57 protein-coding genes and 4 tRNA genes (2 of these 61 running past the window's edge) are annotated in these 56,800 nt (G+C 51.4%); 42 read left to right on the top strand and 19 right to left on the bottom strand.

Annotated features, from left to right (window positions below; genetic code table 11):
* The 8 genes from K7P01_RS28745 to K7P01_RS28710 form a co-directional block, all read left to right on the top strand.
* Window positions 1-1,557, top strand: partial view of an ATP-binding protein gene (locus tag K7P01_RS28745; protein ID WP_267298039.1) — the 3' portion only. Its footprint begins 483 nt before the window's first position; 1,557 of the gene's 2,040 nt are visible here — the last part of the coding sequence; its start codon lies beyond the left edge, outside the window; it ends in the stop codon at window positions 1,555-1,557.
* Between the two features lie 111 nt (window positions 1,558-1,668).
* Window positions 1,669-2,364 carry a 4Fe-4S binding protein gene (locus tag K7P01_RS28740; RefSeq protein ID WP_267298038.1) on the top strand — a complete coding sequence of 232 codons (696 nt, stop codon included), beginning with the start codon at window positions 1,669-1,671 and terminating at the stop codon, window positions 2,362-2,364.
* Window positions 2,365-2,381: 17 nt separating this feature from the next.
* Window positions 2,382-2,882: an NADH-quinone oxidoreductase subunit J family protein gene (locus K7P01_RS28735; protein ID WP_267298037.1), complete on the top strand. Its 501-nt coding sequence runs from the start codon at window positions 2,382-2,384 to the stop codon at window positions 2,880-2,882.
* Window positions 2,879-3,193 carry an NADH-quinone oxidoreductase subunit NuoK gene (gene nuoK / locus K7P01_RS28730; RefSeq protein ID WP_317987638.1) on the top strand — a complete coding sequence of 105 codons (315 nt, stop codon included), beginning with the start codon at window positions 2,879-2,881 and terminating at the stop codon, window positions 3,191-3,193. The genes K7P01_RS28735 and nuoK overlap by 4 nt, the downstream gene beginning before the upstream one ends.
* 5 nt (window positions 3,194-3,198) lie before the next feature.
* Window positions 3,199-5,169, top strand: a complete 1,971-nt coding sequence (locus K7P01_RS28725) for an NADH-quinone oxidoreductase subunit 5 family protein (protein ID WP_267298036.1) — start codon at window positions 3,199-3,201, stop codon at window positions 5,167-5,169.
* A gap of 1 nt (window position 5,170) precedes the next feature.
* Entirely contained in the window at window positions 5,171-6,784 is a 1,614-nt protein-coding gene (locus tag K7P01_RS28720) for a complex I subunit 4 family protein (RefSeq protein ID WP_267298035.1), read from the top strand.
* Window positions 6,785-6,788: 4 nt separating this feature from the next.
* On the top strand, window positions 6,789-8,267 hold the full coding sequence (locus tag K7P01_RS28715; RefSeq protein WP_267298034.1) for an NADH-quinone oxidoreductase subunit N: 1,479 nt from the start codon (window positions 6,789-6,791) through the stop codon (window positions 8,265-8,267).
* 104 nt (window positions 8,268-8,371) lie between these two features.
* Window positions 8,372-10,255, top strand: a complete 1,884-nt coding sequence (locus tag K7P01_RS28710) for an amidophosphoribosyltransferase (RefSeq protein ID WP_267298033.1) — start codon at window positions 8,372-8,374, stop codon at window positions 10,253-10,255.
* Between the two features lie 245 nt (window positions 10,256-10,500).
* Here K7P01_RS28710 and clpB read toward each other — a convergent pair whose 3' ends face one another.
* A complete protein-coding gene (gene clpB, locus K7P01_RS28705; protein WP_267298032.1) occupies window positions 10,501-13,119 on the bottom strand; it encodes an ATP-dependent chaperone ClpB in 2,619 nt (872 codons plus the stop codon).
* 137 nt (window positions 13,120-13,256) lie between these two features.
* A complete protein-coding gene (locus K7P01_RS28700) occupies window positions 13,257-13,835 on the bottom strand; it encodes a CAP domain-containing protein (RefSeq protein ID WP_267298031.1) in 579 nt (192 codons plus the stop codon).
* Between the two features lie 160 nt (window positions 13,836-13,995).
* Between K7P01_RS28700 and icd the strand changes: the two genes are divergently transcribed.
* The 4 genes from icd (at window position 13,996) to K7P01_RS28680 (ending at window position 17,185) form a co-directional block, all read left to right on the top strand.
* A complete protein-coding gene (gene icd, locus K7P01_RS28695; protein ID WP_267298030.1) occupies window positions 13,996-15,222 on the top strand; it encodes an NADP-dependent isocitrate dehydrogenase in 1,227 nt (408 codons plus the stop codon).
* A 102-nt stretch (window positions 15,223-15,324) separates the two neighbouring features.
* Window positions 15,325-15,774, top strand: coding sequence for a hypothetical protein (locus K7P01_RS28690; RefSeq protein WP_267298029.1), 450 nt, complete (start codon window positions 15,325-15,327; stop codon window positions 15,772-15,774).
* A gap of 87 nt (window positions 15,775-15,861) precedes the next feature.
* On the top strand, window positions 15,862-16,650 hold the full coding sequence (locus tag K7P01_RS28685) for a DUF6348 family protein (RefSeq protein WP_267298028.1): 789 nt from the start codon (window positions 15,862-15,864) through the stop codon (window positions 16,648-16,650).
* Between the two features lie 19 nt (window positions 16,651-16,669).
* A complete protein-coding gene (locus K7P01_RS28680) occupies window positions 16,670-17,185 on the top strand; it encodes a hypothetical protein (RefSeq protein ID WP_267298027.1) in 516 nt (171 codons plus the stop codon).
* An 11-nt stretch (window positions 17,186-17,196) separates the two neighbouring features.
* Here K7P01_RS28680 and K7P01_RS28675 read toward each other — a convergent pair whose 3' ends face one another.
* Window positions 17,197-19,086 (bottom strand): isocitrate lyase/PEP mutase family protein, encoded by a 1,890-nt coding sequence (locus tag K7P01_RS28675; protein WP_267298026.1) that lies wholly within the window; start codon window positions 19,084-19,086, stop codon window positions 17,197-17,199.
* A gap of 829 nt (window positions 19,087-19,915) precedes the next feature.
* On the opposite strand from K7P01_RS28675, the gene K7P01_RS28670 reads away from it, so the two are divergent.
* Window positions 19,916-20,929 carry a hypothetical protein gene (locus tag K7P01_RS28670; protein ID WP_267298025.1) on the top strand — a complete coding sequence of 338 codons (1,014 nt, stop codon included), beginning with the start codon at window positions 19,916-19,918 and terminating at the stop codon, window positions 20,927-20,929.
* A gap of 52 nt (window positions 20,930-20,981) precedes the next feature.
* On the opposite strand, the gene ribH is transcribed toward K7P01_RS28670, so the two are convergent.
* The 3 genes from ribH to pdhA form a co-directional block, all read right to left on the bottom strand.
* Window positions 20,982-21,449, bottom strand: coding sequence for a 6,7-dimethyl-8-ribityllumazine synthase (gene ribH, locus K7P01_RS28665; protein ID WP_267298024.1), 468 nt, complete (start codon window positions 21,447-21,449; stop codon window positions 20,982-20,984).
* Window positions 21,450-21,523: 74 nt separating this feature from the next.
* Entirely contained in the window at window positions 21,524-22,213 is a 690-nt protein-coding gene (locus tag K7P01_RS28660; protein ID WP_267298023.1) for a YfgM family protein, read from the bottom strand.
* An 80-nt stretch (window positions 22,214-22,293) separates the two neighbouring features.
* On the bottom strand, window positions 22,294-23,337 hold the full coding sequence (pdhA, locus tag K7P01_RS28655) for a pyruvate dehydrogenase (acetyl-transferring) E1 component subunit alpha (RefSeq protein ID WP_267298022.1): 1,044 nt from the start codon (window positions 23,335-23,337) through the stop codon (window positions 22,294-22,296).
* A 73-nt stretch (window positions 23,338-23,410) separates the two neighbouring features.
* Between pdhA and recF the strand changes: the two genes are divergently transcribed.
* From recF to rpsJ, 20 genes are all read left to right on the top strand, one after another.
* Window positions 23,411-24,505, top strand: coding sequence for a DNA replication/repair protein RecF (recF, locus tag K7P01_RS28650; protein ID WP_267298021.1), 1,095 nt, complete (start codon window positions 23,411-23,413; stop codon window positions 24,503-24,505).
* Between the two features lie 19 nt (window positions 24,506-24,524).
* Complete coding sequence (locus K7P01_RS28645; protein ID WP_267298020.1) at window positions 24,525-24,833, top strand: DUF721 domain-containing protein; 309 nt, start codon at window positions 24,525-24,527, stop codon at window positions 24,831-24,833.
* A 169-nt stretch (window positions 24,834-25,002) separates the two neighbouring features.
* A tRNA-Tyr gene (locus K7P01_RS28640) sits at window positions 25,003-25,085 on the top strand.
* 131 nt (window positions 25,086-25,216) lie between these two features.
* Window positions 25,217-25,289 (top strand) — tRNA-Gly (locus K7P01_RS28635).
* Between the two features lie 73 nt (window positions 25,290-25,362).
* Window positions 25,363-25,434: transfer RNA gene (locus tag K7P01_RS28630), tRNA-Thr, on the top strand.
* Between the two features lie 150 nt (window positions 25,435-25,584).
* Window positions 25,585-26,772 carry an elongation factor Tu gene (gene tuf, locus K7P01_RS28625; RefSeq protein ID WP_267298019.1) on the top strand — a complete coding sequence of 396 codons (1,188 nt, stop codon included), beginning with the start codon at window positions 25,585-25,587 and terminating at the stop codon, window positions 26,770-26,772.
* 198 nt (window positions 26,773-26,970) lie between these two features.
* Window positions 26,971-27,043, top strand: a tRNA-Trp gene (locus K7P01_RS28620).
* 61 nt (window positions 27,044-27,104) lie between these two features.
* On the top strand, window positions 27,105-27,299 hold the full coding sequence (gene secE / locus K7P01_RS28615; protein WP_267298018.1) for a preprotein translocase subunit SecE: 195 nt from the start codon (window positions 27,105-27,107) through the stop codon (window positions 27,297-27,299).
* 9 nt (window positions 27,300-27,308) lie between these two features.
* Window positions 27,309-27,866 carry a transcription termination/antitermination protein NusG gene (gene nusG, locus K7P01_RS28610; protein WP_254085956.1) on the top strand — a complete coding sequence of 186 codons (558 nt, stop codon included), beginning with the start codon at window positions 27,309-27,311 and terminating at the stop codon, window positions 27,864-27,866.
* 6 nt (window positions 27,867-27,872) lie between these two features.
* Window positions 27,873-28,316 (top strand): 50S ribosomal protein L11, encoded by a 444-nt coding sequence (rplK, locus tag K7P01_RS28605; RefSeq protein ID WP_254085955.1) that lies wholly within the window; start codon window positions 27,873-27,875, stop codon window positions 28,314-28,316.
* Window positions 28,317-28,324: 8 nt separating this feature from the next.
* Window positions 28,325-29,023, top strand: a complete 699-nt coding sequence (gene rplA, locus K7P01_RS28600; protein ID WP_267298017.1) for a 50S ribosomal protein L1 — start codon at window positions 28,325-28,327, stop codon at window positions 29,021-29,023.
* 12 nt (window positions 29,024-29,035) lie between these two features.
* Window positions 29,036-29,572, top strand: a complete 537-nt coding sequence (gene rplJ / locus K7P01_RS28595; RefSeq protein ID WP_254085953.1) for a 50S ribosomal protein L10 — start codon at window positions 29,036-29,038, stop codon at window positions 29,570-29,572.
* Window positions 29,573-29,608: 36 nt separating this feature from the next.
* Window positions 29,609-29,986 (top strand): 50S ribosomal protein L7/L12, encoded by a 378-nt coding sequence (gene rplL / locus K7P01_RS28590; protein WP_254085952.1) that lies wholly within the window; start codon window positions 29,609-29,611, stop codon window positions 29,984-29,986.
* 165 nt (window positions 29,987-30,151) lie between these two features.
* Entirely contained in the window at window positions 30,152-34,024 is a 3,873-nt protein-coding gene (gene rpoB / locus K7P01_RS28585) for a DNA-directed RNA polymerase subunit beta (protein ID WP_267298016.1), read from the top strand.
* A 33-nt stretch (window positions 34,025-34,057) separates the two neighbouring features.
* Window positions 34,058-38,374, top strand: a complete 4,317-nt coding sequence (gene rpoC, locus K7P01_RS28580) for a DNA-directed RNA polymerase subunit beta' (RefSeq protein WP_267298015.1) — start codon at window positions 34,058-34,060, stop codon at window positions 38,372-38,374.
* A gap of 81 nt (window positions 38,375-38,455) precedes the next feature.
* Entirely contained in the window at window positions 38,456-38,791 is a 336-nt protein-coding gene (locus K7P01_RS28575) for a DUF3467 domain-containing protein (RefSeq protein ID WP_267298014.1), read from the top strand.
* 173 nt (window positions 38,792-38,964) lie between these two features.
* Window positions 38,965-39,393, top strand: coding sequence for a 30S ribosomal protein S12 (gene rpsL, locus K7P01_RS28570; RefSeq protein ID WP_254085948.1), 429 nt, complete (start codon window positions 38,965-38,967; stop codon window positions 39,391-39,393).
* Window positions 39,394-39,406: 13 nt separating this feature from the next.
* A complete protein-coding gene (gene rpsG, locus K7P01_RS28565; RefSeq protein ID WP_254085947.1) occupies window positions 39,407-39,874 on the top strand; it encodes a 30S ribosomal protein S7 in 468 nt (155 codons plus the stop codon).
* Window positions 39,875-39,891: 17 nt separating this feature from the next.
* The gene (fusA, locus tag K7P01_RS28560; protein ID WP_267298013.1) at window positions 39,892-42,006 is read left to right on the top strand and encodes an elongation factor G; all 2,115 of its coding nucleotides are present in this window, start codon (window positions 39,892-39,894) and stop codon (window positions 42,004-42,006) included.
* 30 nt (window positions 42,007-42,036) lie between these two features.
* Window positions 42,037-42,342, top strand: coding sequence for a 30S ribosomal protein S10 (gene rpsJ, locus K7P01_RS28555; protein WP_079688288.1), 306 nt, complete (start codon window positions 42,037-42,039; stop codon window positions 42,340-42,342).
* A gap of 62 nt (window positions 42,343-42,404) precedes the next feature.
* Here the strand turns inward: rpsJ and K7P01_RS28550 are convergent, their stop codons facing one another.
* From K7P01_RS28550 to K7P01_RS28530, 5 genes are read right to left on the bottom strand one after another with little or no spacing between them, the layout of a single operon-like run.
* Window positions 42,405-42,992, bottom strand: a complete 588-nt coding sequence (locus K7P01_RS28550; RefSeq protein WP_267298012.1) for a nucleotidyltransferase family protein — start codon at window positions 42,990-42,992, stop codon at window positions 42,405-42,407.
* 57 nt (window positions 42,993-43,049) lie between these two features.
* A complete protein-coding gene (locus K7P01_RS28545) occupies window positions 43,050-44,246 on the bottom strand; it encodes an XdhC family protein (protein ID WP_267298011.1) in 1,197 nt (398 codons plus the stop codon).
* A gap of 49 nt (window positions 44,247-44,295) precedes the next feature.
* Window positions 44,296-44,721, bottom strand: coding sequence for a c-type cytochrome (locus tag K7P01_RS28540; protein ID WP_267298010.1), 426 nt, complete (start codon window positions 44,719-44,721; stop codon window positions 44,296-44,298).
* 53 nt (window positions 44,722-44,774) lie between these two features.
* On the bottom strand, window positions 44,775-46,922 hold the full coding sequence (locus K7P01_RS28535; RefSeq protein WP_267298009.1) for a xanthine dehydrogenase family protein molybdopterin-binding subunit: 2,148 nt from the start codon (window positions 46,920-46,922) through the stop codon (window positions 44,775-44,777).
* A 43-nt stretch (window positions 46,923-46,965) separates the two neighbouring features.
* Window positions 46,966-47,442 (bottom strand): (2Fe-2S)-binding protein, encoded by a 477-nt coding sequence (locus tag K7P01_RS28530; protein ID WP_267298008.1) that lies wholly within the window; start codon window positions 47,440-47,442, stop codon window positions 46,966-46,968.
* 215 nt (window positions 47,443-47,657) lie between these two features.
* Between K7P01_RS28530 and K7P01_RS28525 the strand changes: the two genes are divergently transcribed.
* A complete protein-coding gene (locus K7P01_RS28525) occupies window positions 47,658-48,074 on the top strand; it encodes a DUF2141 domain-containing protein (RefSeq protein ID WP_267298007.1) in 417 nt (138 codons plus the stop codon).
* Between the two features lie 18 nt (window positions 48,075-48,092).
* Here K7P01_RS28525 and K7P01_RS28520 read toward each other — a convergent pair whose 3' ends face one another.
* The 5 genes from K7P01_RS28520 to K7P01_RS28500 all read right to left on the bottom strand — a co-directional run bounded on the left by K7P01_RS28520 (window position 48,093) and on the right by K7P01_RS28500 (window position 50,973).
* On the bottom strand, window positions 48,093-48,545 hold the full coding sequence (locus K7P01_RS28520) for a c-type cytochrome (RefSeq protein WP_267298006.1): 453 nt from the start codon (window positions 48,543-48,545) through the stop codon (window positions 48,093-48,095).
* Window positions 48,535-49,188, bottom strand: coding sequence for an SCO family protein (locus K7P01_RS28515; protein ID WP_267298005.1), 654 nt, complete (start codon window positions 49,186-49,188; stop codon window positions 48,535-48,537). The genes K7P01_RS28520 and K7P01_RS28515 overlap by 11 nt, the downstream gene beginning before the upstream one ends.
* Entirely contained in the window at window positions 49,181-49,717 is a 537-nt protein-coding gene (locus tag K7P01_RS28510; protein ID WP_267298004.1) for a CopD family protein, read from the bottom strand. The genes K7P01_RS28515 and K7P01_RS28510 overlap by 8 nt, the downstream gene beginning before the upstream one ends.
* 14 nt (window positions 49,718-49,731) lie before the next feature.
* Entirely contained in the window at window positions 49,732-50,541 is an 810-nt protein-coding gene (locus K7P01_RS28505) for an MOSC domain-containing protein (RefSeq protein WP_267298003.1), read from the bottom strand.
* 87 nt (window positions 50,542-50,628) lie between these two features.
* Complete coding sequence (locus K7P01_RS28500) at window positions 50,629-50,973, bottom strand: HesB/IscA family protein (RefSeq protein WP_267298002.1); 345 nt, start codon at window positions 50,971-50,973, stop codon at window positions 50,629-50,631.
* A gap of 69 nt (window positions 50,974-51,042) precedes the next feature.
* Between K7P01_RS28500 and K7P01_RS28495 the strand changes: the two genes are divergently transcribed.
* Genes K7P01_RS28495 through K7P01_RS28470 form a run of 6 tightly spaced genes read left to right on the top strand, consistent with a single transcriptional unit; the run spans window position 51,043 to window position 54,327 of the window.
* Entirely contained in the window at window positions 51,043-51,564 is a 522-nt protein-coding gene (locus tag K7P01_RS28495) for a DUF7935 family protein (protein WP_267298001.1), read from the top strand.
* Window positions 51,565-51,618: 54 nt separating this feature from the next.
* On the top strand, window positions 51,619-52,020 hold the full coding sequence (locus K7P01_RS28490) for a YkvA family protein (RefSeq protein WP_267298000.1): 402 nt from the start codon (window positions 51,619-51,621) through the stop codon (window positions 52,018-52,020).
* On the top strand, window positions 52,017-52,652 hold the full coding sequence (locus tag K7P01_RS28485) for an NAD-dependent epimerase/dehydratase family protein (protein ID WP_267297999.1): 636 nt from the start codon (window positions 52,017-52,019) through the stop codon (window positions 52,650-52,652). Before K7P01_RS28490 ends, K7P01_RS28485 begins: the two co-directional genes overlap by 4 nt.
* Before the next feature lie 15 nt (window positions 52,653-52,667).
* A complete protein-coding gene (gene dtd, locus K7P01_RS28480) occupies window positions 52,668-53,120 on the top strand; it encodes a D-aminoacyl-tRNA deacylase (RefSeq protein ID WP_267297998.1) in 453 nt (150 codons plus the stop codon).
* Window positions 53,117-53,635 (top strand): O-acetyl-ADP-ribose deacetylase, encoded by a 519-nt coding sequence (locus K7P01_RS28475; protein WP_267297997.1) that lies wholly within the window; start codon window positions 53,117-53,119, stop codon window positions 53,633-53,635. The genes dtd and K7P01_RS28475 overlap by 4 nt, the downstream gene beginning before the upstream one ends.
* A gap of 17 nt (window positions 53,636-53,652) precedes the next feature.
* Window positions 53,653-54,327 carry a M15 family metallopeptidase gene (locus tag K7P01_RS28470; protein ID WP_267297996.1) on the top strand — a complete coding sequence of 225 codons (675 nt, stop codon included), beginning with the start codon at window positions 53,653-53,655 and terminating at the stop codon, window positions 54,325-54,327.
* Window positions 54,328-54,395: 68 nt separating this feature from the next.
* Here K7P01_RS28470 and K7P01_RS28465 read toward each other — a convergent pair whose 3' ends face one another.
* From K7P01_RS28465 to K7P01_RS28455, 3 genes are all read right to left on the bottom strand, one after another.
* Window positions 54,396-54,992, bottom strand: a complete 597-nt coding sequence (locus K7P01_RS28465) for an energy transducer TonB (RefSeq protein WP_267297995.1) — start codon at window positions 54,990-54,992, stop codon at window positions 54,396-54,398.
* Window positions 54,993-55,183: 191 nt separating this feature from the next.
* On the bottom strand, window positions 55,184-55,831 hold the full coding sequence (locus K7P01_RS28460; RefSeq protein ID WP_267297994.1) for a DUF2459 domain-containing protein: 648 nt from the start codon (window positions 55,829-55,831) through the stop codon (window positions 55,184-55,186).
* Window positions 55,832-55,897: 66 nt separating this feature from the next.
* Window positions 55,898-56,287, bottom strand: a complete 390-nt coding sequence (locus tag K7P01_RS28455) for a hypothetical protein (RefSeq protein ID WP_267297993.1) — start codon at window positions 56,285-56,287, stop codon at window positions 55,898-55,900.
* A gap of 85 nt (window positions 56,288-56,372) precedes the next feature.
* Between K7P01_RS28455 and K7P01_RS28450 the strand changes: the two genes are divergently transcribed.
* Window positions 56,373-56,699: a nucleotide pyrophosphohydrolase gene (locus K7P01_RS28450; protein ID WP_267297992.1), complete on the top strand. Its 327-nt coding sequence runs from the start codon at window positions 56,373-56,375 to the stop codon at window positions 56,697-56,699.
* A 93-nt stretch (window positions 56,700-56,792) separates the two neighbouring features.
* On the top strand, window positions 56,793-56,800 hold the beginning of the coding sequence (locus tag K7P01_RS28445; protein ID WP_267297991.1) for an acyltransferase family protein. The gene runs 1,111 nt beyond the window's last position; 8 of the gene's 1,119 nt are visible here — the first part of the coding sequence; its start codon is at window positions 56,793-56,795; the stop codon falls past the right edge of the window.

The following is a 56,800-nucleotide window of genomic DNA, read 5'->3' as shown; positions in this document are numbered from 1 at the left end:
GACACCTTGCGCATGCTCATCGCCCTGCACAATGTAGGCCGTGTATTCAAAGAGCTGGGTCAATTCGAGCAGGCCCTCGACCACCTGCAGCTTTCGAAAAAACTAAGCGAGACGCAGAATGACCAGGAAGGTATACCCTATGGCCTTTACGAAATTGGTGACGTGTTGCTGCGCAAGCATGAATACGACTCCGCGCTGGCCACCTTGCGCGAGGCGCTGGCATTGGTGCGTAAACTGCACGTAGACATTATCGAGCCCAAGGTGCTTTCCACCATGGCGACCGCCTACCTGCAGCAGAACGACTACAAAAATGCGCTGGCATTTTACGACTCGGCCTATGCCTTGCACCAGAAGACCACCAACCGCTACGGCATGGCAGAAGCCAACCTGGGTCGGGGGATTGTACTGACGAAAGAAGGAAACTTCGAGAAAGCCCTGGAGAAATTCGAAGCCAGCCTCTCCGTAGCACGCACCCTCAATGCCCGCGTACTGGAGATAAAAGCCTTCAACCAGCTCTCGGTACTGTGGGAACAGGAAGGCGACTTTAAAAAAGCATTGTATTACTACAAACAATACAAGCAATTAGAAGATACCCTCTTCAGCCAGGAGACACAAGGCAAGCTACTGCGCGACCAGATCCGTTTCGAAACGGAATCGCGCGATACGCAGATTGCTGCCCTCAGCCAGCTGCAAGTCCTGCAGCACGGTGAGCTGAAGAAACAGGAGTTTGTACGCAACATCCTGGTCGTGGTCATGGCCCTGAGCGCCATCCTGCTCGTGACAGTATACCGCAGCGGACAACGCCGCCGCAAGATCAACACCTTGCTGCTGCAACACCAGGATGATATGGAAAAACGCAGCGAAGAGTTGGAGCGCCTCAACCAGGTAAAAGACAAATTCTTCTCCATCATCTCGCACGACTTGCGGTCGCCCATCAATGCGTTGGCAGGTCTGCTCGACCTCATCGACAAGGGAGCCATCGAGCCGGCGGAAATGCACAAACATACGCAGGAGCTCAAAGTACGGTTTAACCACACCCGCACGCTGCTAAACAACCTGCTCGACTGGACATTGCTGCAAATGGATAAACTGAGCCTGCAGGCAGCCCGCATCAACCTGCGCAAGATTGTAGACGAAAACATTCAGCTGCTCATCTCCGTGCAGAACAAACAGATCGATATGATCAACCACGTGCCGACAGACGCCATTGGCTATGCAGACTCCAACACCATCAACCTGGTGATCCGGAACCTGATGATGAACGCCATTAAGTTCACCAACGATGGGGGCAAAGTGATTATCGACGCCAAGTCGCAGCCATCGGAATGGTTGTTCTCCGTGAAAGACAACGGCGTAGGCATGAAGCCGGAAGTACTCAATATGCTCTTTGACAAGACCGCCCCGTATACCACCCGCGGCACCGCCAACGAAAAGGGCACCGGCCTGGGCCTGATCCTGTGTAAGGAATTTATCGAGAAGAACGGAGGACGCATCTGGGTTGAAAGCGAAGAAGGGCAGGGCAGTACGTTTTTCTTTACGGTGCCCAAGGCGGACTAACGAACGCTATTCCGATAGCAAAGGGGCTACCCGGTAACGGGTAGTACCCCTAAATTCATCTTTTAAATTCCTTTTTAACATCTTTTAACCTTCTATTTTTGTTCCACAGAAATGGAAGGAACCCCGCTTACATATTTCGGTGCGATTGGCAGTACGGTACGTTCTCTGTGGACCGGACTCAAGATTACGTTCAACCATTTGCTGAAAGCGCGCCATAGCCGCCGGCCGGTAATCATCAGCGACAAAAACTACTTCAACGACACCGAGGGCATCAACACCATTGCGTACCCACACGCCATGCAGCCCGTGCCGGACAATGGTCGCTATCGCCTGCACAACGAGATCGACGACTGCATTGTCTGCGACAAGTGTGCCAAGGTGTGCCCCGTCGATTGCATCACCATCGAGCCGATCAAAGCCATCGAAGAGATCGGCAAGACCTCCGATGGTACCCCCAAACGCATTTACGCCGCCAAGTTCGACATCGACATGGGCAAGTGCTGCTTCTGCGGACTCTGCACCACCGTGTGCCCGACAGAATGCCTGACCATGACCAAAGTCTACGACTTTAGCGTGTTGGATATACGCGACCACAACTTTGTCTTTGGCGAAATGACCGATGCAGAGATTACCGAGAAAAAGCAAGTCTACGAAGTATACCAGCAAAATAAGGTAACACAACCCAAGACACCCCCTATTACCCCTGCAATGCCGGATACATCGGCCGTGGCGACACCGCCTGCTGCCGGCGCGAAGCCTGTTTTCAAACCGAAGATTAAACCGGCGGGGCCTCCGTCTGCAAGCTGATGGAACCGGCGACAATCATGTTCTACTTCTTTGAAGGAGCCGCAGCCCTGTCGGCTGCCTCGCTGATCTTTATCCGTCAGGTCTTTTACGGCGCCCTATTGCTTATCGTCTGCCTGTTGTCACTGGCCGCAATTTATATACTGGCCTTCGCCGAGTTTGTCGCCGTCACACAGATCCTGGTATATGCCGGTGGTATCGTTGTGGTGATTCTCTTTGGTGTCATGCTGACCGCGAAGATTGGCGAAAAGCCGCTGGTAGTACAACATGGCAATCTGTTCGGTGGAATCCTGGCAGCGGCGTCGTTGTTGGCCGTGCTGCTGTATGGATTGGCAGGGCATGACTTTACACCCGCCACGGCGGCGACAACCATGGCAACGCAAAACGCGGTACAAGAAACGGGCTTTGTCATGATGCGCGACTTCGTGTTGCCCTTTGAGCTTGCCGGTATGTTATTGTTGATGGCATTGGTGGGCGCAGCGGTGATTGCTGCCCGTACAAAAAATAATCGAGCTTCATGATGTTCCCGTTACAACACTTCCTGATACTAAGCGCCATTCTCTTTTCGGTAGGGCTGCTGCTCGTGGTGATCAAACGTCACGCTATCATGATGCTGATTGGCATCGAGCTCATGCTGAATGCTGCGAATCTCAATCTTGTTGCGTTTAACCAATTATACCCCAACCACCGCGACGGCCAGATGTTTGCGTTGTTTGTGATTATCGTAGCAGTATGCGAAACCGCTGTGGGGCTGGCCATTATCTTGCGTACCTATCATTTTTACCAGACATCCGTGCCGGATGCGGTGGCTGAACTCGCCGATAAACCCTGACACCGATGTTATTTTTATTAACCCAGACACCCCCCGTCGATTTCACCGGAATTTATCGAATCAGCCTGTTGCTGGTGGTGGGAATGCCGTTACTCTCGGCAATAATATGTCTGGTGTTGCCGGCGCGGAAGCCGGGGTGGGTCATGGCCACGGCGTCGGTGCTCCTGCTCCTGGGCCTGTTGGCAGCCGGTGCGCTGTTCGGTTCCATCGGGGGCGAGCGTTATGGCCTTATATCTTTTACATGGTTTCAACTCGGCGGGAAGGCATTTGACATCAGCATTTTTCTGAACGAACGATCCGTGCGCATGCTTGTGCTGGTCATGCTGGTCTCGTTCCTGGTGCATGTGTACTCGGTGGCGTATATGGCAGGCGATGCAGCCCTGAAGCGCTACTACGCCGCGCTGGGGTTCTTTACATTTTCCATGTTGGGCATTGTGCTGACACATAACCTGCTTGTCATGTTTGTCTTCTGGGAACTGGTCGGGTTTTCTTCCTATATGCTCATCGGTCACTGGCGCGACCGGCCTGCCGCAGCCGCAGCTGCAAAAAAGGCATTTGTCATGAACCGCATCGGCGATGCCGGTTTTATAATTGGTCTCATGATCTACTGGGCTGCCGTGGGATCGCTCGACTACGGGCAGGTTGGATACAGCTACGACGATCTCTTCTCCCACTGGAAAACGGCAGGAGCATTGTGTATCTTCTGTGGCGTGATTGGCAAGTCTGCCCAGTTCCCGTTGTTCACCTGGCTGCCCGATGCCATGGAAGGCCCTACGCCCGCATCGGCGTTGATTCACGCCGCCACGATGGTGGCTGCGGGTGTTTTTCTGCTGGTGCAAATGCACGAACTCTTTACGCCCGTATCGCTTGACGTGATCGCTGTAGTCGGCGTCACCACAGCCCTGGCAGCTGCGCTTGCTGCACTGGCGCAAACTGATCTGAAAAAGATTCTGGCGTATTCTACCGTTTCGCAGCTAGGCTTTATGGTGATGGCAGTCGGAGCAGGAGCGCCACAGGCTGCCTTTCTGCATCTCTTTACGCATGGATTCTTTAAAGCTTGCTTGTTCCTCTGTGCCGGCGCCGTCATTCACGCCCTGCACGAAGCGCAGCATGGCACGCACGAGCACTTCGACGTACAGGATATTCGCAACCTCGGTGGCCTGCGACACAAGTTGCCTTTCACGTTCGTCGCTTTTATCATCAGTGGAGCGGCCCTCGCGGGGCTGCCGTTTTTCTCGGGCTTTCTGTCAAAAGACGCTATACTTACCTCACTGCTATACTGGAAGGGGGATGTATTCTCCTGGCGCCATATCGTATTCGGCGGCGCATTCCTTGTATCGTTCCTTACCGCATTATATACCTTCCGCCTCATGGCAAGCATCTTCTTCGGCAGTGAACAAAAGACCGCTGGCCTGACCGTGCACGAGCCGTCGTGGTATATGCGGGCGCCCATTGCACTGCTTGCGCTGGGCTCATGCTGGTTCCTCGTATCCTGGAATCCCCTCAACTACTACGGGTGGCTATACGCCCCCTGGAAGGCAGACGAGAACTTTCACTCCAGCATCCTGGTCTTTGTCTCTGCGGCGTGGGCGCTCATCGCCTGCGCGGTAGGATACTTTCTGTACAACCGTCGCTATACAGCGCAGGCTGCCGTGCTGCAGCAGGCTTTTTACGTCGACAAAGTTTATCTATGGCTGGCGACCAGACCGGTCCTGGCCCTGGCGTTCTTCACGGAAAAAATAGACCGCCGCTGGATTGACGGCTTCCTGCATTTTACGGCCTACGGACACGTAACGCTGGCATATCTTACCGGCTGGTTCGACCGCGTCATCATCGACGGCAGCGTAAATGGTATGGCCTGGCTGGTTCGTACAATCGGCAGTTTTACACGCTCATTCCAGGGAGGCAAAATCCAGCTTTATATCTTCTGGTCCGTTCTGGCAATCATTATTTTTCTAATTTGGACACTATTATAGAATGCAGCCATACCTTCTCTCATTCCTGATCTTCACACCGCTCGTAGCCGCGCTGGCCGCGGTGTTTATCCCCGCCGGAGCCGTGAAGTCATTCCGGTGGCTGGCGCTGCTGGTCAGTGTGCTGCAAGTGTTTGTCCTGCTACAATTGTTGGTCGCCTACAACCCCGCCGGCGGCCTGCAACAGGTCGAGCAACAACCCTGGATCGTCATCAGCCTGGGCGCGTGGGGTGTATTTCGAGCCGAATACTTTGTAGGCGTAGACGGACTCAGCCTGCCCCTGGTAGCCCTCTCGGTTTTTATACTGCTCATCGCCACCATCTCCTCGTGGCAAACCACCCGCCAGGCAAAAGGCTATTACATTTTATTACTTGTACTCAACGCCGCCATCATCGGCAGCTTCGTCGCACTCGACTTCCTGTTGTTCTATCTCTTCTTCGAGTTTATGCTCTTGCCCATGTTCTTTCTCATCGCCATCTGGGGCGGGCCGAGAAGAGAATATGCGTCCATTAAATTTTTCTTATACACGCTGCTCGGGTCCGTTCTCATCCTGATCGTGATGATCGGCCTATACATCAGCGTACACGATCCGTCTTCGCCCGGTGGGCTGGTGCACACCTTCAACCTGCTGCACATGGCCGATCCGTCCAACATTGTATCGCACGCTATATTCGATCCCCACAACGTGTGGAGGCTCGGGCGGCTCGATGCGCGCCAGTGGGCCTTCCTGCTACTCTTCTTTGGGTTTGCCATCAAATTGCCCATGGTACCGCTGCACACCTGGCTGCCCGATGCGCACGTAGAAGCGCCGACGCCGATGTCAGTACTGCTGGCCGCGTTGCTGTTGAAGATCGGTGGCTACGGCCTCGCGCGCATCGCGCTGCCCATCTTCCCCGATGCAGCATTATACTTCAGCAGCTTCATAGGCATCATGGGCGTGATCTCCATTGTCTATGGCAGCCTCAACGCCATGGCGAGCAAAGACCTCAAGCGACTCATCGCTTACTCCTCGGTGGCACACATGGGATTTGTTTTGTTGGGCCTGGCGGCCGTGACACCCGAGGGCGTAAGCGGCGCGATGTACCAGATGTTCAGCCACGGCATCATCTCCGCCATGCTCTTCCTGGTAGCAGGCGTGGTATACGATCGTACACACGACCGCACCATTTCACACTACTCCGGATTGTCGTCGCGTATGCCTGCGTATACCGCCATGGTGTTAGTGTCATTCTTTGCCTCGATGGGCTTGCCGGGCTTCTCGGGCTTCATTGCGGAAATATTGATATTCCTCGGTGCCTTTAAATCGGCCAGCACCAACGGGCTGTTACACGAAAGCCTGGCCATCATTGCCACGTCTGGCCTGGTGTTTGGCGCGGCCTACTACCTGTGGACGCTGCAACGCATGTTCTTCGGTCCGTTTGATCTGAAAGGGGGTATACAGCCCGAACAGATCACAGACCTCACCCTGCGGGAATATATACAGCTCGCGCCCCTGGCGCTGGCAGCGCTGGCGTTTGGTATATGGCCGCAGCCTGTGCTGAGCATTATCGATCCGTTCGCGCAGCAATTTTGTGAGCACGTGCTCACCGTCGGCAAAAGCGTAACTTTTAAATTGTAAGCCAGTGGAAAGCGGCCTGTCAGAAACGATCGCCCTGGTTCGGAATAGCCTGCATGCATTTGTGCCGGAACTCATCCTGTCGCTGGGCATTCTGCTCGTCTTGCTGGCCGGCCTGCTCAACCGCCGTCGGGGCAGGTTGAGCCTCATGGTCTTTGGCGTCATGCTGCTCAGCTTTGTCTCTCTTCCGTATCACGCCGAGCCGTTCGCCCATACATTGTTTGGCGGCATGGTCCGCAGCGACAACTTCTCCGCCTACCTGCGCGCCCTGATCGACATCGGCGGCGTGCTGACACTCATCATGGCCTGGCGTGACAAGCGCGCCGACGAGCGACTTTCCGAATATTATTCGCTCCTGCTCTCCATCATACTCGGCGCGCACCTGCTCGTCATGAGCCAAAACCTGCTCATGACGTTCCTGTCGCTGGAAATCATGTCGTTGTGCTCGTATGTGCTCGCCGGATTTTCCTTTACGCGTCAGGGTGCGGAAGGAAGCTTGAAATATTTTCTGTTCGGTGCGGTAGCATCGGCAGTCATGCTGTATGGCTTGTCACTGCTGTACGGGTTCACCGGCACCCTCGACTTTTCCTCCGAAACATTTTCGGCCGCTTTGCAACAGCAGCAAACACCCCTCGTATTTGCGGCTGGCCTGATGGTGCTCGCCGGATTCTTGTACAAACTGGCGGCGGCCCCGGTGCACCCCTGGGCGCCAGACGTGTACGAAGGTGCGCCGATGCCCGTTGTAGCGTTTTTCTCCGTGGTGCCCAAACTGGCAGCCGTGGGCGCATTGCTAAAATTTGTGCTCGTGCTGAACGCATATGGACACTCCGCCTTCGACTGGCAGGGCGTACTGGCAGTAGTGGCGATCATCACCCTGACCGTCGGAAATTTTTCGGCACTGTGGCAAAAAAATCCAAAGCGCCTCATGGCGTATTCTTCCATTGCGCAGTCCGGATTTCTACTCGTGGGTGTCGTGGCCTTTCTGCCGCAAGGCATGCAGTTTATGCTGTTCTATGCCACGGTGTATGTCATCATGAATTTTCTGGTCTTTATATATCTGCAAAGCTTCGAAAATATAGGATTGGAAACGATTGCATCGTATCAGGGGCTCGGCCGCCAGCGGGTGTGGCCCATGGTGTTCCTGCTGGTAGGGATGGTGGCGCTGACGGGATTGCCTCCTACGGCGGGTTTTACAGGCAAACTTTTTATTTTTTCGGCATTGTGGGAAGCCTACGCCCTTTCCGGCAAACCTGTATTGCTGTGGCTCCTCGTTATGGGTTTGCTGAATACGGTGGTTTCGCTCTTTTATTATCTGCGCATACCCTATTTCGCCTTCATAAAAAATGGCGAATCGACCACTTCCACAAATAACCTCGCATTCGAAAATCTTTTTGGCCTGTTGTTGGTTTTACTGCTACTCGTCCTCTTCTTCAGTCCCGGATTGTTGATGGGATGGATTAATAAAATTACCTTTGTGATCCGTTAACGGTTATTCGTTGTCCGTGTGCTGCAGGCGAATTGCCGGGTGTGCGAAAACGGTTACAACGAACGGCTAACAACGGGTCTAACGAGACTAACGGACCACCAAACATGAGTGACCAAATCCTGCACGAGTGCGGCATTGCAATGATCCGCCTGCGTAAGCCTCTTTCGTACTACATTGAAAAGTACGGACCAACTTACGCGATGAACAAGATGTATATCCTAATGGAGAAGCAGCACAATCGCGGACAGGATGGCGCAGGGATCGCCAACATCAAACTAGACATCGAACCCGGACACCGTTACATTAGCCGTTATCGTTCCATCAAAGCCCAACCCGTAGCCCACCTCTTCAAAAAGATCAGTAAAAAATACAAGCGCGCCCAGAAAGAAGGCAAAGGACGTTTCCGCGACGAGCAATGGCTCAAGGAAAACGTAGCCTTCACCGGCGAGCTGTGGCTGGGCCACTTGCGTTACGGTACGCACGGCATGAACAGCATTGAAAACGTGCACCCGTTCCTGCGTCAAAACAACTGGCGCAGCCGTAACCTGGTCATGGCGGGTAACTTTAACATGACGAACGTAGAAGAGCTCTTCGACCTGCTCGTCGGACTCGGTCAACACCCGAAAGAGAAAGTTGATACCGTTACCGTCATGGAAAAGATCGGCCACTTCCTCGACGAAGAAGTGCAGACGCTTTTCGAAAAATATAAAGACAAATTCTCTAACCGCGAGGTATCGGATATCATCGAGAATGAGCTCGACCTGCACCGCGTCCTGAGACGTGCCTGCAAAGACTTCGACGGTGGTTATACCATGGCCGGTGTAACCGGCTCCGGCTCGGCATTCGTAACACGCGACCCCAACGGTATACGCCCGGCATATTACTATGCAGACGACGAGGTGGTCGTAGTGGCGTCTGAAAAGCCGGCCATCAAAACAGCCTTCAACGTAGACTACAGCCAGATCGAAGAAATAAAACCTGGTCATGCGCTCATCGTCAACAAGAGCGGTGAATACGCCCAATATCAAATTATTCAGCCCGGCGAGAAAACTTCGTGCAGCTTCGAGCGCATCTACTTCTCGCGCGGCAACGACCCGGATATCTATCGCGAACGTAAGCAGCTCGGCCGCCTGCTCGTGCCACAGGTGCTGAAAGCGATCAATTCCGACTTGCGCAACACTGTATTCTCCTACATTCCCAATACCGCCGAGACAGCATTCTTCGGCATGATGGAAGGCATTGAAGAATACCTCATCAACAAACAGAAAGACATCATTATCGACGGTAAACCCTCTGTCGATTCACTGGAAGATATACTCTCGTTACGTCCCCGCGTAGAAAAGCTCGTGCTGAAAGACGTGAAGTTGCGCACCTTCATTACCGACGACGAACACCGCGACGAAATGGTGTCGCACGTATACGACACTACCTACGAGGTGATCCGCAAGGGCATCGACACCGTGGTGGTAATCGACGACTCGATCGTGCGCGGGACAACACTGGAGAAAAGCATTTTGAAAATGCTCGATCGTCTCGGTCCGAAAAAGATCGTGGTCGTATCATCCGCACCGCAGATCCGCTTCCCCGATTGCTACGGAATCGATATGAGCAAGATGGGTGAATTCGTCGCGTTCCGCGCCATGCGGGCGTTGCTGAAAGATCAGGGCAAAGATTATTTGCTCGGCGAAGTATACGAGCGTTGCACCCGCGCCCGTGGCCACGAGCGTCAGCAGAACTACGTAAAACAACTGTACGAACAATTTACCCACGACGAGATTTCGGCAAAGGTCACGGAAATCTGTCGCCCGGCCGATATGAATGCAGAGCTGGAGATCATCTTCCAGACGGTAGATAATTTACACAAAGCCATTCCTCTTCATAGCGGCGATTGGTATTTCACAGGCGATTATCCTACCCCCGGCGGTATGAAGGTGGTAAACCGCTCGTACGTAAACTACATGGAAGGCAAGCTCGTTCGCGCCTACTAAGCACGGTCGACACACGCACATAACAAAAGCCACGCATGCATTGCATGTGTGGCTTTTGTCTTATGGAGCAAAATTATATACTGGTATATGCGTGTGGTGCAAAATAAAAAAAGCCCCCGGGAACCACCCCGGGGGCTAAACCAAACCCCTCTAACCAACTTCACATCCCGACCAGAGTCGGGATCACCAATCCTTAAACCTGTCTGTATAACGATGTCACTACGCTCTTTAGTTCCCAGCCTGCATTAATTTATAGCAGGCGTCAGTTCTCCATTCTCAAACACAAACTCCACGCCGTTCTTCAGGTCGATGAAAATCACCGAGTCCTTTTGAACTTTACCCGCGAGAATCTGTTTCGAAAGCTCATTTAACAGTTCACGCTGCAACACGCGTTTCAGCGGACGTGCACCGTACTGCGGATCGAAACCCAGGTACGCGAGACGATTGCGTGCTGCATCCGAAATCTCGATGCGTACACCGGCTTCTTCCAGGCGCTTGCGCACGATGTCCACCTGTATATCCACAATCTTGCGAATATCTTGCTGGCTCAGTGGACGGAACATGATGATTTCGTCGATACGGTTGATGAACTCCGGCCGCACAGACTTCCTCAGCAAGCTCAACACTTCTTCCTTCGTTTCTTCCAGCACATCGAAGAAGTTCGTCTCGTTGATCTTCTCGAAGTTCTCCTGAATGATCTGCGAGCCAATGTTGGTCGTCATGATAATGATCGTGTTCTTAAAGTTCGCCACGCGTCCTTTGTTATCGGTCAGACGGCCTTCATCGAGCACTTGCAGCAAGATGTTAAAAACATCCGGGTGTGCCTTTTCGATCTCGTCCAGCAGAATGACCGAGTACGGCTTTCTGCGCACGGACTCTGTCAGCTGGCCACCTTCGTCGTAGCCCACGTAGCCCGGGGGCGCACCGATCAAACGGCTTACGCTGTGACGCTCCTGGTACTCACTCATGTCGATCCGCACCATTGCGTTATCGTCGTTGAAGAGATAATCCGCCAGCGCCTTTGAAAGCTCTGTCTTACCGACACCCGTTGTACCCATAAAGATAAACGAGCCAATCGGCCGCTTCGGATCTTGCAGACCGGCGCGACTTCTGCGCACCGCGTCGCTCAACGCACGAATCGCTTCCTCCTGCCCGGCTACACGCCGGCTCAACTCTTCTTCCAGTTGCAGTAACTTTTCGCGGTCGCTCTGCAACATCTTGGACAACGGTATACCGGTCCATTTCGCCACGACTTCGGCTATATCCTCGCTGTCTACTTCTTCTTTCAACAGCGACTTCTCGCCCTGCATGTCCTTCATCTTCTGCTGGTACTCGTTCAGGCGTTTTTCCGCCTCGGTAATTTTACCGTACCGGATCTCGGCCACCTTGCCATAGTCACCAGCCTTCTCAGCCTGCTCGGCTTCGAACTTCAGCTTGTCAATATCTTCTTTTGCTTTCTGAATACCGTGCACCACCTCTTTTTCGCTTTCCCACTTCGCCTTGAGCGAATTGCGTTGCTCTGAAAGTTCCGCAATCTCCTTGCTCAGCACAGCTTCTTTTTCTTTATCTTTTTCACGACGAATAGCTTCGCGCTCGATCTCGAGCTGCATGATCTTACGATTCAATTCGTCGAGCTCTTCCGGCAGCGAGTCCATTTCCAGGCGCAGCTTGGCAGCAGCCTCGTCCATCAAGTCGATGGCCTTGTCGGGCAGGAAGCGGTCGCTGATATAGCGGCTCGACAATTCGACGGAAGCAATAACCGCGTCGTCTTTGATCCGCACCCCGTGGTGCAGCTCATATTTATCTTTTATACCGCGCAGGATCGAGATCGAATCTTCTACCGAAGGCTCGTCTACCATGACGGCCTGGAAGCGACGTTCCAGCGCCTTGTCCTTTTCGATATACTTTTGATATTCTTTTAATGTCGTGGCACCGATCGCATGCAGCTCGCCGCGCGCCAAGGCAGGCTTAAGCAAGTTAGCGGCATCCATGGCACCTTCGCCACCACCTCCCGCACCGATCAAGGTGTGGATCTCGTCAATAAAAAGAATGATCTGACCGTCGGAGTCTGTCACCTCTTTAATGACCGCCTTGAGGCGTTCCTCAAACTCGCCTTTATACTTCGCGCCGGCCACCAGCAAGCCCATGTCCAACGACACAAGTATCTTCTCGCGCAGGTTCTCCGGCACGTCACCGTCTACAATACGTTGCGCCATACCTTCCACGATCGCCGTCTTACCAACACCGGGCTCACCGAGCAGTATGGGATTATTCTTCGTACGACGTGACAGGATTTGCAACACACGGCGAATCTCTTCGTCGCGGCCAATGACCGGATCGATCTTCCCACGCTTGGCAAGCTCGTTCAGGTTTTTCGAATAGCGCTCCAGTGATTTATACTTCGCCTCCGCGTTTTGATCGGTAACAGTATTGCCACCGCGCAATTCTTTAATCGCTTTGATCAATGCGCTCCGCTCGAAGCCCGTATCCTTCATCACCGTCGACACCTTGTCTTTCGTGTCCAGCAACGCCAGCAACAGGTGCTCAACGGCTACATATTCGTCTTTAAATTCGCGCAGCTCTTTCTGTGCGTTCTGCAACACCGTGTTGGTGCCCGACGACAAATACGGCTGCTGACCCGTCACACGGGGATAGCCCTGGATGATCTCCTCCAGGCGGTTTTCCAGGATCGTACCGTTAATGTTGAGCTTCTTAAACAAGTAGCCCGAAACATTCTCGTCCGTCTCCAGGATTGCCTTTAGCACGTGCCCCGGCTCAATCGCTTGCTGCTGGTTGCCCATCGCAAGCTCGGCCGACTTCTGCAGTGCCTCTTGAGATTTTATGGTGAATTTATCAAAGTTCATAATGGTGCTATTTTCCTCGGAGGGAATAATCAAATCACAATCCATTTCAAATTTGAATGGATTTCATGCATTTATGGCAGAAAAATCAGCCTAAAGGGGAGGAAAAAGGACAGAATGACCGATGTGCCGCCGTTCTTTTATTTACATACTTTTATCGGCGTAGCATCTTCCAGCGCACCAAACCACACCAGGCCGTACTCTTTATATAAGCCGATGCCAATGCCCTTCCAGGTCAGCTGGCTCCAGGTGTCGCTGTTAATGATCAGCGGGTTGTGGCCCGGGCTTTTTTTCCAGCCTGCCAGCGCTTCTTCAGCGTTGGATCCAGCCGAACCGTAGTAGGCAATTTCGTAGCCTTCCGACTCATAACCGGCAATCTCCTTGGGTTTGTCCCACATACACTGCGCCTGGGCATGGTCGCTGGTGTAGCAGCACGAGCTCCAGGTGCCCTTTTTCGACCAGCTGTGCGGATTACATTTGTTATTGGGATCGAACGTATAGTTTTCCGACAAGTCGCGTGCATGGGTTTGGGCTACCTGGGTGAGCTTGGCCGACAGCGGAATCGGTGGCAGGCCCTCTGTCTTCCGGTAGGCCATGATCAGGTCGTACAATTTCTTTTCTTCGCCCGAAAGGCAGATTTCGGCTGTAGACGGACGTTCCGCGGGTGTGTGTGCCTGAAAGAGAAAAAACAGTGGCAGAATACAAAAAAAGGCTTTCATAGTTTACTTTCTAGAGAAACGAATGAACACAAAATATCTTCATTTCTGTACTTAATTTTTTAATTTTCCGCGCCCAAATCAAAGGCAGGTTATACGTGAGGACGTGCACACGTACACACCCAAATCACAAATACACGTAACCAATAAACAATATAGTAAAATGAGCGATCAGAAAATCAGCATCAGCAACGGCAAACTCAACGTGCCCGATAATCCGACGATTCCTTTTATCGAAGGTGACGGTACCGGCGTAGACATCTGGCCAGCATCCAAGTACGTATTCGATAAAGCAGTTGAGAAAGCCTACAACGGCAAGCGTAAAATCAACTGGAAAGAAGCCCTGGCCGGCGAGAAAGCCTTCAACCAAACCGGCAACTGGCTGCCGGAAGAAACGCTGACGATTTTCCGCGAATACCTGGTGGGGATCAAAGGCCCCCTGACAACGCCCGTTGGCGGCGGTATCCGTTCCCTGAACGTAGCCCTGCGTCAGGAGCTTGATCTCTATGCCTGCGTACGGCCTGTACGGTGGTTCACAGGTGTACCTTCACCGGTAAAAGAGCCCCAAAAAACCGACATGGTAATCTTCCGTGAAAACACAGAAGACATCTACGCCGGCATCGAATTCCAGGAAGGCAGCGACGACGTCAAGAAATTTCTGAAGCTCTTCGAAGAAAACTACGCCAAGCTGTATAAGAAGATCCGCTTCCCGCAAACATCGGGCATCGGTATCAAGCCCGTATCGAAAGAAGGTACAGAGCGTCTGGTGCGTTCGGCCATCGAGTATGCCATTGCCCAGAAGAAGCCCAGCGTCACCCTGGTGCACAAAGGCAACATCATGAAATTTACCGAAGGCGGTTTCCGCGACTGGGGATATGCCCTGGCGAAAAGCGAGTTCGGTGCAAAAGACCTCGACGGCGGCCCCTGGCAGGTTATTGAAAAAGACGGCCACAAGATCGTCATCAAAGACGCCATCGCCGACGCCTTCCTGCAACAGATTCTGCTGCGCCCCGACGAGTATTCAGTAGTGGCCACGTTGAACCTCAACGGCGACTATATCTCTGACGCGCTTGCAGCTATCGTAGGCGGTATCGGTATCGCCCCCGGCGGTAACGTCAACTACAAGACTGGCCACGCCATCTTCGAAGCAACTCACGGCACAGCACCCAAGTACGCTGGCCAGGACAAAGTAAACCCTGGATCAGTAATCCTGTCGGGTGTGATGATGCTCGAATACATGGGCTGGCAAGAAGCAGCCGACCTGATCATCAAAGGTCTCGAAGGCGCCATCAACAGCAAGAAAGTAACGTACGACTTCCACCGTCAGATGGAAGGCGCTACACTGCTGAAGTGCTCGGAGTTCGGCCAGGAAGTAGTGAAGAACTTCTAATCACGAAGACTTCCAAGATAAAAAGAGCCGGTTTTGCGACCGGCTTTTTTATTTTATATATAGCTACTGCTATCTTTAGGCAGGGGCAACTATCTTTATTCTATGCGTCGACGTCGTATCGTTAAAAAAGTAATACTTGTTTTCTGCTGCACGGTGGGCGTCGTGCTTCTGAGTGGCTTCGTTTTCTTTTACAATATGTTTCACGTTATGCCCTATGACAAAGCCTGGTTCTTATCCGACAAGATAGAGACGATAGATGCCCACCATATAAACTGGGCCTGTGATTGTGCTGACTTCACATTTCGCAGAACGCCACCAGTAGATATCGGCGCAATCCCGGATGCCGATATCTTCTTTATCGAAGCCTCCGATCCAGCGCTAGAGGTCAGCAGGGCTTTCTATGACTCAGGTTATTTTTACCAATACCTCCGGCTGACCGGCCGTTTCTATATTGACCGCGGTATCTCACGCTCGTATGAATTAAAAACACCCGAAAAGCCGGAACACGATCGTGTATTTCGGTATGATAAGATCGAATACGTGGACAAATAATCCACTCCGATACGCGTAAACAGCGAGATGGCAAGAGGGTTTTTCCCGGCCTTGTTTGGTATATAGTGATGTGAGTATATTCCGCCCATGATAGCCACGATCTTTCAAGAGGAATTTCAAAATATGGGTTTCGCAACCGAAGTCGGCGATGATAGGTTAACGATCATCCCGCTGGGTCTGGCATTGCATCTCGAACATCTTTACACCGAAGACTATACATCTTGCTTCAAAATATCAGCCCAGCATCTTTTGTTTCCGGAGGGGCGCCACGAGTTGCTCTTTGGCGGAGGGCATAATGAACGCGACCGATACGTCGATGCGGCCCGACGCTGGCTGAATGTCGACTTTCCCGTGTTACATGCATACTTATGTCCAGGCGATAACGATGGGGGCGTACAGCGGGCAGAAATTGTTACGCAGACCGGCGACGTACAAACGGGCTGGAACTTGTTACTCGGACCGGTGCTGATCATGGAGGAGGGCTCGACCCGCGTGGAGAATAAAGAAATCTGGGAGTTTTATAAACTTCTGGCAAATGAAATGACTACCGTCATGGACACGCCCGGCCTACTTTGGGTAAAATGTTTTACCGGCAAATTTTCAACGGGTATGGTAGACGTATCGTGCAGGCTCAATGGAGAGCACTGGGAGTCGGCTGTGCAGGAGTTGCACCAGTACACCCAGGAAACGCAGATATCCGGAAGTTTTCAGATGCTGCATCAATTCATGCTTCTTTATCCAAGGCCGTTGAACGAATTGTCATCCCGCGATGAGTTGTCTCGCCGGGTTTCCGACGAGCATAGGAAACATGAACAAAAGCCCGATAAATGGTCGGCGGCGGTTAATGCCGTTACAAGATTGCTAAGAGGATTGTAAGAAGATAAAGAGAGCATATATGACCAACAAAATTCTCCTGACAATCATTATTCTGCTACTGGTCTGTGCGCTCATAGACTGGGTGTTACCGTCATCTATTGAATTCACATTTGACAACGTCTTGTTTCCCAGCCTTGCACTGTATGCAGGTCTTTTGATGATGCTGATCAACGGGACATTTGTGACCAGGCGTTATTATACAATAGCCCGGGCAGCGATTGCGGCATACATGCTAGGTGTTGTATTTAAAATCCTGCACCTAACAGGAGCAGATCAAATCCTGATAATATCGGTCCTTTTATTAGTCATCTTGTACACCCTTCACTTCGTTGCCAAACAGCGGAAGAAAGTACTAGACTACCTAAAGATGCTGACGGTAATCTTTCTGGCAGCGGCTCCGCTACGAATGCTGCACCTGGTGTCAGGCGAAATCCGGTATACATTGGACGTACTCCATACGATAATCTTTTGGATCACATTCCTGGTGTTCCTAAAAGTGCAGTGGAGTGAACGTAAGCAGACTGATGCCGCTTGACCCTAAGGCCGTCAGAAGAAAGGCGTAAAGCTATTTACCTTCAATACTTCCTTCATCGCCGCTTCTGCTTGTTTGTTTACATACCGGTAAGCAAAAGGCCCCATGCTGATACGCTTCAATCCCCACGACCCTAACACATCAAACGCCGGCAGCATTGGCATACACATTACGCTGACGGGCAACTTCGTAGTACTCGTCACGGTGCGGATATCTTTTTCCTCGGTCATGCAAGGGACAAACAAGCCGTGCACGCCGGTTTGCTCGTAGAGCCTGGCTCGGACAGTGGTTTCTTCCAATGCCGTTTCCAGGCCGAGGATAAAACCATCCGTACGGGTATTGATGAACAGCTTAATGTTTTGCTGTTCCATTTTATTGGTGATGGCCGACAACTGTTTCTGAAATTCTTCCGCGGGGCGAAGCACGGCTGTGCCCGGCAGGGTATCCTCCAGGTTGATGCCGGCTACGCCAACGTCGTGCAGCTTCTTGATATTCTCGACAATGCCGTCCGCAGTGCGTGCATAACCGGCCTCCAGGTCGACCGTTACTGGAATCTTTACAACTTCCGCAGTGCGTCGCGCCAGTCGAAGCAGGTCTTCGAATGAAACGTTCTCACCATCATCATATCCCAGCACCTGCGCTACCGCCTGGCTGGAGGTACCCACCGCAGCATAGCCGCTCTGCTCGAACAGCCGGGCGCTGTGCACATCCCAGGCGTTGCCCAGTACAAGCGGTTTTTCGTTTTGGTGTAGTTGGCGGAAGGTTTCAAAGGCGCTCATGGGATCGGTTGTTATTGTTTCATAAACCATTATACACGCAAAGGAAGATGCAAACGTTGTATTTGAATTGTAAAAATGCGAACAACCTGATTTTTTATCACCCTCCATCGCGTACGTGTAGGCCCGAACGTCTACTTTGTCTACATTCTTTTCTTTTGCCGTATAGACATACCTGACCTCGGGCGCCTGATACAATTTCTCCTCACGTACAACAACGGCAGGTTCCTCTGGTAAATCAGGTTTTATCCGTTCTTTCACGGGTGCCTCGTCCGAGTCGTGGGTTTCTTCGTCCCGCAAATCGTCATCAGCCGATCCATCCCTTCCCCGCAATGCCAGGATCTTCGCAGCCCCATAACGCGCTACCTCTTTAATTTTTCCGTTCTCCCGAAATGCGCCGTACTCTACGCCAACCGATAACATCAATGTCCATTGATCGTCCGGTGGCAGGGTATCTGTTGCTATCGTCAGTGTTGTCGCCGGCATACCTTCGAGGGAGGGACACCACTCCGTCGAGACCTCGCGTGAATAAAATTTTGGCGAATACCAGGCTGGTGGCAAATACTCTTTCTTCTGTATATTAAATGCCATATCGGGCACAATGCCGAGCGTCACAACAATGCGGAACATGGCGTGGTTGTTCTGAGGAAAGTAATTGATGCTCCGCTTTAATTCGGGTATATCCAACTGCGCGGTGCGTGTAGCACGATCCATCGTGTAGTAGATGGGATTTCGGATAACCGAATCGAACGTGGGATTGGTTTCGTTCATCGGAAATCCTTCCAGGATGCGGGCGTGTTCGGAGAGTATAATGTTGCGTTTGCCCCAGTCGCCAGTGCCATCTTGCAATTGCACCTGGCGCATGAGGCTATTGATATCGCTACCAAAATTATAGTCGGACAAGTGGCGAAGCTGGAGCAACCCCAGGCGTACATGCCGGCCCATCCGCGAGCAGCCGCCGAATTCAGACATCGTGCGGCGTACGTTGGCAAAATTTTCGCCCTTTCGCATGTGCTCTGGATTAGGGCCGCCTTTACGACGGACGATAATCTTGTCAAAACCGCGCATGCGGTAGGCGCTTAAGTCGGCTAGTTTTCCGGTAAAGGTGATTCCTTCGAGAAAGGGCATAACACTATAGATTTAGTAAAACGAATGATTTAACCTACAACAGCCGCCGGGTCATAACGGGTGTATGAAGCGAATATAGGAAATGTGAGTGATTAGCCTGTTATATGAATAGTTATAATTTTCAAAAAAAATATATTATAGATGGATATTCAATACCTTATATAGTATTGAATATCTATTAATAAAAACTTTATAAACTATTGAATATCTATTAAATATCCTGACTGTTGACTTACTCATACCGGAATAGTCCGGTATTCAGATACTATACGACTATAAGACTGGCGCCCGCAGTGAATTAGCGATAAAAGTGTTTTAGTGTTTATAAAAAGATGTGCAAAAAATGTGGACAACTTAAGGGCAGCCTTGCGCAGTTACCGCTACCATTATTGCTTTGCTGTGAAGCACTGTTTTGTCAAATACTGCTACCGCGAATAAAATACTCGCGACCGTTAATAGCGGTGAGAGTAATATTATGCTACCCCAGGCGTCTCGAAAACACTGGTCACACGGTCAGTAACTACAATTGGATCTGTTTATAGCCTTTAGAAGTTTTGAAGAAAAATTGGATCTTTTGGCAGCTCCTGATCGTAACCATCTTTTTGCAGCGTATCTGTAGCCAATTTGTACAATTATCTTTATCCCGGTGTTCAACGATTTCAACTGTCAGGGAAGTCTCCTATTGTTTATATTTAAAGATACGCAGAAAAAAGGCACATAGTGAGGCCCACCATGGGCATACACGTTATTATTGTGCTCCATAACCTTCGGTCGCTTCATGACCAAACTGTAAGAGTTCCGCATGCGAAGTATAAACCTTAAATAAAGTATGAAAAAAGGATTGTTGACCGCGATCGCACTGATATGCGTATCGTTTTTGAATCATTCCCTGGCGCAGCAGAAGCGCACAGTCCATTTGGTGGGATTTACCAACGAAAAAGGAGACGCTGCAGTGTACTGGAAGGATGGTGTCCGCACGGCACTTCCGATCGACGCCGGCTTCTCCAAATCTAAAGCGCATGGTATTTTCGTCCATGGCGGCGATGTCCACATTGTAGGATTTCAAAGTAACGGCAGCGAGCCAGCGGTGCGTTACTGGAAGAATGGAACGCCGGTATCCATTACATCAAACGGCGCCTTTCTGGAAGATGTGGCCGTGGTTGGGAGCGATGTATACATCGTAGGGAAGGAGTATGATAAAAAAGGCAACCGCTTTGCACAGTACTGGAAAAACGGTCAACCCTCTGCGCTGAACAAAAAGAAAACGGGTGAGATCAACGGACTGACCGTATCCGGCAGCGACGTTTATATCGTGGGCACGGAGAAGGCACTGGAAAAAAGCAAGTATAACTATTACCCTACCGTTGTTACGTATTGGAAAAATGGCCTGGCGACGTCGGTTTCGAGTGGCGAAACGGATGCCGTAGGATACGATATATTCATATCGGGCAATGACGTTTATGTAGCGGGCACGGAGCGCAGCCCCGCGATCGACGCCGCCAAGTATTGGAAGAACGGCACCGCGGTGATGCTGACGGATGGCAAGAAAGACGCCAGTGCGAAAGGCATATACGTATCTGGTAGTGATGTATACGTGGTAGGGTATACCACGCCGGAAGGGAAGTATACTGCTACACTCTGGAAGAACGGCGTTGCCACGGAGCTTGGGCCTCGTACCGCGTCATCGGCAGCACAGAAAGTGGTTGTTGTAGACGGCGACGTATATGTAGCCGGGTATGAAATGATCAACTCGAAGCCCGTCGCGCGGTGCTGGAAGAACGGCGTGCCCATGGAGGTTGACGGTGGCGGCGGCTCTATGGCTATGGCGTTGTTTGTGGAGTAAACGAAGTAACAAGGATATAGTAAAAATGCCCCGGATCCCGGGGCATTTTTTTTTAGAAATTCAGCATCTTAATGGCGGTGAGGGCCGCCTCTTCTCCTTTGTTGCCGTGTTTGCCACCGGCGCGGTCGAAGGCTTGTTGTTTGTCGAGGGTCGTCAATACGCCGAAGATGACGGGCTTGCGGGTCTTAATATTTACTTCGGTGATGCCGTAGGCTACGGCCTGGCAGATGTAATCGAAGTGTGGGGTCTCACCCTGGATGACGCAGCCCAGGCAGAGTACGGCGTCGATATTCTTTTCTTCGGCCTGCCAGAGGGCGCCGAGGGTGAGCTCGAAGGTGCCTGGTACATTCTTGCGGATGATATCTTTTTTCCTGACACCGTGTTTGAGCAGCGACTCTACGGCGCCGCTATAGAGCGCTTCCGTAATTTCGGAATTCCATTCGGCCACGACGATGGCAAATGTCTTTTTGGAGAGGTCTACATTGCTTTCTACACTTCCTGATGTTAATGAACCGGCCATCTGCAGGGTGGGGGTTAGGGTATAAATAAAAAAAGGATAGAAAAATCTATCCTTTCAAAAGTACGGCAAATACCTTAGGAATTGGGCTCCAGTCTCGCGCGGAATTTGCGGGCGTTCTGGAACTCGGATGACTCCCAGTATTGATTAATGATCTTGTCGTAAGCCTCCCGGGCCTTGTCATTTTGGTTCAGCTTCTCGTAGGCGAGAGCTTCCTTCATCAGGTAGGCGGGGGAGAAGTATTTGTTCTCTTTGTAATTGGCGGCCTTGTTGTAGAACTTGGCTGCGTCTTCATATTTTTCTTCTTCCATGTACGTGTCGCCGATGAGGCTATACGCACGGGCCTGTACCAGCAGGTCGTTGGAGCTGAAGTCTTCCAGGTGCAGGCGGGAAAGTTCGAATTTACCTTGCTTCAGGTATGCTACGCCGGCGTAGAAGTTGGCTAGCTTGGCAGCATCGGTCATACCGTAGTCGTCGGCGATGGTTCTAAAGCCGAGGGCGTTACCGTCACCGTTCAGCGCCAGGTTGAGGCTGTCCTGCTCGAAATAATACACGGCCTGGAACATTTCGCGTTGGGCTTCTTCTTCCTGTCCATTTTTCCAGTATTGGAAGCCAAAGTATCCAGCCACTGCGATGACCAGCACGACGGCGATTCCGATAAAAAGTTTGGCATTGTTCTCAACCCAGTTCTCGGCCCCCACCAATGTTTCCCGGATTACTTCCGGATTTTCCAGCAGTTCGTGCTTGTGTTCTTGTTTCTTAGCCATTGTATTCTATATAAAAGCCCTCCTGGGGTCAGGAGGGCTGCAAAACTACGAATTAGATCATATTAAACAAAAGACCGGACTTAGTCCATTACAAACGGGTAGTCCTGTTGTACGTAAACGTCGGTCAATGCTTCAGAAGGATCGGGGAAGTTCGATTCTTCCGCGAATTTCACGCTTTCTTCGACCGTTTGGACTATTTTATTATCGATGTCTTCCAGCTCTTTTTCGGTTGCGAGCTTCTTTTCCAGGATCGTTTTGCGGACTGCTTCAACCGGATCGCGCTGTTTGTACTGTTCAACCTCTTCTTTGCTGCGGTATTTCTGCGGGTCGGACATCGAGTGTCCTTTGTAGCGATAGGTTCTCAACTCCAGCAGGGTAGGGCCTTCACCGGCGCGGGCGCGCTCGGCGGCGTTGGCCACGGCAATGTGTACGGCTTCTACGTCCATGGCATTGACCGGCTCGGCGGGCATGTCATAGGCTTCGGCCAGGGTATAGAGCTCGTGTACGTTGGAGGTACGTTCTACCGAGGTACCCATGGCGTAGCCATTGTTTTCGATACAGAAAATGACGGGCAGTTTCCAGAGCATGGCCAGGTTGAGGGCCTCGTGGAAGGCACCCTGACGTACGGCGCCGTCGCCCATGTATGTGATGCAGAGGTTACCCGTCTTATTATATTTTTCGGCGAAGGCGATGCCGGCGCCCATGGGCACTTGCGCACCTACGATACCGTGACCACCGATGAAACCAACGGATTTATCAAAAATGTGCATGGAACCGCCTTTACCTTTGGTGGTGCCGGTTTCCTTGCCGTAAAGCTCGGCCATGATGGCCTTCGGGGCGGTGCCCAGCGCCAGGGGATGGCCGTGGTCGCGGTAGGCGGTGATCCACTTATCGCCTTTTCTCAGTGCCGAGGCGGCACCGGAGGCACAAGCTTCCTGACCAATATATAAGTGGCAAAATCCTTTGATCTTCTGCATGCCGTACAGCTGTCCTGCTTTCTCCTCAAACTTGCGCATGAGCTGCATGCTCTCATACCAGTACATGTAAGTCTCTTTCGAGAATTCTGTCTTTCCGCCCTTTTTTGCCGCGGCAGGCTCGCTTTTCGCTTTTGTTGTCGTAGCCATATCCCTATTTTTGATCCGAGTTGCGAAATTAACCCCCCAACGAACATTCGCCAAACTTTCCCGGCAATTCCTGATGTACCTCGCGAAACTTCATGTGCTGAATTTTAAGAATTACCCGGAATGCAACCTGGATTTTTCGCCTTCGGTGAATGTTTTTGTAGGCAAGAACGGCAGCGGCAAAACCAACCTGCTGGACGCCATTTATTCGCTCGCGTTTACCAAAAGCGCCTTTGCATCCTCCGACCAGCAGTGTATCCGTGCCGGGCAGGGCGCCTTTATGATAAAAGGTTTTTTTGAGAAGGAGGGCCGCGAATACGAGCTGGTCAGCGCAGTGCAGGTGGGGGCTAAAAAGGTCTTTCGCGAGGATCAGCAGGACTATGCCAGGCTGAGCGACCACATCGGCAAATATCCCGTTATTTTATTGGCGCCCGACGACGTCGATCTGGTGCGGGAGAGCAGCGAAGAACGGCGTAAGTTTTTTGATGGAATTATCGCGCAATTGGACAAGCGTTACCTGGAAGCGTTGATGCAATACAACCAGGCCCTCAAGCAGCGCAACAGTTTGCTGCGCATGTTCCAGGAGCGCGGCACGGCGGACTGGGTGATGCTCGAGTCGTACGACCACGTCCTGCAGCAGGCCGGGCAGGTGATCTTTACGCAGCGTGAAGCTTTTGCGGCCGAGTTCCTTCCGGTGTTTCAGAAGTATTACCGTTTTATTGTGGACGCCGTGGAAGAAACCGACCTGCAGTATGTTTCGAAGCTGCACGAGACGGACTTCGCCAGTGGGTTGATGAAGAACCGGCAAAAAGATTTGGCGTTGCAGCGTACCAGCTTTGGTATACATCGTGACGATTATCAGTTTACGTTGGGTGGCGGCGATCTGAAGCGTTTGGGCTCGCAGGGGCAGCAGAAATCTTTTGTGATCGCGTTGAAGCTGGCGCAGTACGAGGTCATGCTGCAGCACAAGGGATTTAAGCCCATATTATTATTGGATGATATTTTTGATAAGCTGGATGATTACCGGATCGCGCGGTTGTTGGAATTGGTAAAGGGCGATTTGGGGCAATTGTTTATTACGGATGCGCGGCCAGACCGAACGGACGCATTGCTCAAGTCGATCGACATGGCTGCGCGGGTGTTTACGGTAGACCGTGGGGAGATCCGCTAACTTCTTTTACCTTTGTGGCATGTCAAAACGGCGAAAAGACGGCAGGGACGATATTCAATCGGTAGGCGAGGCCATCCGGAGCATGTTGAATTCGTACCAGCTGACGACCAAGTATGACGAGGCTACGCTCATTGACTCGTGGGAACGGGTGGCGGGGCGGCCGATCGCGCGGCGCACGAAGAAACTGTACATTCGTAATAAAGTGTTGTTTGTAGAATTCGACTCTCCGACGATGCGTCATGATTTTTCGCTTTACCGTGCACAAGTGCTGGACATGTTCAAAAAAGAATTTGGTCCCGGGGTGATTACGGAGATTGTAGCCATGTAAAACGTGTGGAAAGGACAGGATGGGGTGGAAAAAACATAAAGATTTGAGGAAATTTCTCGCAGAAGTTTTGAAAAAGTGTAAAAGCGTATAATTTTGCACTCCTGTTTTTGAAGGCCCTCTAAAAAGGACAAAAAAACAGGAATCGTTCTTACTTGTTTATTGAAAGATTGGGGGAATACCAAAGCGGCCAACTGGGACAGACTGTAAATCTGTTGTCTTATGACTTCATAGGTTCGAATCCTATTTCCCCCACAGCGCCTACTTATGCTTTTCAGGTTAGGCAAAAATATGCCGATAGCAAAGCCTGCCCGCTGGCAGGCGGGGTGCTGGCGAGGACAACGGGAAGCATACCCGCCTTCGCGGAACATTTTCGGCGAAAGAATGCGGGAGTAGCTCAGTTGGTAGAGCGATAGCCTTCCAAGCTATAGGTCGCGGGTTCGAGCCTCGTCTCCCGCTCTTCGGAGCTGTTGTCCGTTAGACGTTTACTGCAAGTTTTTGCAGTTGACGGATAGCGTGTGACGGCTGTAATGCTGTTGTAGCTCAGTGGTAGAGCACTTCCTTGGTAAGGAAGAGGTCGTGAGTTCAATCCTCATCAACAGCTCTCTGGAAAGTGTTGATTTGTTCATTCGTTAATTAGTTGATTTGTTACGGAATCACTGAGTTAACCGATAGCCGATCAACGAATTGACATAGAACAGAACTTTAATAACTAACACTATTTACTTTAAAACTTTAACTGGGATTTTCAAATATGGCTAAAGAAACATTTGATCGTTCGAAACCCCACGTAAACGTGGGTACTATCGGTCACGTTGACCACGGTAAAACCACGCTGACAGCAGCAATTACAAAAGTGCTTGCGTCTAAAGGACTTGCTTCTATGCGTGACTTCTCTTCTATCGACAACGCTCCGGAAGAAAAAGAACGTGGTATCACTATCAATACTTCGCACGTGGAATATGCCACAGCGAACAGACACTACGCGCACGTTGATTGCCCTGGTCACGCCGACTATGTGAAGAACATGGTTACTGGTGCTGCTCAGATGGACGGTGCTATCCTCGTGGTGGCTGCTACAGACGGCCCTATGCCCCAGACTCGTGAGCACATCCTCCTGGCCCGTCAGGTAGGTGTACCTGCCCTGGTTGTATTCATGAACAAAGTCGATCTTGTTGATGACGAAGAATTGTTGGATCTGGTAGAGATGGAAGTTCGCGAACTGATGTCTGCTTACAGCTTCCCTGGCGATACTATGCCTGTAATCCGTGGCTCAGCATTGGGCGCGTTGAACGGCGAACCGAAATGGGTTGAGAAAGTTGAAGAACTGATGAAAGCTGTGGATGAGCATATTCCCCTGCCTGTTCGTCTGATCGATAAAGACTTCCTGATGCCTGTAGAAGACGTGTTCTCGATCACTGGTCGTGGTACAGTTGCTACGGGTCGTATCGAGCGCGGTGTTATCAACACTGGCGACGCAGTTGAGATCCTGGGTATGGGTGCAGAAAACCTGAAATCTACGATCACAGGTGTGGAAATGTTCCGCAAGATCCTCGACAGAGGTGAAGCTGGTGACAACGTAGGTCTGCTGCTCCGCGGTATTGAAAAAGAGCAAATCCGTCGTGGTATGGTTATCTGTAAGCCTGGTTCGGTTAAGCCGCACGCTAAGTTCAAGGCTGAAGTGTACGTACTGTCGAAAGAAGAAGGTGGTCGTCACACACCATTCTTCAACAAATACCGTCCTCAGTTCTATTTCCGTACAACCGACGTTACAGGCGAGTGTAAGCTTCCTGCCGGTGTGGAAATGGTTATGCCTGGCGACAACATCTCGATTGAAGTTGAGCTGATCAACAAAATCGCGATGGAGAAAGGTCTCCGTTTCGCTATCCGTGAAGGTGGCCGTACGGTAGGATCTGGTCAGGTAACTGAGATCATCGACTAATCGTCTGATTATCAATAACAAAGCGTTCTTGGAATAATTTTCAAGAACGCTTTTATTTTCCTGCCAATTCTTCTATTTTTGCAGTCCCTTTTTGGGCCGAGTGACATCGGTGTGGGGATCAGGTTGTTGGAGCAAGGGATTTAAATAAACGGGTATAGCTCACCCCGATAGCTATCGGGAGGTAGAGTAAACTCAAAAACGGGTGTAGCTCAATTGGTAGAGTAGTGGTCTCCAAAACCATTGGCTGGGAGTTCGAGTCTCTCCACCCGTGCTAGAATCGAGGTTTACAAGGGAAAAGCGGAAGCTTTTTCAGATACAAACGACAGAATCACATGGAGAAGTTAAAAACCTATTTCGCAGAGTCCTGGGACGAGATCAAGAACAAAGTGACTTGGTCGAAGTACAGTGAATTGCAAAGCAGTGCAATCCTGGTGCTGGTGGCATCGACACTTTTTGCACTGGTGATTGGTGCGATCGACTGGGTTTTCAAGACCGGTCTTCAGATCTATTACAAAGGCGAATTTTAAACAGAAACAATGGGCGAGCTGAAATGGTATGTTCTCAGGGTCGTCAGTGGCCAGGAAAAGAAGGTTAAGTCCTACCTGGAGACTGAGATCGAGCGTTCCAAGCTGGCGGACTTTGTCCCCCAGGTGCTGATCCCTTCTGAAAAAGTATATGAAATGAGAAACGGAAAGAAGCGTGTTCGTGAGCGCAACTTTTTTCCGGGTTACGTACTCGTTTCAGCAGATCTCTCGAATGGGGAGGCATATCACGCGGTGAACACAATTCCCGGTGTGATCGGTTTCCTCGGCAACAACGGCACCGGGGCTTCCAAGGATCCAGTATCTCTTCGTCAATCAGAGGTTAACCGGATTCTCGGTAAAGTTGAAGAGATTGACGAACTCGATGAAAAACTCGAGACACCATTTATCAAAGGTGAGTCCGTGAAAGTAATGGATGGTCCATTCAGCGGGTTTACCGGGACAGTTGAGGAGATTTTTGAAGACAAAAAGAAACTCAATGTAATGGTGAAAATTTTTGGCCGGAATACTCCGGTGGAATTAAGTTACATGCAGGTAGAAAAGCTAGAATAAGATAACATGGCAAAAGAGATTATTGGTTATCTGAAATTACAGGTAAAGGGCGGGGCAGCAAACCCGGCACCTCCGATTGGTCCTGCGTTGGGTTCCAAAGGTCTGAACATCATGGACTTTTGTAAGCAATTCAATGCTCGTACGCAAGACAAACCCGGACAAGTGCTTCCTGTTTTGATCAGCATTTACAACGACAAGTCGTTTGATTTTGTGATCAAGACACCCCCCGCAGCGAACCTGATTTTGGACGCCGCAAAGAAGCAAAAAGGCTCTGCTGAGCCGAACCGCAACAAGGTGGGCTCTATTACCTGGGAACAGGTGAAGGCCATCGCAGAAACCAAAATGCCAGATCTCAATGCCTTCAAGGTTGAGTCGGCCATGAAAATGGTGGCAGGTACTGCTAGAAGCTTAGGTATTACCGTATCAGGAACTCCCCCGTGGGATAAATAATCAGGGCAATGGCGAAGATTTCAAAGAACAGAAAAGCAGTCCTTGCTAAAGTAGACCGGGAGAAAGAATACTCTCTGGAAGATGCAGCAAAAGTTTTGAAGGACATTTCCTTTACAAAATTTGATGCATCGGTTGATCTTGACATTCGCTTGGGTGTAGACCCGAAGAAGTCGGATCAAATGGTTCGTGGCGTGGTGGCATTGCCCCACGGCATTGGTAAAGATGTTCGTGTATTGGTGCTTTGCACGCCTGACAAAGTTCAGGATGCGAAAGACGCCGGCGCGGATCACGTAGGCCTGGATGATTATATCCAGAAGATCGAAGGTGGCTGGACAGATATCGATGTGATCATCTGTACTCCTACTGTCATGGCAAAGGTTGGTAAGCTGGGTAAAGTACTCGGTCCGAGAGGCCTCATGCCGAATCCTAAATCAGGAACTGTTACGCTCGAAGTCGGGAAAGCCGTGAAAGAAGTAAAAGCGGGTAAGATCGACTTCAAAATTGATAAGCAAGGCATCATCCACGTCGGCATTGGCAGAGCTTCCTTCTCGGCGGATAAAATCCGGGACAATGCTGTGGAGATGATCAATGTTGTTGCCAAACTGAAACCGTCCTCTGCGAAAGGTGAGTATTTCAAAAGCATCACTATTTCGACTACTATGAGTCCGGGTCTGACGGTTGACAAAAACTCTATTGCTGGCATTTAAGCATCCAACGACATGACGAGAGAAGAAAAATCACAGATTATCGAGGAGCTTTCAGAGAAGTTTGCCAACAATGCCCACTTCTATATTACTGATGCAGGTGGCTTCACTGTCGCACAGATCAATAATTTTAGAAGACTGTGTTTCAAAAGCGGTATCGAATATAAAGTGTATAAAAACACCTTGATTCAGAAAGCGCTGGAGAAGCAAGAAGGCACTGACTACTCGCCCTTGTTCGGCGCACTCGCAGGTTTCTCAGGAGTAATGTTCTCCAAAGAAATCGGCAATCTGCCCGCCAAGATTATTAAAGAGTTCCGTCAGAAAATGGAAGGCAAGCCTGTTTTGAAAGCGGCTTCCATCAACTCCGACCTGTTTATCGGGGACGAGAACCTTACTACGCTAGTCGAACTGAAGTCGAAGAACGAACTTATTGGCGACGTTATTGCAGCCCTGCAAGCACCTGCCAAGAACGTTATTTCTGCTCTTCAAAATGGCAGCAAGAACACCGTGGCCGGCCTGGTAAAAGCGCTGGAAGAACGCGGGAACAAATAATTTATTAACTCACTAGAATTCTTAAAACTTACAAAAATGGCTGATATTAAAGCAATCGGAGATCAACTCGTTGACCTCACCGTTAAAGAAGTTACCGAACTGGCTTCTTACCTGAAAGAAACCTATGGTATTGAACCTGCCGCTGCAGCTGTTGTAGCAGGTCCTGCTGCTGGTGGTGGTGGTGCCGCTGCAGCTGCTGAAAAGACTAACTTTGACGTGGTACTGAAGGCTGCTGGCCCGAACAAGCTTCAAATCGTGAAACTGGTGAAAGACCTGACAGGTCTTGGCCTGAAAGAAGCTAAAGATATGGTAGACGGCGCTCCGAAAACTATCAAAGAAGGCTTACCGAAGGACGAAGCAGAGAACCTGAAGAAGCAACTCGTTGAGGCTGGTGCCGAAGTTGAGCTGAAGTAATTCTTCTGCAGACGAAGAGTACCGTCTGAAAGCTTCGGTTAGACCCTGTGTCTTTCCCGACTCCGATAAAATCGGGGTCGGGATGGACAGGGTCTATTCCTGTTTGTACTCATTATTTCTTACTGTTCTCCGTCCGGGATCAAAGAACTTAAACGTTAAATCACCTTGGCAAAGAAGACAATTAACGGTAGAATCGACTTCTCAGGCATTGAGAAGATCCTCGAATACCCCGATTTTCTGGACCTTCAACTCCAGTCTTTCAAAGATTTCTTACAGATTGAAACGCCAGCCGAAAAAAGACAGAACGAAGGTCTTTATAAGGTTTTTGCAGAAAATTTCCCGATTAGCGACTCGCGTGAAAACTTCGTGCTGGAGTTTGTAGACTATACGATTGATCCGCCGAAGTACTCGGTTGACGAGTGCATTGACCGCGGATTGACATTCTCCGTACCCCTGAAGGCCAAGCTTCGCCTGACCTGTAACGACGAGGATAACGAAGATTTTGAAACCATTGAGCAAGAAGTATTTCTCGGCAATATCCCGTATATGACCGAGAAGGGCTCGTTTGTGATCAATGGCGCCGAGCGTGTTATTGTATCGCAGCTGCACCGTTCACCCGGTGTATTCTTCGCGATGAGCAAGCACACTAACGGTACGAAACTGTACTCTGCCCGGATCATTCCGTTCAAAGGCTCGTGGATCGAGTTTGCGACCGACGTGAACGCGGTGATGTACGCATACATTGACCGGAAGAAGAAATTCCCCGTTACCACCCTGCTCCGCGCGATCGGGTATGGTTCGGATAAAGATATCCTCGACCTCTTCGGCCTGTCTGAAGAAGTGGAGGCAAACAAAAACACGCTGAAGAAAATTGTCGGCCGCAAGCTGGCAGCCCGGGTGCTGAAAACCTGGACAGAAGACTTCGTGGACGAAGATACCGGTGAAGTGGTGTCGATCGACCGTAACGAAGTGTTGCTGGAGCGTGACCATAGCATTGAAGCAGAAGATGTAGACATTATCGTAGAGTCAGGCGTGAAGTCCATCATCCTGCACCGCGACGATATCAACATCGCCGACTATAACATCATCTTCAACACGCTGGCAAAAGATACTTCCAACTCTGAGAAAGAGGCTGTGGAGTACATCTATCGTCAGTTGCGGAATACAGAAGCTCCGGATGAGCAAACTGCCCGTGATATCATCAACAGCTTGTTCTTTAGCGAGAAGCGTTATGATCTGGGTGAAGTAGGCCGTTACCGGATTAACAAAAAGCTTGGCCTGGACATCAGCTCTGACCAGCGCGTACTGACGAAAGAGGATATCATCCTGATCGTGAAGTACCTGATCGGTCTGATCAACTCCAAGGCGCTGATCGACGACATTGACCACTTGAGCAACCGTCGCGTACGTACAGTAGGCGAGCAGTTATACTCACAGTTCGGTGTAGGTCTGGCGCGTATGGCCCGTACGATCAAAGAAAGAATGAACGTACGCGACAACGAAGACTTCAAACCGGTAGACCTGATCAACGCCCGCACACTGTCGTCGGTGATCAACTCGTTCTTCGGTACGAACCAGCTGTCGCAGTTCATGGACCAAACCAACCCGCTGGCCGAGATCACGCACAAGCGTCGGATGTCGGCACTCGGTCCCGGTGGTCTGTCGCGCGAACGCGCAGGCTTCGAAGTTCGAGATGTACACTACACGCACTATGGCCGTCTGTGTACAATCGAAACGCCGGAAGGTCCGAACATCGGTCTGATCTCGTCACTCTGCGTTCACGCCAAGGTGAACAAGATGGGCTTTATCGAGACCCCGTACCGTCGCGTAGAAGATGGTAAAGTAAAAGTAAAAGAGCCGGTTGTGTTCCTGACGGCCGAGGAAGAAGATACAAACTACATCGCCCAGGCGAAGATGCAACTGAAGCCGAACGGCGAGTTTGTAGACGAGAAGATGAAGGCGCGTTTCGAGGGTGACTTCCCGGTGATCGAGCCGAAGGAGCTGAAGTATATGGACATTGCGCCGAACCAGATTGTGTCGGTGGCCGCGTCGATGATTCCGTTCCTGGAGCACGACGATGCGAACCGTGCGCTGATGGGCTCGAACATGCAACGCCAGGCGGTACCGCTGATGCGGCCGCAGGCGCCGATCGTGGGTACTGGTCTGGAAGGCCGTGTAGCCCTGGATTCACGCGCACTGGTATTGGCAGAAGGCGACGGCGTGGTGGACTTTGTCGATGCGAAGAAGATCACGATCAAATACGAAATTACCGAGGAGCAACGCCTGGTAAGCTTCGACAACGAATACCGCACGTACAACCTGATCAAGTTCAGAAGAACCAACCAGGATACGTGTATCAACCTGACCCCGCTGGTGTTCAAAGGCCAGAAGGTGGTAAAAGGCCAGCCGCTGTGCCAGGGGTATGCTACCCAGAACGGCGAGCTTGCCCTGGGCCGCAACCTGCTGGTGGCGTACATGCCGTGGCAAGGTTACAACTTCGAGGATGCGATCGTAATTTCGGAGAAGGTGGTGCAAGACGACGTGTACACGTCGATCCACATCGAAGAATTCGAGCTCGAAGTACGCGACACGAAGCGTGGTGAAGAAGAACTTACTTCTGAAATCCCGAACGTGAGCGAAGAGGCTGTGAAGAACCTCGACGAGAACGGTATCATTCGCATCGGTGCTGAAGTTCGCGAAGGCGACATTCTGATCGGTAAGATTACACCGAAAGGTGAGACCGACCCGACGCCGGAAGAAAAACTGCTCCGTGCGATCTTCGGTGACAAAGCCGGTGATGTGAAAGATGCTTCCATGAAGGCACCTCCGTCACTGAAAGGTGTTGTTATCGATACCAAACTCTTCTCTCGTCCGAAGCGCGACAAAGATGTGCGCACGAAGTCGAAGAAGGAGCTGGATGCGCTGAAGAACAAATACAGCAAGCAGCTGGCTGATCTCCGCGAGGAAATGATCAAGAAGCTGACGGTGCTGCTGAACGGCAAGACCAGCAACGGTGTGAAGCACAAGTTCGGTGATGAGTTGGTGAGCAAGGGTGTGAAATTCTCGGCCAAGGTGATCGAGAACAACCTGTTCCCCGACAAGAACATCTACCGTGACGAAAGCAACTACAACGTTCCGGAAGAAGTGAACCTGATCTCCGACGTAAGCCTGGAGAACTGGACAAGCGAAGAGCACACCAACGAGCTGATCGGCCAGATGGTGAAGTTCTATATCATCAAGCGTAACACCTACGCCGGCGAGTTTAAGCGCGAGCGCTTTACGCTGGAAGTAGGGGACGAGCTGCCGACGGGTATCGTACAACTTGCGAAAGTATATATTGCCAAGAAGCGCAAGCTGAAAGTTGGTGATAAGATGGCGGGTCGCCACGGTAACAAAGGTGTTGTGGCGCGTATCGTACGCGAGGAAGACATGCCGTTCCTGGAAGACGGTACACCGGTAGATATCTGTTTGAACCCGCTGGGCGTACCGTCGCGTATGAACCTGGGTCAGATCTACGAAACTGTACTGGCATGGGCCGGTCTGAAGCTGGGCCGCAAGTATGCGACGCCGATCTTCGACGGTGCTTCGTTGGACGAGGTACAAGCCGAGCTGAAAGAAGCGGGTCTGCCGCCATACGGTCGTACATACCTGTACGATGGTCTGACAGGCGACAAGTTCGACCAGCCGGTAACGGTAGGGGTGGCGTACATGCTGAAACTCGGTCACTTGGTGGACGATAAGATGCACGCACGTTCCATCGGGCCTTACTCGCTCATCACGCAGCAACCGCTGGGTGGTAAGGCGCAGTTCGGTGGCCAGCGTTTCGGAGAGATGGAAGTATGGGCGATCGAGGCCTTTGGTGCTTCGAACATCCTGCAGGAGATCCTGACCATCAAATCCGACGACGTGATCGGCCGTGCGAAGGCGTACGAAGCGATTGTGAAGGGCGAGAACATGCGCAAACCCAATATTCCTGAGTCGTTCAACGTGTTGGTGCACGAGCTCAGAGGTTTGGCGCTTGAGATCACCATGGACTAATTAGGGTATATATTATAACTGAAAACTTACACTATGTCTTTCAGAAAGAATAAAAAGATCAACAACGACTTCTCCAAGATCACCATCAGCCTGGCGTCTCCGGAATCTATTCTGGAGAGCTCACATGGCGAGGTTACGCAGCCGGAGACGATCAACTACCGGACCTACAAGCCCGAAATGGGCGGGTTGTTCTGCGAGCGGATCTTTGGCCCTGTAAAAGACTGGGAGTGTCATTGTGGAAAATACAAGCGTATACGCTATAAAGGCATCATTTGCGATCGCTGCGGTGTAGAAGTTACCGAGAAGAAAGTTCGTCGCGAGCGCATGGGCCATATCGAGCTGGTTGTACCGGTGGCACACATCTGGTATTTCCGCTCCCTGCCGAACAAGATCGGCTACCTGCTCGGCCTTCCTACAAAGAAGCTCGACCAGATCATTTACTACGAGCGTTATGTGGTGATCCAACCCGGTACCAAAGAAGAAGACGGCGTGAACCGCCTCGACTTCCTGACCGAAGAGGAGTACCTGGACATTATTGACAAACTGCCCCGCGAGAACCAACTGCTGGACGACAACGATCCGAAGAAGTTCATCGCGAGAATGGGTGCCGACGCGCTGGAAATGCTGCTGTCGCGTACGCAACTGGACACGCTGTCGTACGACCTGCGCCACCAGGCTGCTACCGATACATCACAGCAGCGTAAGGCTGAAGCGTTGAAGCGCCTCAAGGTGGTGGAAGCGTTCCGTGACGCGAAGACCCGTATTGAGAACAAGCCCGAGTGGATGGTGATTAAGATGGTGCCGGTGATTCCGCCGGAACTGCGTCCGCTCGTACCGCTGGATGGTGGCCGTTTTGCTACCTCCGATTTGAACGACCTGTATCGCCGTGTGATTATCCGGAACAACCGTCTGAAGCGTCTGATCGACATCAAGGCGCCGGAAGTGATCCTGCGTAACGAGAAGCGTATGTTGCAAGAGGCTGTCGACTCTCTGTTCGACAACTCACGCAAAGTAAACGCGGTGCGTTCGGATGGTAACCGTGCCCTGAAGTCCCTCAGCGATATGCTGAAAGGTAAGCAAGGCCGTTTCCGTCAGAACTTGCTCGGTAAGCGTGTTGACTACTCGGGTCGTTCGGTAATCGTCGTAGGTCCTGAGCTGAAGCTGCACGAGTGCGGTCTGCCGAAGGACATGGCGGCGGAATTGTTCAAGCCATTTATCATTCGCAAGCTGATCGAAAGAGGTATTGTGAAGACGGTGAAGTCGGCCAAGAAGATCGTTGACCGCAAGGACCCGGTTATCTGGGATATCCTGGAAAACGTACTGAAAGGTCACCCCGTGCTGCTGAACCGTGCCCCTACGCTGCACAGACTGGGTATCCAGGCCTTCCAGCCGAAGCTGATCGAAGGTAAGGCTATTCAGCTGCACCCGCTGGTGTGTACGGCCTTTAACGCAGACTTTGACGGTGACCAGATGGCGGTGCACGTACCGCTTGGCCAGGAGGCTATCCTGGAAGCGTCGCTGCTCATGCTGTCGTCGCACAACATTCTGAACCCTGCCAACGGCGCGCCGATCACGGTACCGTCGCAGGACATGGTGTTGGGTCTGTACTACCTGACCAAAGGTCGCAAGTCCACGCCGGAGTATCCGATCAGAGGCGAAGGCAAGCGTTACTACTCGGCTGCCGAAGTGGTGATTGCTTTCAACGAAGGTAAACTGTCGAAGCACGCGCTGATCAAGGTTCGTGCGACCGTAAAAGATAAGAAGACCGGTGAGCTGGAATACAAGATGATCGACACTGTCGCAGGACGGGTGATCTTCAACCAGTTCGTACCGGAAGAAGTTGGTTTCGTAGACGAGCTGCTGACGAAGAAAAAGCTGCAGACGATCATCTCCGACATCTACAAATACGCTGGCCAGTCGAAGACTGCGAAGTTCCTGGATGATATCAAGGAACTCGGATTCCAGATGGCGTACAAAGGCGGTCTGTCGATGGGTCTGAACGACGTAAACGTACCGGCTGAGAAAGAAGTGATGGTGGCCAATGCCCAGGAAGAAGTTGATGCCGTATGGAACAACTACATGATGGGTCTGATCACTGACAACGAGCGTTACAACCAGGTAATCGATATCTGGACCCGTACAAACACGATGTTGACCAGCACGCTGATGAAGCAGCTGGAGGAAGATCAGCAAGGGTTCAACTCGATCTACATGATGATGCACTCCGGTGCACGGGGTTCGCGCGAGCAGATCCGCCAGTTGGGCGGTATGCGCGGTCTGATGGCCAAGCCGCAGAAGAACCTGGCTGGTTCAGTAGGCTCGATCATTGAGAACCCGATCCTTTCGAACTTCAAAGAAGGTCTGGACGTATTGGAGTACTTTATCTCGACGCACGGTGCGCGGAAAGGTCTGGCCGATACGGCGTTGAAGACGGCTGATGCCGGTTATCTGACACGTCGTCTCGTGGACGTAGCGCAGGATCTCGTGGTCTCTGAAGAGGACTGCGGTACACTGCGTGGTCTGAAAGTGACGGCACTGAAAGACAACGAAGACATCGTAGAGCCGCTGTCGGAGCGTATCCTGGGTCGTGTAACAGTACACGACATCTACGATCCGCTGACAGACGAGCTGGTGTGCGGTGCGAACCAAGAGATCACCGACGAGATCGCGAAGCTGATTGAAGATACAAACATTGAAGAAGTTGAAATCCGCTCGCTGCTGACCTGCGAGTCGAAAGTGGGTGGCTGTGCGAAATGCTACGGCCGCAACCTGGCGACTGGTAAGATGGTACAGGCTGGTGAAGCTGTCGGCGTAATCGCTGCACAGTCCATCGGTGAGCCGGGTACTCAGCTGACACTGCGTACATTCCACGTGGGTGGTACTGCGTCGAACATCGCTGTTGAAGCAAACATCAAGGCGAAATTTACCGGTATCCTCGAGTTCGAAGGTGTGCGGGTGATCGATACTACCGACAACGACAACAACCCTGTACAAGTGGTGATGGGCCGTACCGGTGAGATCCGGATCGTGGACAACGAGCGGACCCGCGTACTGATCACGAACCACGTGCCGTACGGTGCGTTCCTGAAAGTGAAAGACGGTCAGAAAGTTGAGAAGGGCGAGGAGCTTTGCTTCTGGGATCCTTACAACGCCGTGATCCTTTCGGAGTTCGACGGTATCATTGAATACGAATCCATCATTGAAGGTGTGACCTTCAAAGAGGAATCGGATGAGCAGACTGGTCACCGTGAAAAGGTAATTACCGAAACACGGGATAAGACCAAGAACCCTGCGGTCATGGTAAAAGGTAAAACCGATACTAAAGGTTATAACATTCCGGTAGGCGCTCACTTGGCGGTAGACGCCGGTGAGAAGATCAAGGCCGGTACGGTACTGGCGAAGATCCCGCGTACGATGGGTAAATCGCGCGACATCACGGGTGGTCTGCCCCGCGTAACGGAATTGTTCGAAGCTCGTAACCCGTCGAACCCGGCGGTTGTGAGCGAGATCGACGGTGTTGTTACGTACGGTGGTATCAAGCGTGGTAATCGCGAGATCTTCATCGAATCGCGTGACGGAGTTCAGAAGCGCTACCTGGTGCCGCTGTCGAAGCACATCCTGGTTCAGGACAATGACTTCGTGAAGGCCGGCCAGCCGCTGTCTGACGGTTCTATTACGCCTTCGGACATCCTGTCGATCAAAGGTCCTACTGCGGTACAAGAGTACCTGGTGAACGAGATCCAGGAAGTATACCGTCTGCAGGGTGTGAAGATCAACGATAAGCACATCGAGGCGATCGTAAGCCAGATGATGCAGAAAGTGGAAATCCTCGATCCGGGTGATACCAGCTTCCTGCCGGGCGAGTACGTTGACAAACTGCAGTTCCGCGAAGACAACGACACGATTCTGGATAAGAAGGTGGTCGTAGATGCAGGCGATTCGCCTACTATGAGACCCGGTCAGATCGTTACGGGACGTGAATTCCGCGACGAGAACTCGGTGCTGCGTCGTAAAGACCTGAAGCTGGTAGAGGTACGCGACGCCCTGGCGGCCGTATCAAGACCGACGCTGCAAGGTATTACCCAGGCGTCTTTGAAAACGGAAAGCTGGCTATCGGCGGCGTCCTTCCAGGAAACGACGAAGGTGTTGAGCGAAGCGGCGATCCGTGGCAAGACCGACTGGTTGAACGGTTTGAAAGAGAACGTTATCGTAGGGCACCTGATCCCTGCCGGTACGGGTCAACGGAGGTTCCTCGACATGATCGTTACTCACAAAGACGAGTACGATTCATCCGCGGTGAATGCGCCGGAGCGTACGACTCGGGACCGCGAAAAGGAGCTTCAGGACTAATACGATGTATTAAATGACTATAAATCGTGCGGATGTGCGGCCTTCGGGTGCCATCCGCACTTTTTTTACTTATGAGCATTTATGACAGAAGACAAGAACAAGCAGCAGCCGGGGCAACAGCAAGGTCAGATCAACATTGAGCTGACGGAAGAGATCGCGGAGGGGATTTATTCGAATCTGGCGATGATTGCGCACTCGAACAGCGAGTTCGTGATTGATTTTATCCGGTTGATGCCGGGGGTTCCGAAGGCGAAGGTGAAGTCGCGGATTGTGATCACACCGGAGCATGCCAAGCGTCTGTTACAGGCGTTAAAAGACAACATTGACAAATACGAAGCGAGCTTCGGACCGATTAAGCGTACGGACGATATGCCCAAGTTTCCCATGAATTTTGGGGGTGCGGTGGGTGAAGCCTGAGAAATCGGGCGCGCCGGTACGTTAAGAATTCTTTAAATCGGCTGTCGGGATACGTATTTGTCTCATTATTAGGTCATCTTGCGCAAAAATATTGCGATGGGGCTTTGCAAGGAATCTTAGTTTAGGTACCTTTGCAGTCCAAAATTTTGAAAGGTTTCTAAAAAGAAATATAAATGCCTACCATTCAACAACTTGTAAGAAAAGGACGTAAGACACTGGAATTCAAGTCCAAGTCGCCTGCCCTTGACTCTTGCCCTCAAAAAAGAGGCGTATGTACACGTGTGTACACAACAACTCCTAAAAAGCCTAATTCCGCTATGCGTAAGGTTGCCCGGGTTCGCCTGGTGAGCGGCAAAGAGGTAAATGCTTACATTATGGGTGAAGGCCACAACCTCCAGGAGCACTCGATCGTGCTGATCCGTGGTGGTCGTGTGAAAGATCTTCCCGGTGTTCGTTACCACATCGTTCGTGGTGCATTGGATACTGCGGGTGTAAACGGCCGTAAGCAGAGCCGTTCGAAATACGGAGCAAAACGTCCTAAGCCAGGAGCAGCAGCGCCTGCCGGAAAAGGTGCACCAGCAGCAAAGGGTAAGAAAAAATAATCGGATTTAAGCCATGAGAAAGTCAAAACCTAAAAAGAGATATCTTCTGCCCGATCCTAAGTTCAGCGATCCGCTGGTAACTAAGTTCGTGAACTACCTGATGGAGCAAGGCAAGAAAAGCACAGCATACACCATCTTCTACGATGCCGTAGCACAAGTTGAGAAGAAAACCAACGAAGCTGGTATCGAAGTATGGAAACGTGCGATGAACAACCTGATGCCAGGTGTTGAGGTAAAGAGCCGCCGTGTAGGGGGTGCTACCTTCCAGGTGCCGGTTGAAATTCGCCCGGAGCGTAAGATCAACCTGAGCATCAAATGGCTGATCGACTACTCGCGTATGCGCGGTGAGAAGACCATGATGGATAAGCTGGCGGCTGAGATCATTGCGGCTTCCAAAGGTGAAGGTGCTGCTATGAAGAAGAAGGACGACACGCACCGCATGGCTGAAGCCAACAAGGCATTTTCACATTTCAGATTCTAATTTAGAGGAACCAGGTAATGTCTAGAGACTTAAAATATACCAGAAACATTGGTATCGCGGCACACATCGACGCAGGTAAGACTACCACGACGGAGCGTATTCTGTACTATGCCGGCGTGAACCACAAGATCGGTGAAGTGCACGAAGGTGCAGCGACGATGGACTGGATGGCGCAAGAGCAGGAGAGAGGGATTACCATTACGTCTGCCGCCACTACCGTATTCTGGGATTACAGAAGTAACAGGTATAACGTTAATATTATTGATACGCCTGGTCACGTGGATTTTACCGTAGAGGTAAACCGCTCCCTGCGCGTATTGGATGGTCTGGTGTTTTTGTTTAGCGCGGTGGATGGTGTAGAGCCACAATCCGAGACTAACTGGCGCCTGGCTGACAACTATAAAGTAGCGCGTATCGGTTTCGTCAACAAGATGGACCGTGCCGGCTCTGACTTCCTGGGTGTTTGTAAGCAGGTAAAAGAGAAACTGGGAAGCAATGCAGTAGCCCTGCAGTTGCCGATCGGTTCTGAAGAGAACTTCCGCGGTGTTGTTGATTTGATTAACAACCGTGGTATCGTTTGGAATGAGTCGGACAAAGGTATGACGTACCAAGTTGTACCGATTCCTGACGACATGAAAGATGAAGTTCTCGAATATCGCGAGAAGCTCCTGGAGGCTGTCGCCGATTTCGACGAGTCACTGATGGAGAAATTCTTCAATGATCCGAATTCAATTTCTGAAAGTGAGATCCTGACGGCCCTTCGCAAGGCTACGATCGCGATGAAAGTCGTGCCGATGGTATGCGGATCGTCGTTCAAGAACAAAGGCGTTCAGACTATGCTGGATTATGTGATGGAACTCCTTCCTTCTCCGATGGATAAGGATGATATCATCGCCCACAATCCTGACACAGATGAGGAAGTTGTTATCCGTCCGGATGAGAAAGAGCCTTTCGCAGCGCTTGCATTCAAAATTGCCACAGATCCTTTCGTAGGACGTCTTTGCTTCGTACGCGCTTACTCTGGCGTACTGGAGTCAGGTTCTTACGTATACAATACACGTTCTGAAAGCAAAGAGCGTATCTCCCGCGTATTCCAGATGCACGCTAACAAGCAAAACCAGATCGAACGTCTGGTCGCTGGTGACATCGGTGCGGTAGTAGGCTTTAAAGATATTAAGACTGGTGATACGCTTTGCGATGAAAAACGCAAAGTCGTGCTTGAATCGATGGTGTTCCCTGAGCCTGTAATCGGCTACGCGATCGAACCGAAGAAACAAGCTGACGTGGATAAGCTGGGTATGGCGATTGCCAAACTGGTGGAAGAAGATCCTACGTTGCGTGTTAACACCGACCAGGAGACAGGCCAAACCATCCTTCGCGGTATGGGTGAGCTTCACCTGGAGATCATCATCGATCGTCTGCGTCGCGAATTCAAAGTAGAGATTAACCAGGGTGCTCCCCAGGTGGCCTACAAAGAAGCGCTTACGAAGTCGGTTGAACATAAGGAAGTTTACAAGAAGCAGACCGGTGGTCGTGGTAAGTTTGCCGATATCGTATTCGAGATCGGGCCCCGCGTACTTGAGGAAGGCGACAAGGAAGGACTGGAATTTGTGAACGATATCGTAGGTGGTGTTATCCCCCGCGAATTCATTCAGCCGGTTCAGAAAGGTTTTGAAAGCGCGATGGCTAACGGGCCTCTTGCCGGATATCCTATCGATTCCATGAAAGTGCGTCTGTTCCACGGTTCATACCATGACGTTGACTCCGATTCACTGTCGTTCGAGCTTGCTGCTCGTATTGGTTTCAAAGAAGCTGCTGCAAAATGCGGTCCTCAACTGCTCGAGCCGATCATGTCGGTAGAAGTATTGAGCCCTGATGAATATACCGGTTCTGTGACAGGTGACTTGAACAGAAGACGCGGTGTGATGAAGGGTATGGACAGCCGTGGTGGCGCCCAGGTTATTAAGGCTGATGTGCCTTTGAAAGAGCTCTTCGGTTACATCACCGACCTGCGCACGCTGACGTCTGGTCGCGCATCAGCTTCGCTGACGTTCGCACACTATGCTCCGGTTCCGAAAAACCTCGCGGATAAAGTAATTGAAGAATTGAAAGGCGTTAAAGCCGGTAAATAATTAACATCTAAAAGGCGTTTAGATAAACCTATGAATCAAAAAATCAGAATCAAACTTAAGTCTTACGATCACAATCTCGTGGACAAGTCTTCCGAGAAAATCGTAAGAGCTGTTAAGGCAACCGGTGCTGTGGTTAGCGGTCCTATTCCGCTGCCTACTGAAAAGGAAAAGTTCACGGTACTGCGCTCTCCTCACGTTAACAAGAAGTCGCGCGAGCAGTTCCAACTGTGTACTTATAAGCGCCTGGTGGATATCTATTCCAACAGTGCCAAGACAGTAGATGCTCTGATGAAGCTTGAGCTTCCCAGCGGTGTTGATGTTGAGATCAAGGTGTAGTTATTGTACACAATCGAATATCAAGAAGGCCATCCCACAAGGATGGCTTTTTTTGTTTGCGCTCACACCCGCACTAGTTTTTGGTAGTCTTCGGGAGTGTCGATATCGACGGCGCCTTCGGGGAAGTCGAGGGTAGTGGTGATGTCATGGTGGTGTTGAATGACCTTTTTGGCGCCTTGTTTATCATCCAGGGCCATGAGCTCGGGGAAGAGCTTTTTGGCGAACAGGGCAGGGACACCGGCGGTGCCGGCGTAGCGGGAGGCAATGAGGGGCGCGTTGGTCTTGCTGTATTTTAATATGATGCTATTGAGATAGTGGGCGGTGACGCCGGGCTGGTCGCAGACCATGATGAGGGCGGCGTCCGTTTCGGGGGCAATGCGAAGGAGGCGGTGCATGCCGGTTTTGAGGGAATTGCCCATGCCTTTTTCCCAGTCGGGGTTGTACATGACGTCTACGGGCAGGGATTCCAGCAGGGCGCGGTGGACGGCTTCCTGGGCACCCAGTACCACGACGGTGTGGGTGGCGGCGGCGTGCAGGGCGGCTTGGGCGGCGTGGCAGAGGAGGGGCTCGCCATCAAGCAGCAGTTGTTGTTTGGCCGTGCCCATACGTACCGATGCGCCGGCGGCCAACAAGACAATTCCAATGTTCATTTTCCTGCTTGTTAAAATTTTGTACCGAAGAAGAGGAAGTGGTTGCCGCAGGGCCTATCAGGCTCCCTGTGCGGACCGGGCGGCGTCAGGTGTATGTAAATATACTTGTTTGAAGACTTGATCGCTAAGGCTGTCGCGATGATGTATGGGGGCCTGGCGGTACTTCAGGAAGCCGCCGGAGCGGTTGGAGAACTTACCCTGGATCTCGCCCGCAATGGCGATGGCGATCTCGTCAGGTGTCTCGGCGCCGATGTCCAGGCCGATAGGGGCGTGGATGCGGTGGTAGTCGTCGGCGGTCAGGGTGATGCCTTCGTTGCTGAATTCCTTCACCATTTTGTCGAAGCGTTTACGCGGTCCCAGGATGCCAATGTAGGGTGTTTCGGTGCTCAGCAGCTTGCGCAGCACGTCGCGGTCGTATTCATAGTTGTGAGACATTAACACGCACGCGGTGTAGGGTGTGATGGTGAAGTCGCGGTCGACGTATTGACGCTGGCAGAGTGCGAGCTTGTCGGCGGCCGGGAAGAAGAGCGGAGCGATGTGGGCGACGCATTCGTCCGTGACGGTGACGCCCCAGCCCAGGCTTTTCATGAGCTGGCTTACCGGGCGGGCATCGAAGCCGCCGCCGAAGAGGATCACATCTACGGTGGGTTGTATAAGCTCAATGAAGACTTCTGTTGTTGTACCGGCCAGCGCATACTGGCGTGCCTCGGACTTGCGTGTGGTGAACAGCGTGGCAAGGTCTGTCGCGATCGCGTGAGCCAGGTCTAGGTGCTGAATCGTTTGATGCAGTATAGCATGCTCTTCTGTGAGAAGGAGCTTGTGGCCTGTTTCGGCTGGTGTATCGCCGGTGAAAACAGTGGCGAGCGCGACGGGGCTATTACGCTTGATAATGCTGTCGAAGAACGTGGCGGCATTGGTGTTGTCGGCGTCGTCGAGGGGCTCGAGCAGTACGTCGATGATACCGTTGCAGCCTAAGCCGATGCCGAGGTTCTGGTTGCTTTCTTCGCTGGTGTCGTAGGTGACGGTGAGCGGCACGCGGTTGCTCATGACCTGGCGGGCTTTGCGCAGGGCATCGCCTTCAAGGCAGCCGCCGCTGATGGAGCCGACCCATTTGCCGTCGTCGGTGATCAGCATGCGGGCGCCGGGGCTACGATAGGACGAGCCGCGTACTTTTACCACGGTGGCCAGTACGGCCCGCCGTTGGGTAAAGTCTACTTTGTTATAGGCCTCCAGTATATTCTTAAACTCTTTCATGGCTCGTCACACGTTCATACTTCTTCGTTCGAAAGGCGTTACCAGCTGCTTAGTACGGCTGGTAATCTTTAGATGCTTTGTTCAGTGCTGCGGGTACGTCGGCGGCTTTAACCGCGGCGTGTTTATTACCCCAGGAAGTACGGATGTAGTTGATGACGTCGGCGGTTTCCTGGTCGGTGAGCTCGAAGCCAGTCATTTCTCCGTCGTACTGCACGCCGTTGACGGTAATGGGGCCGCGCATGCCCTTGCGGATGATTTTTACCAGGCGGTCTTTGTCGGCGAGGTAGTCTGATTTTGCCAGCGGCGGATATACACCTTCAAGTCCCTGGCCCTGGTCCATATGGCAGCTCATGCATTGCGCTTCGTAGATCTCTTTACCCGTGGCCACGCTGTCGCGCGTGGAGGCGGATTGTTTAAACGAGAAGAAGGTGATGCCGGCGGTGAGTACCAGGGCTGTTGTGATTACTTTGTTCATGTATGTGTCTGTCGGTCTATTGAATACTTATTCAAATATTATTCCAGGACGCATTATACGGCGTCCAGGCTAAAGGGTAGTTTGCGTACGCGTTTACCGGTGAGGTCAAAGATTGCGTTTGTCAGTGCCGGGGCGAAGGGCGGCAGGGACGGTTCGCCAACACCGCCCGCTTTTTCTTCGTTGTCCATAATGTGGACTTCGATCTCCGGCGTGTCGATGATGCGTGGCATTTTGTAGGTGTTGAAGTTTTGCTCCACGGCCTTGCCATCGTTGAAGTGCGTGGCGTGTGTTACCGCTGCGCCGAGGCCCATGACGATGCTGCCTTCTACTTGTGCCCGAATGATATCAGGGTTTACATACCAGCCGCAATCCATCACAGCCCATACTTTGTCGATCTTGATTTTGCCGTCGCTTTTCTTTGAGACCTTTACCACTTCACCTACGATGGTAGAGAAGCACTCGGTGATGGCAACGCCATAGCCTTCATTTTTCTTTCGATTCTTCCAGCCCGATACTTCTTCCAGTTTATTGGCCAGGGCCTGGTAACGCTCGTCGTGTAAATGCTGACGACGGAATTCCAACGGGTCTTTGCCAGCCTTGGCGGCGAGCTCGTCCATGAAGCTTTCCATGGCGAATGCGTTCGTCGAGGCATATACCGATCGCCACCACATGACGGGAATAGGAACATCCAGCGGCGAGTCGGAGAAGTCGTAGTTCGGAATGGAGCGGAAGTATGTTTCCAGGAAACCTTCCGAGCCGGAGTTGTTGTAGGCCTCTTTGTTGGCGTTGAGCCATTGGTGGTCCATGTTCTGTCCGGCGGTGCGCAGGGCATAGGATGTGATGCTGCCCTCTTTACTGAGCGATCCTTTGCAGCCGTATACCATGCCCGGGCGGAACGGGCCTTGCGTGGTGTCGTCTTCGCGGGTCCATACGACTTGTACGGGCGCTTTTATTTCTTTGGAGATGATAGCGGCTTCGTGCGGATAGTCCATGAACGCCTTACGGCCAAAACCACCGCCGAGGAAGGTCATGTTGACGACGATTTTTTCTTTCGGCAGGTTGAGCAGCGGGCTGAGGAAATCTTGCACCCAGTCGGGGCCTTGAATCGGTCCCCAGATCTCGACCATATCGTCGTGGTAGTGCGCGGTACAGTTTACAGGCTCCATGCAGCTGTGCGATTCGTACGGCGTTTCATATACCGCTTCCAGCTTATTGTCAGATTTATCAAATATACCTTTAGCGTTGCCTTGTGTGCGGATGGAGAGTCCGGGGCTTTTCAGCGACTCGTTCATGCGTGTATACAGCTGCTCGGTGTTGAGGTGCTCGAAGCCGGTGTCGTCCCACTCTACTTTCAATACTTTACGGCCCTGCATGGCGGCCCACAGGCTATCGGCGACAACTGCTACGCCTTCGCGGAAGGTGGCAAACACGCTTGTCTTTACCGGGATGACATATTTTACACCAGGTACCTTCTTGGTTTCGGTGTCGTCGAAGCTTTTTACTTTGCCCTGGAAGCGCGGGTTGCGTTCTACCACGGCGTAGAGCATACCCGGCAGGCGCTTGTCCATGCCGAAGATGGCTTTGCCATTTGTCTTCGACGGCGTGTCCTGGCGTGGTATAGGCTTGCGAATGATCTTATATTCTTCCGGCAGCTTGAGCTTGACATGTTTGGGTGGTGTGAGCTTGGATGCCTCTTGTACGAGCTCGCCGTAGTGGAATTTTTTACCGCTGGGTTTATGAATCACGTGCCCATTCTCGGCGTAGCATTCGCCATGCGGTACTTTCCATTTGTTGGCGGCGGCTTCGATCAGCATCTCGCGCGCGGTGGCGCTGAGGTTCAACAGCTTTTTATAGGTACCGCGTATGGTGGAGCTACCACCGGTGATCTGGCTGCCGTATTTGGCGCTGTTGCCTTGTGCGAAGACGATGTTAACAGAGTTGAGGTCTACTTCCAATTCTTCGGCGATGATCTGGGGCACGGATTGAAAAGATCCCTGGCCCATTTCAGCGCGGTGATTGGTGATGGTGACTTTGCCGGAGGTATCAATGGAGATCCAGGCGTTGAGGTCGACGCCCAGGTTCCCGGCGGTGTCCATTTTCAGGATGGACGTTTCTTTGCCGTGGGAGTAAAAGCCCAGCGTGAGGGCAGCGCCCGTGAGGCTGGAAAGTTTTATGAAGTTTCTTCTGGATAGCGTGCTCATGGTATCGTAGTGTCTGTAGGATACGTATGGTGTAGAGTATAATTTAGTTCGACGCTTTTTGCGTCATGAGCGTAGAGGCTGTTTTAATAGCCTTGCGTATGCGCGGGTAGGTGCCGCAGCGGCAGATGTGGCCTTGCATGGCGGTGTCGATGTCTTTGTCGGTGGGCATCGGTGTTTTCTTGAGCAGCGCTGTAGCGGCCATGATCTGGCCCGACTGGCAGTAGCCACACTGTGGTACTTGCTCGGTGATCCACGCTTGCTGAACGGGATGGCTGTTGTCGTCGGAGAGGCCTTCGATGGTGGTGATATTTTTGCCGGCCACAGCCGATACTGGCAGTGAGCACGAGCGCATCGGAGCGCCGTCGAGGTGTATGGTGCACGCCCCACATTGGGCAATACCGCAGCCATACTTTGTACCGGTCAGTCCGACAATATCCCGGATGACCCAGAGCAGGGGCATCTTCGGATCGGCGTCGACGGTGTAGTTTTTGTTATTGATCTTGAGTGTTAAGGATGCCATGGTGCAGGTGTTTGAGTTGCTAACAGGTTTAAGTTACGAAATTTGGAAGCAAAGGAAGCACTTCTTCCGCAGCGCGGATGTACTCATTTCCGGGGAAGTTGCATTTGTGTTACAAGTGGAGCCAGGGAGTAGACGAACGACAGATTGTAGCGGATGGAAAAAAGGTGGTATTTCTGTATATTGATTAGAATGGTTTTAAATAAGGTGTTTGTGCTATGAAAAATCTATTATCGATTGTTTTGTTATGGCTGCCGGTGATGGCGTGGAGCCAGGGTTCTATCGAAGTGAAGGTGACGGAGATTCGTGAGGCGAAGGGAGAAATTCGGGTGGGGTTGTTTAACAACGAGGGTACGTTTTTGAAGAACGCGATTGAGGGGAAGGTGGTGAAGGCCTCTAAAGAAGACGTGACGGTGGTGTTTGAGAATTTACCCGCGGGGGATTATGCCGTGAGTGTGCTGCACGATGAGAATGGGAATGGGGAGATGGATAGCAACGTAGTGGGTATCCCTAAGGAGGGGTTTGCGTTTGGGAATAACGCCATGGGGACATTTGGGCCGCCTTCGTTTGAGAAGGCGAAGGTGGTGGTGAAGAAGGAGAAGGTTAGGCAGGAGTTGAAGTTGAAGTATATGTAGCATCAGTGTGAGAGTGAACTACTGACATTTGGAGAGTATTTGGGTGGCTTCGCGGACGTCGATGATGCCCTGGTGGTGAGACCAGGTGTTGTAGATGTAGGTGGCGATCTCGGCGATTTCTAAGTCTGTGAGTGTTGGGATGGGGGGCATAGCTTTGTTGAAGCTCTTGCCGTTTACGGTCAGTTGGCCTTGTTTGCCGTGGCGCATCAGGCAAAGAACTTCCGGCCGGTTTTCCTCCATGTAGTCGGAGACGTTGAGCGGCGGGAAGAGCAGGCCCAGGCCGGTGCCATTTTTCTGGTGGCAGTTGCTGCAGTGTTTGGTGTATAGCTGCTCGCCTTGAATATAATATTGTTTGAATTTGGTGTCGCCTTCGGGTACCGATCCCGTGGTGTCGTCCTGTTTGCGGCCTGAGCAGGCCAACAGTAAACTCCCCGTCAGGGCGGCGACGATCAATACATACTTACTTCGCATTTTCTTTTTCCAGGCGGCGAATGTCGGTCAGCAGTCGGTTTACGTCTTCTTCTTTGGTGCCATCGTATTTACCGCGGATTCTGCGTTGTTTGTCGATGAGCAGGAAGGCGCCGCTGTGGATGAAACCGTCGGGTTCTTCTTTGGCTTCCATGGCTGTGGCAAAGTAGCTTGTCTGAGCGATCTTATAGATATCGTCTTTTGCGCCGGTTACGAAGTGCCACTTGTCGCTTTTTACGCCGAGGCGCTCGGCATAATCGTGCAACAGGCCTACCGTGTCATATTCGGGGTCGATGGTGTGTGAGAGGAACAGTACGTTCGGGTCGTTTTGAAGGGAGTCGTACGCCCGCAGCATTTGTGTTTTCATGATCGGGCAGATGGTGCGGCACGAAGTGAAGAAGAAGTCGGCGATGTAGATTTTGTTGTCGAACGTGCTGTTGGTGATGATGGTACTGTCCTGGTCTACGAATTTGAAATCGGCGATGGTGTGGTACACGGTGTCGGTGCCGTTTACTTCACGGGCCCCGAGGATAGGCAGCGGCACTTCCTTTTTTTCAATGCACGCAGCCGGCAACAGGATTACGGCGAGCAGTACGGGAGACAGGTATGAAAATAACGCGCGGGGCATGGTGTTTGGCTTAATCATTTTTGCGGAATTTCTTATAGGTACGGATGCCGATCATGATGAGGATGGTGACTGCCAGCAGGCCGGCGAGACCCCAGAGCATGCTCAGCGCATTTTTTAATACGATCAAAAATACAATGCTGATCAGGAAGAGCGTAGCCACTTCGTTCCAGATGCGCATTTGGGTAGAGGTATATTTTACTACATCGTTTTGCAACTGCCGGAAGATGACATGCAGGGAGATGTGGTAGAGGTATAAAAAGAATACCAGTGTGAGCTTGATGTGCATGAACCCCATGCTGAGCCACTCCGGCTGGTTGATGACCATCGAGGCACCCAGGCACAGGGTGACGACGGCCGACGGCCAGGTGATGCCAAACCACAAACGCGACGCCATTGTTTTCAATTGCTTCAGCACGATCGATTTCTCGGGTTCGCTTTTGCCGTGCGCCTCGACAATGTAGACAAAGAGGCGCGGCATATAAAACAAACCGGCAAACCAGGTGACGATAAAGATGATGTGTGCGGCTTTTAAATACAGGTGCGTCATCGGCCTACAGTGTGCTAGGAGTTGGTGGTTTGTATGGTGACGGGGTCGCCTACGGTGATGTATTGCAGGTCGAGTGCGACGGCGTTCTGGCCGAAGTATATCTTGTTATTGCGCGAGCGATACTTTGCCAGCGTCTTCAGGGGTTCTTTTCCTTTTACTGCTGTGTCCTGATCAACGGTGGTCAATACACAGCGTGCGCAAGGCTTTACGCCGACAAAGCGGGTATCGCCGATACGAAAGTCGCGCCAGGTGTCTTCGGCATATGCGTCGGCGCCGGCTATTACCAGGTTCGGGCGGAAGCGGTTCATCGGCAGCGGGGTATCCAGGCGGCTATTGAGGTCGTTGAGCGAGCTTTGACCAATCACCAAAAAGGGATATGCATCGGCCAGCCCGACGTGCTCGTCATTTACTTTGTATTGGGGGTCTACGGGGCGGGCGTTGCCTTCGGGGAAGTATACCAGGTGAGCGTTCATTCCCATGCGGGAGGAGAACCACTGGTCGTATTCGGCGCCTACGCCCTGGGCTGCAACAGTGTCGTCCCAGATGCGCACCTGCTCGGGCTCCGCGAATACAGTCGGTACGGCGGGCAGTGCGAGGACATCGTTTTTATGACGGATCAGGATCTGGTCGCCGTCCAGCGAAAGTTTGAACAGGGCCATGATGGGGTGCTCGCGTTGGGTGAGGCATACACCATCCGGGCCAACGAGCATAAAGCGACGGTCGTATTGCAGTCCTTTGCCCATGACGCGGGCAGATGTCAGCGGGATGCCGCCGAGGGATTTAATGGGGTAAATCCAGATTTCGGTGAGTCGGAGGTCGGTCATGTACCGCTTCAACGTTGTTTGCGGTGTAAAGGTACAGTTAAAAGTGGTCCGTACACAGTTTGCTGCTGTAGAGTTATTGGGAGGAGCTCAGGCGTTTTGGGGCGTGGAGTCTGCTTTCGCCTGGGCTTCAGCGGGTAAGTCAACGAACGTGAAGCCGCGGGCGTCTTCGCCGTCGTAAAAGTCGACTTCCTTGCCGATGATGTACATAGTGTGTTTTTTGTCGACGTAGACGGGAATGCCGGCGATGGTGTAGGCCAGGTCTGTGTCTTTTTGTTTATCAAAGCCGATCAGGAGGGATACGCCACCGCAACCGCCGCCCTTGATGCCTACCCGCAGGCCATAGTCGGCCGGGATGTTCTTGGTTTCCATGATTTTGCGCACCTCTTCGGCAGCACGATCGGACAGGGAGATGGGGCGCAGGTTGTCAAACATGAAAATAAACGCTTAGTGGTACAAAATTATTAACTTTCAAACCGTAAATAAAGTTTACTTTTTGCACGTATGGATGTACTTATTGAGTTTGGTAAAATACTAATTCCTGCTTCTATCGTTTTGTATTTGGCGTATTTGCTGGTGCGCATGTTTATCGAAAAGGAAATTGAGCTAAAAAAACTGGAAGTGCGGAGCCGCAGCATCGAAACGCTGCTTCCCAACCGGTTACAGGCTTATGAGCGGATGACGCTATTTCTGGAGCGCATTTCGCCGCAAAACCTGCTGGTGCGGTTAAACGCGTCCGGCATGCCGGCCCGGGAGTTTCACCAATTGCTGCTGGCGGAAATCCGGAATGAGTACAACCACAATGCCTCCCAGCAGGTGTACATGAGCGAGGAGGTATGGAACCTGTTAAAGGGGGCCAAGGAAGACCTGATTGTGACGATCAATGACGCGTCCAGTGAAATGGGGCCGGAGAGTTCGAGTCTGGATCTTTCGAAAAAGATTTTTGAGAAGTCGGTCAATAAACCGGTAGACCCCATGGCCCACGCCCTGACGGAGCTGAAGAAAGAAATTCAGCGTATATTCTAGGCGGGCGCCACGCTGGGTGGAATTGAATATTGAAAACACCTAACAACGAGAAAGATGCTGAAGAATCGTTTTTTTGATCTGGCGCTGACCAAGGCGTCTGGTATTCTGGGAACGCGCGGACGGCTGGTGCTGCTGCTGACAAAGCTTGGCATGAAGTTGAAAAGTGTTTCGTGGAAAGATGTTAATGCCGCCGCAGCCAAGGAGAAGCTCCTCGTGCTGGGGCGTATTTCGCGTGCGTATGCGACGGGGCAATACCGCGAGGTACCCTGGAAAACCATGGTGATGATCGTTGCCGCACTGGCGTACTTCGTCATGCCGATTGATCTGTTGCCCGACCTCATGCCGATCACGGGGCTAACGGACGACGTGGCCGTGCTCGTGGCGGTATACAATGCTGTTAGCGTAGAGGTAGACAAATTCTTGCTGTGGGAGAAAAACCGTTCTCTGGTAGCATGAGAACAGCGCTGATCGCCGGGGGTACCGGTCTTGTGGGAAGTCAACTGTTACGGCTTTTGCTTGAAAGTGACCGCTATAGTAAAGTGGTGGCACTCACGCGTACGGAACTGCCGACGCACCCCAAGCTAGAACAAGTACCCGTTACACAGGAAACCCTGAGCGGCGGTCAACATTTGAAAGCGGACGATATCTTTTGTTGTCTGGGTACGACCATTGCCAAGGCGAAAACCAAAGAGAATTTTTACCAGGTAGATTTTTATTACCCGCTGCTGCTGGCACGGAGTGGCTACTCCAGTGGTGCCCGTCAATACATGCTCATCTCGGCATTGGGCGCCGACAAAGAGTCGTCGGTATACTATAATCGTGTGAAGGGCGAAGTAGAGGAGGCGATTCGCGCGGTTGGATTTGAGGCGCTGCATATTTTTCGTCCTTCGTTGTTGTTAGGTCCTCGTCAGGAGCAACGCACGGGAGAAGACGCGGCGAAGTTTTTCTATAAAGTATTCGGATTCCTGATTCCTGGAAAGTATAAGGCTATTGATTCCGTGAAGATTGCGCGGGGTATGCTGCACTATGCGTCGCAGGAGCAGAAGGGAACTTTTATTCATGAATCTAAAGATTTGCAGCAGTTCTGATGCTGTGTGTACGCTATGATTGCCGTTATTCAACGTGTCACGTCCGCCGCTGTTACAATCGACCAACATGTGAAAGCGTCCATCGGCGCCGGGCTACTGGTGCTGGTGGGCATTGAAGATGCTGACACGGCCGAGGATATAACCTGGCTTTCTGGTAAGCTTGTGAACCTGCGCATCTTCAACGATGCCGGGGGCGTGATGAATCTAAGTGTTAAGGAGCAAGGGGGAGACATTATTGTCGTGAGTCAGTTTACACTGCAGGCCAGTACTAAAAAAGGGAACCGGCCGTCGTATATCAAAGCGGCAAAGCCACCCGTGGCGGTGCCGTTGTACGAGGCGTTTGTGAAAGCCGTGGAGGCCGAGCTGGGAAAGGCTGTGCAGACAGGCGAGTTCGGCGCGGATATGAAGGTGAGCTTATTGAACGATGGTCCGGTGACGATCATCATGGATACCAAGAATAAAGTATGAGTCGGACAGAGGTTATGCAAGGCGATATTACCACGCTGGCGATAGATGCCATTGTGAATGCCGCGAACACCAGTCTGATGGGCGGCGGTGGTGTAGACGGTGCGATACACCGCGCCGGCGGACCGCAGATATTGGAGGAGTGCCGCAAGATCGTAGCGCGGCAGGGTGGATGCCCAACGGGTGAAGCCGTGATCACCACAGGAGGGAAGTTGAAGGCACGACATGTGATCCATACGGTAGGCCCTGTATGGAATGGTCGGCCGAAAGACGACGAGCTGCTGACGCGGGCGTATGAAAATAGCCTGCGTGTAGCCGTGGAGAATGGTGTGCGGACGGTGGCGTTTCCAAACATCAGCACCGGCGTGTATCGCTTTCCGAAGGAGCAGGCGGCCGACATTGCGATTTCAGCCGTGCGGCGCTTTCTGGAGAATGAATCTTCTTTGGAGAAAGTCATCTTTTGTTGTTTTGATGCAGAGAACCTGGCGTTGTACCAGGCAAGGTTGTCGAAGTCCTAATGAGTTAAACCCTGGTTATGATGCGTTACATATTGCTTTTTGTTTTTCTACTGCCCCTGGTGGCGGTTGCACAGAAGAATAAGTATGGGTTGAACCCTACCACGCTCGAAGCGTATAAAGCTTCCGTGAAGGAAAATCCTGCGAAGGAGTTAATAGATCTGGAGAAGTTAATACCGGGCATTGTGTTGGACATCCGGTATGCGACGACCAACAACTTTACGGGGGAACGCATTTATACCCTGGCAAAGGCATATGCACGCAAACCGGTGGCCGAGGCGTTGAAACGCGCACAGGCGGCGCTGAAAGAAAAGGGATTGGGAATAAAGGTGTTTGATGCTTACCGGCCGTATAAGGCGACGGTGAAGTTCTACGAGGTATATCACGATACGACCTATGTCGCGTCGCCCTATAAAGGATCGCGGCATAACCGGGGTTGTGCTATTGATATGACGTTGATCGATCTGAAAACAGGGCAAGAATTGAAGATGCCTACAGGATATGATTCATTTCAAAAGGCAGCATGGCCGTCTACACCGGTGAAAGATCCGGAGGTCCGGAAGAACCGGTCGCTAATTATTGAAGTGATGAAACAGCAAGGGTTTAAAGTCAATAGTTCGGAGTGGTGGCATTTCGATTTTATTGGCTGGACGAAGTACGACGTGTTAGATATTGATTTTGAAGAGTTACAGTAACTTTTAGGAAGACTGGATAAATAAAAAGGGCTTTTTAAAAGCCCTTTTTATATTCTGATGAAACCGAATTACTCCAGTTCAAATGTTATGGGTATGCTGAAGGCTGAAGAAACAGTTTTTCCTTTTTGTCTGGCCGGCAGCCAACCTGGCATGGATGCCACGACCCGTACGGCTTCCTCTTTCAGCGCTATATCTACATTGTCACCGACAGCGTCAGACGCCACGACGTCACGTACCTTTCCCTTATCATCAACAACAAAATCTACAAATACTGTCCCTTCTACACCACTTTCACGCGCAGCATCGGGATACTTCAGATTATCTTTCAGATATTTTCGCATGTCCTGCTCGCCACCGGCGTATTCAGGAGAAACTTCCGCCTTAATGTAGATTAATTTGCCCGTCGCGTCTTTATACGTTATGGATTTCTTAGCCTTTTCAGCCGCGGCAGCGTTGCGCTGTTCCGCTCGTTCTGCACTTTCCTTGGTAAGCTTTGCCCGGCGCGCAATTTTTTCTTCCGCTTTTTTTGTCGCCAAAGCCGCTTCCTGGTTAGCAAGAGCAGTGCTGTCGGCTGTCCGTTGAGCAGCCTCCTTGCTCTTGGTGTCACAACCTTGACAGAGGGCAAAAAGGAATATTAGTGTTAAAACATTAAAACGCATGTTCATATTATAGGTTTATTAGAATGTATATATTCTGTATACCTAAATTATGGTGCCCGCCCCGCCATTTGGTGGTATTATTTCAAATAAACACCGATCGAGAGTAATTATGTAGGATTGTTGTCACGCTATATGCTTGGTGATCTTCATACACGTATACCCTTATGAGGTCCGAGTTTTTTTTGTTGGTATATTCATTATTTGTACTTATCGAGTAAGCCGAAATCAAACGGTGTCCAATAGCACGCCTTTAGACCGCTTTCTTTGAAGCCAACGTTCACCCAGGTGTTACAGGTCATCAGGCAAGAGTAGCCGCCATTTGCTTTGTAGAAATTGTCGCGCGGAGTGTAGCCAGTGTCTGGTAATATGATCTTGTGGTTGTTGTTTAATCGGAAAGATTGTAGAATATAGTCGTTCAATTTTTTCAACTCGATTTCCTGTAGATTAACTTCGGTCCAGGATGTGCTTTTCTGTCTGTATCGGGTTACGTGCATGAGTGTTGGTCCGTTTAAGAACATTGCCTGAAAAGCGTTTTTAACGGTCAAGTCGGCCCAGGTAGGGGTGTTGATGTAGAAGTTTTCGTTGCCCCAACCAAACGATATATACTCTTCATTTTCCAGCTGAACGATGTCTTCCAGAAGACTGGGAGGGATATCCTTTTTTGATATGATGATGTCTAAATGAACGCCGTTCGTGCTCAAATATACGGTCTTACTCTTGGAGGTGATCTCGTCTGAATTTTTGTTTACCGTTATGGAAGTTAACAAAAAGGCGGTTGTGAAGTAGCCCGTAGGGATGGCCACCAGGAGAAGAAGGCATTTTAGTATTCTCTTAAATATTTTCATTTTTGTGCTTATCGGCGAGCGCCCTTTATTTCCAGTGCTGGATATTAGTTGAAGACCCAGCAGTAACTATTCGAGGACCTTTTTTAAATAGAAGGTCAGGGTGTCATCTGTTACCTTAAAGTTCATGCTGTTGAAGGGGATTTGTTGTGCTATATCCATCTTCTCTACTTTATAGACTTCGCAATTATCATTGTATTCGATCGTTAATTGTCCTTTGTGGTATGTTCTTTTCTCTACGGAGAAATGGTAGTCGGGACGACCACCCAGATATCGAATTTCAAAATACCCCAGGGAATCCGTTTTATACGGTCGCTTGTCAAAGATCACGGTTGCGTCTTTGATTGGCTTTTCGGTCTGGGCATCCAATACAAAACCACGATAGGAGATAAGATAATCGCAGGATGCCAGCGTTGCCAAAAGAAGGCAAGCTGTAATTGATTTAAGCGGGATGTCCATGGCCCCCTTTATTCGATAAACCCCTTCTGGTAACCCGGTTTCGTTTTGATAATATTTTTGTCATCTTACAGCCAAACTCATCATCATGTCTCTGCAAGAAGCACAAGAACGCGTGGATCAATGGATCACGACCACCGGCGTACGTTATTTCAACGAGCTTACGAATATGGCGATCCTTACGGAAGAGGTAGGCGAAGTGGCGCGCATCATGGCGCGGCGGTATGGCGAGCAGTCGGAGAAGGAGTCGGATAAAGGCAAGGACCTGGGCGATGAGATGGCCGATGTGCTGTGGGTGCTGATCTGCCTGGCAAACCAAACGGGGGTGAACCTAACGGACGCTTTTGAGAAGAATCTTGCCAAGAAGACCGTGCGCGATCAGGATCGACACAAGAACAATCCTAAGCTCCAGTAGCGTGTAACCCACGCGTATACAAAAGTGTGTCTATGTGCACTTGGTGCTGTCGAAAAAATAAGACAGATTCGTATACCTAATCAATACCTACTTATGGCCGA

Source organism: Parachryseolinea silvisoli (assembly GCF_021190955.1).
GTDB classification, from domain to species: Bacteria; Bacteroidota; Bacteroidia; order Cytophagales; family Cyclobacteriaceae; genus Ohtaekwangia; species Ohtaekwangia silvisoli.
This window is presented reverse-complemented; position numbering and strand designations above follow the sequence as displayed.

Bases quoted from the DNA above. Each gene is read 5' to 3' on its own strand.
- K7P01_RS28740 (WP_267298038.1), top strand. From the start codon at position 1,669: ATGGAAGGAACCCCGCTTACATATTTCGGTGCGATTGGCAGTACGGTA.
- K7P01_RS28735 (WP_267298037.1), top strand. From the start codon at position 2,382: ATGTTCTACTTCTTTGAAGGAGCCGCAGCCCTGTCGGCTGCCTCGCTG.
- nuoK (WP_317987638.1), top strand. From the start codon at position 2,879: ATGATGTTCCCGTTACAACACTTCCTGATACTAAGCGCCATTCTCTTT.
- K7P01_RS28725 (WP_267298036.1), top strand. From the start codon at position 3,199: ATGTTATTTTTATTAACCCAGACACCCCCCGTCGATTTCACCGGAATT.
- K7P01_RS28720 (WP_267298035.1), top strand. From the start codon at position 5,171: ATGCAGCCATACCTTCTCTCATTCCTGATCTTCACACCGCTCGTAGCC.
- K7P01_RS28710 (WP_267298033.1), top strand. From the start codon at position 8,372: ATGAGTGACCAAATCCTGCACGAGTGCGGCATTGCAATGATCCGCCTG.
- clpB (WP_267298032.1), bottom strand. From the start codon at position 13,119: ATGAACTTTGATAAATTCACCATAAAATCTCAAGAGGCACTGCAGAAG.
- K7P01_RS28700 (WP_267298031.1), bottom strand. From the start codon at position 13,835: ATGAAAGCCTTTTTTTGTATTCTGCCACTGTTTTTTCTCTTTCAGGCA.
- icd (WP_267298030.1), top strand. From the start codon at position 13,996: ATGAGCGATCAGAAAATCAGCATCAGCAACGGCAAACTCAACGTGCCC.
- K7P01_RS28690 (WP_267298029.1), top strand. From the start codon at position 15,325: ATGCGTCGACGTCGTATCGTTAAAAAAGTAATACTTGTTTTCTGCTGC.
- K7P01_RS28685 (WP_267298028.1), top strand. From the start codon at position 15,862: ATGATAGCCACGATCTTTCAAGAGGAATTTCAAAATATGGGTTTCGCA.
- K7P01_RS28680 (WP_267298027.1), top strand. From the start codon at position 16,670: ATGACCAACAAAATTCTCCTGACAATCATTATTCTGCTACTGGTCTGT.
- K7P01_RS28675 (WP_267298026.1), bottom strand. From the start codon at position 19,086: ATGCCCTTTCTCGAAGGAATCACCTTTACCGGAAAACTAGCCGACTTA.
- K7P01_RS28670 (WP_267298025.1), top strand. From the start codon at position 19,916: ATGAAAAAAGGATTGTTGACCGCGATCGCACTGATATGCGTATCGTTT.
- ribH (WP_267298024.1), bottom strand. From the start codon at position 21,449: ATGGCCGGTTCATTAACATCAGGAAGTGTAGAAAGCAATGTAGACCTC.
- K7P01_RS28660 (WP_267298023.1), bottom strand. From the start codon at position 22,213: ATGGCTAAGAAACAAGAACACAAGCACGAACTGCTGGAAAATCCGGAA.
- pdhA (WP_267298022.1), bottom strand. From the start codon at position 23,337: ATGGCTACGACAACAAAAGCGAAAAGCGAGCCTGCCGCGGCAAAAAAG.
- recF (WP_267298021.1), top strand. From the start codon at position 23,411: ATGTACCTCGCGAAACTTCATGTGCTGAATTTTAAGAATTACCCGGAA.
- K7P01_RS28645 (WP_267298020.1), top strand. From the start codon at position 24,525: ATGTCAAAACGGCGAAAAGACGGCAGGGACGATATTCAATCGGTAGGC.
- tuf (WP_267298019.1), top strand. From the start codon at position 25,585: ATGGCTAAAGAAACATTTGATCGTTCGAAACCCCACGTAAACGTGGGT.
- secE (WP_267298018.1), top strand. From the start codon at position 27,105: ATGGAGAAGTTAAAAACCTATTTCGCAGAGTCCTGGGACGAGATCAAG.
- nusG (WP_254085956.1), top strand. From the start codon at position 27,309: ATGGGCGAGCTGAAATGGTATGTTCTCAGGGTCGTCAGTGGCCAGGAA.
- rplK (WP_254085955.1), top strand. From the start codon at position 27,873: ATGGCAAAAGAGATTATTGGTTATCTGAAATTACAGGTAAAGGGCGGG.
- rplA (WP_267298017.1), top strand. From the start codon at position 28,325: ATGGCGAAGATTTCAAAGAACAGAAAAGCAGTCCTTGCTAAAGTAGAC.
- rplJ (WP_254085953.1), top strand. From the start codon at position 29,036: ATGACGAGAGAAGAAAAATCACAGATTATCGAGGAGCTTTCAGAGAAG.
- rplL (WP_254085952.1), top strand. From the start codon at position 29,609: ATGGCTGATATTAAAGCAATCGGAGATCAACTCGTTGACCTCACCGTT.
- rpoC (WP_267298015.1), top strand. From the start codon at position 34,058: ATGTCTTTCAGAAAGAATAAAAAGATCAACAACGACTTCTCCAAGATC.
- K7P01_RS28575 (WP_267298014.1), top strand. From the start codon at position 38,456: ATGACAGAAGACAAGAACAAGCAGCAGCCGGGGCAACAGCAAGGTCAG.
- rpsL (WP_254085948.1), top strand. From the start codon at position 38,965: ATGCCTACCATTCAACAACTTGTAAGAAAAGGACGTAAGACACTGGAA.
- rpsG (WP_254085947.1), top strand. From the start codon at position 39,407: ATGAGAAAGTCAAAACCTAAAAAGAGATATCTTCTGCCCGATCCTAAG.
- fusA (WP_267298013.1), top strand. From the start codon at position 39,892: ATGTCTAGAGACTTAAAATATACCAGAAACATTGGTATCGCGGCACAC.
- rpsJ (WP_079688288.1), top strand. From the start codon at position 42,037: ATGAATCAAAAAATCAGAATCAAACTTAAGTCTTACGATCACAATCTC.
- K7P01_RS28550 (WP_267298012.1), bottom strand. From the start codon at position 42,992: ATGAACATTGGAATTGTCTTGTTGGCCGCCGGCGCATCGGTACGTATG.
- K7P01_RS28545 (WP_267298011.1), bottom strand. From the start codon at position 44,246: ATGAAAGAGTTTAAGAATATACTGGAGGCCTATAACAAAGTAGACTTT.
- K7P01_RS28540 (WP_267298010.1), bottom strand. From the start codon at position 44,721: ATGAACAAAGTAATCACAACAGCCCTGGTACTCACCGCCGGCATCACC.
- K7P01_RS28535 (WP_267298009.1), bottom strand. From the start codon at position 46,922: ATGAGCACGCTATCCAGAAGAAACTTCATAAAACTTTCCAGCCTCACG.
- K7P01_RS28530 (WP_267298008.1), bottom strand. From the start codon at position 47,442: ATGGCATCCTTAACACTCAAGATCAATAACAAAAACTACACCGTCGAC.
- K7P01_RS28525 (WP_267298007.1), top strand. From the start codon at position 47,658: ATGAAAAATCTATTATCGATTGTTTTGTTATGGCTGCCGGTGATGGCG.
- K7P01_RS28520 (WP_267298006.1), bottom strand. From the start codon at position 48,545: ATGCGAAGTAAGTATGTATTGATCGTCGCCGCCCTGACGGGGAGTTTA.
- K7P01_RS28515 (WP_267298005.1), bottom strand. From the start codon at position 49,188: ATGATTAAGCCAAACACCATGCCCCGCGCGTTATTTTCATACCTGTCT.
- K7P01_RS28510 (WP_267298004.1), bottom strand. From the start codon at position 49,717: ATGACGCACCTGTATTTAAAAGCCGCACACATCATCTTTATCGTCACC.
- K7P01_RS28505 (WP_267298003.1), bottom strand. From the start codon at position 50,541: ATGACCGACCTCCGACTCACCGAAATCTGGATTTACCCCATTAAATCC.
- K7P01_RS28500 (WP_267298002.1), bottom strand. From the start codon at position 50,973: ATGTTTGACAACCTGCGCCCCATCTCCCTGTCCGATCGTGCTGCCGAA.
- K7P01_RS28495 (WP_267298001.1), top strand. From the start codon at position 51,043: ATGGATGTACTTATTGAGTTTGGTAAAATACTAATTCCTGCTTCTATC.
- K7P01_RS28490 (WP_267298000.1), top strand. From the start codon at position 51,619: ATGCTGAAGAATCGTTTTTTTGATCTGGCGCTGACCAAGGCGTCTGGT.
- K7P01_RS28485 (WP_267297999.1), top strand. From the start codon at position 52,017: ATGAGAACAGCGCTGATCGCCGGGGGTACCGGTCTTGTGGGAAGTCAA.
- dtd (WP_267297998.1), top strand. From the start codon at position 52,668: ATGATTGCCGTTATTCAACGTGTCACGTCCGCCGCTGTTACAATCGAC.
- K7P01_RS28475 (WP_267297997.1), top strand. From the start codon at position 53,117: ATGAGTCGGACAGAGGTTATGCAAGGCGATATTACCACGCTGGCGATA.
- K7P01_RS28470 (WP_267297996.1), top strand. From the start codon at position 53,653: ATGATGCGTTACATATTGCTTTTTGTTTTTCTACTGCCCCTGGTGGCG.
- K7P01_RS28465 (WP_267297995.1), bottom strand. From the start codon at position 54,992: ATGAACATGCGTTTTAATGTTTTAACACTAATATTCCTTTTTGCCCTC.
- K7P01_RS28460 (WP_267297994.1), bottom strand. From the start codon at position 55,831: ATGAAAATATTTAAGAGAATACTAAAATGCCTTCTTCTCCTGGTGGCC.
- K7P01_RS28455 (WP_267297993.1), bottom strand. From the start codon at position 56,287: ATGGACATCCCGCTTAAATCAATTACAGCTTGCCTTCTTTTGGCAACG.
- K7P01_RS28450 (WP_267297992.1), top strand. From the start codon at position 56,373: ATGTCTCTGCAAGAAGCACAAGAACGCGTGGATCAATGGATCACGACC.